Source organism: Phyllobacterium trifolii (assembly GCF_014192095.1).
Classification (GTDB): domain Bacteria; phylum Pseudomonadota; class Alphaproteobacteria; order Rhizobiales; family Rhizobiaceae; genus Phyllobacterium; species Phyllobacterium trifolii.
In genome coordinates this window covers 1-57,671 of record NZ_JACHXN010000006.1, presented here as the reverse complement: position 1 = coordinate 57,671, position 57,671 = coordinate 1, and the positions used below count along the sequence as shown (strand labels likewise).

49 protein-coding genes (1 of these 49 running past the window's edge) are annotated in these 57,671 nt (G+C 56.8%); 7 read left to right on the top strand and 42 right to left on the bottom strand.

What is annotated here, in order from left to right; translation table 11 throughout:
- The 23 genes from repC to pcaD all read right to left on the bottom strand — a co-directional run.
- Nucleotides 1–858: the 5' portion of a plasmid replication protein RepC gene (gene repC / locus FHS21_RS10825; RefSeq protein ID WP_112531160.1), read on the bottom strand. It extends 441 nt beyond the left edge of the window; 858 of the gene's 1,299 nt are visible here — the first part of the coding sequence; it begins with the start codon at nt 856–858; its stop codon lies off the left edge, out of view.
- 158 nt (nt 859–1,016) lie between these two features.
- Complete coding sequence (gene repB, locus FHS21_RS10820; RefSeq protein ID WP_112531161.1) at nt 1,017–1,979, bottom strand: plasmid partitioning protein RepB; 963 nt, start codon at nt 1,977–1,979, stop codon at nt 1,017–1,019.
- An 82-nt stretch (nt 1,980–2,061) separates the two neighbouring features.
- Complete coding sequence (gene repA, locus FHS21_RS10815) at nt 2,062–3,261, bottom strand: plasmid partitioning protein RepA (protein WP_112531162.1); 1,200 nt, start codon at nt 3,259–3,261, stop codon at nt 2,062–2,064.
- A gap of 250 nt (nt 3,262–3,511) precedes the next feature.
- The gene (gene cydX / locus FHS21_RS10810) at nt 3,512–3,637 is read right to left on the bottom strand and encodes a cytochrome bd-I oxidase subunit CydX (protein ID WP_183661901.1); all 126 of its coding nucleotides are present in this window, start codon (nt 3,635–3,637) and stop codon (nt 3,512–3,514) included.
- A gap of 15 nt (nt 3,638–3,652) precedes the next feature.
- Nucleotides 3,653–4,807 (bottom strand): cytochrome d ubiquinol oxidase subunit II, encoded by a 1,155-nt coding sequence (cydB, locus tag FHS21_RS10805; protein ID WP_112531164.1) that lies wholly within the window; start codon nt 4,805–4,807, stop codon nt 3,653–3,655.
- A 6-nt stretch (nt 4,808–4,813) separates the two neighbouring features.
- Nucleotides 4,814–6,391 carry a cytochrome ubiquinol oxidase subunit I gene (locus FHS21_RS10800; RefSeq protein ID WP_183661899.1) on the bottom strand — a complete coding sequence of 526 codons (1,578 nt, stop codon included), beginning with the start codon at nt 6,389–6,391 and terminating at the stop codon, nt 4,814–4,816.
- Nucleotides 6,392–6,476: 85 nt separating this feature from the next.
- A complete protein-coding gene (cydC, locus tag FHS21_RS10795; protein WP_112531166.1) occupies nt 6,477–8,165 on the bottom strand; it encodes a thiol reductant ABC exporter subunit CydC in 1,689 nt (562 codons plus the stop codon).
- Nucleotides 8,165–9,937, bottom strand: coding sequence for a thiol reductant ABC exporter subunit CydD (gene cydD / locus FHS21_RS10790; RefSeq protein WP_112531167.1), 1,773 nt, complete (start codon nt 9,935–9,937; stop codon nt 8,165–8,167). Before cydD ends, cydC begins: the two co-directional genes overlap by 1 nt.
- 4 nt (nt 9,938–9,941) lie before the next feature.
- Complete coding sequence (locus FHS21_RS10785) at nt 9,942–10,514, bottom strand: GbsR/MarR family transcriptional regulator (protein ID WP_112531168.1); 573 nt, start codon at nt 10,512–10,514, stop codon at nt 9,942–9,944.
- Between the two features lie 512 nt (nt 10,515–11,026).
- Nucleotides 11,027–11,854: an iron uptake system protein EfeO gene (efeO, locus tag FHS21_RS10780; protein WP_112531169.1), complete on the bottom strand. Its 828-nt coding sequence runs from the start codon at nt 11,852–11,854 to the stop codon at nt 11,027–11,029.
- Between the two features lie 11 nt (nt 11,855–11,865).
- A complete protein-coding gene (efeB, locus tag FHS21_RS10775) occupies nt 11,866–13,173 on the bottom strand; it encodes an iron uptake transporter deferrochelatase/peroxidase subunit (RefSeq protein ID WP_112531170.1) in 1,308 nt (435 codons plus the stop codon).
- 5 nt (nt 13,174–13,178) lie between these two features.
- Entirely contained in the window at nt 13,179–14,369 is a 1,191-nt protein-coding gene (gene efeO, locus FHS21_RS10770; protein WP_112531171.1) for an iron uptake system protein EfeO, read from the bottom strand.
- Between the two features lie 24 nt (nt 14,370–14,393).
- On the bottom strand, nt 14,394–15,227 hold the full coding sequence (efeU, locus tag FHS21_RS10765) for an iron uptake transporter permease EfeU (protein ID WP_112531172.1): 834 nt from the start codon (nt 15,225–15,227) through the stop codon (nt 14,394–14,396).
- A gap of 444 nt (nt 15,228–15,671) precedes the next feature.
- On the bottom strand, nt 15,672–16,394 hold the full coding sequence (locus FHS21_RS10760) for an ABC transporter ATP-binding protein (RefSeq protein ID WP_112531173.1): 723 nt from the start codon (nt 16,392–16,394) through the stop codon (nt 15,672–15,674).
- Nucleotides 16,372–17,133 (bottom strand): ABC transporter ATP-binding protein, encoded by a 762-nt coding sequence (locus tag FHS21_RS10755; RefSeq protein ID WP_183661897.1) that lies wholly within the window; start codon nt 17,131–17,133, stop codon nt 16,372–16,374. The genes FHS21_RS10760 and FHS21_RS10755 overlap by 23 nt, the downstream gene beginning before the upstream one ends.
- Nucleotides 17,130–18,128: a branched-chain amino acid ABC transporter permease gene (locus FHS21_RS10750; RefSeq protein ID WP_112531175.1), complete on the bottom strand. Its 999-nt coding sequence runs from the start codon at nt 18,126–18,128 to the stop codon at nt 17,130–17,132. The genes FHS21_RS10755 and FHS21_RS10750 overlap by 4 nt, the downstream gene beginning before the upstream one ends.
- A complete protein-coding gene (locus FHS21_RS10745; RefSeq protein ID WP_112531176.1) occupies nt 18,125–18,988 on the bottom strand; it encodes a branched-chain amino acid ABC transporter permease in 864 nt (287 codons plus the stop codon). Before FHS21_RS10745 ends, FHS21_RS10750 begins: the two co-directional genes overlap by 4 nt.
- A gap of 33 nt (nt 18,989–19,021) precedes the next feature.
- On the bottom strand, nt 19,022–20,194 hold the full coding sequence (locus tag FHS21_RS10740; RefSeq protein ID WP_183661896.1) for an ABC transporter substrate-binding protein: 1,173 nt from the start codon (nt 20,192–20,194) through the stop codon (nt 19,022–19,024).
- 183 nt (nt 20,195–20,377) lie between these two features.
- The gene (locus FHS21_RS10735; RefSeq protein ID WP_112531178.1) at nt 20,378–21,433 is read right to left on the bottom strand and encodes a 3-carboxy-cis,cis-muconate cycloisomerase; all 1,056 of its coding nucleotides are present in this window, start codon (nt 21,431–21,433) and stop codon (nt 20,378–20,380) included.
- A 3-nt stretch (nt 21,434–21,436) separates the two neighbouring features.
- Nucleotides 21,437–22,048 carry a protocatechuate 3,4-dioxygenase subunit alpha gene (pcaG, locus tag FHS21_RS10730; RefSeq protein ID WP_183661964.1) on the bottom strand — a complete coding sequence of 204 codons (612 nt, stop codon included), beginning with the start codon at nt 22,046–22,048 and terminating at the stop codon, nt 21,437–21,439.
- 2 nt (nt 22,049–22,050) lie between these two features.
- Nucleotides 22,051–22,791 (bottom strand): protocatechuate 3,4-dioxygenase subunit beta, encoded by a 741-nt coding sequence (gene pcaH, locus FHS21_RS10725; RefSeq protein ID WP_112531180.1) that lies wholly within the window; start codon nt 22,789–22,791, stop codon nt 22,051–22,053.
- Between the two features lie 13 nt (nt 22,792–22,804).
- Nucleotides 22,805–23,212 (bottom strand): 4-carboxymuconolactone decarboxylase, encoded by a 408-nt coding sequence (gene pcaC / locus FHS21_RS10720; protein ID WP_112551804.1) that lies wholly within the window; start codon nt 23,210–23,212, stop codon nt 22,805–22,807.
- On the bottom strand, nt 23,209–24,015 hold the full coding sequence (gene pcaD / locus FHS21_RS10715) for a 3-oxoadipate enol-lactonase (protein WP_112531182.1): 807 nt from the start codon (nt 24,013–24,015) through the stop codon (nt 23,209–23,211). The genes pcaC and pcaD overlap by 4 nt, the downstream gene beginning before the upstream one ends.
- Nucleotides 24,016–24,112: 97 nt before the next feature.
- Between pcaD and pcaQ the strand changes: the two genes are divergently transcribed.
- The gene (gene pcaQ, locus FHS21_RS10710; protein ID WP_112531183.1) at nt 24,113–25,036 is read left to right on the top strand and encodes a pca operon transcription factor PcaQ; all 924 of its coding nucleotides are present in this window, start codon (nt 24,113–24,115) and stop codon (nt 25,034–25,036) included.
- On the opposite strand, the gene FHS21_RS10705 is transcribed toward pcaQ, so the two are convergent.
- On the bottom strand, nt 25,033–25,788 hold the full coding sequence (locus FHS21_RS10705) for an IclR family transcriptional regulator (RefSeq protein WP_112531184.1): 756 nt from the start codon (nt 25,786–25,788) through the stop codon (nt 25,033–25,035). The genes pcaQ and FHS21_RS10705 overlap by 4 nt on opposite strands.
- Before the next feature lie 122 nt (nt 25,789–25,910).
- On the opposite strand from FHS21_RS10705, the gene FHS21_RS10700 reads away from it, so the two are divergent.
- Genes FHS21_RS10700 through pcaF form a run of 3 tightly spaced genes read left to right on the top strand, consistent with a single transcriptional unit; the run spans nt 25,911 to nt 28,761 of the window.
- Complete coding sequence (locus FHS21_RS10700) at nt 25,911–26,771, top strand: CoA transferase subunit A (RefSeq protein ID WP_112531185.1); 861 nt, start codon at nt 25,911–25,913, stop codon at nt 26,769–26,771.
- A gap of 11 nt (nt 26,772–26,782) precedes the next feature.
- The gene (locus FHS21_RS10695) at nt 26,783–27,556 is read left to right on the top strand and encodes a CoA-transferase subunit beta (RefSeq protein WP_112531186.1); all 774 of its coding nucleotides are present in this window, start codon (nt 26,783–26,785) and stop codon (nt 27,554–27,556) included.
- Nucleotides 27,556–28,761, top strand: a complete 1,206-nt coding sequence (pcaF, locus tag FHS21_RS10690) for a 3-oxoadipyl-CoA thiolase (protein ID WP_112531187.1) — start codon at nt 27,556–27,558, stop codon at nt 28,759–28,761. Before FHS21_RS10695 ends, pcaF begins: the two co-directional genes overlap by 1 nt.
- A 52-nt stretch (nt 28,762–28,813) precedes the next feature.
- On the opposite strand, the gene FHS21_RS10685 is transcribed toward pcaF, so the two are convergent.
- The 16 genes from FHS21_RS10685 to FHS21_RS10610 all read right to left on the bottom strand — a co-directional run bounded on the left by FHS21_RS10685 (nt 28,814) and on the right by FHS21_RS10610 (nt 52,734).
- Nucleotides 28,814–30,583, bottom strand: a complete 1,770-nt coding sequence (locus tag FHS21_RS10685; protein ID WP_112531188.1) for a CDC27 family protein — start codon at nt 30,581–30,583, stop codon at nt 28,814–28,816.
- Entirely contained in the window at nt 30,580–31,419 is an 840-nt protein-coding gene (locus tag FHS21_RS10680; RefSeq protein WP_183661894.1) for a glycoside hydrolase family 16 protein, read from the bottom strand. Before FHS21_RS10680 ends, FHS21_RS10685 begins: the two co-directional genes overlap by 4 nt.
- Nucleotides 31,416–32,756: a polysaccharide pyruvyl transferase family protein gene (locus FHS21_RS10675; RefSeq protein WP_112531190.1), complete on the bottom strand. Its 1,341-nt coding sequence runs from the start codon at nt 32,754–32,756 to the stop codon at nt 31,416–31,418. Before FHS21_RS10675 ends, FHS21_RS10680 begins: the two co-directional genes overlap by 4 nt.
- A gap of 2 nt (nt 32,757–32,758) precedes the next feature.
- The gene (locus FHS21_RS10670) at nt 32,759–35,626 is read right to left on the bottom strand and encodes a glycosyltransferase (protein ID WP_112531191.1); all 2,868 of its coding nucleotides are present in this window, start codon (nt 35,624–35,626) and stop codon (nt 32,759–32,761) included.
- Nucleotides 35,627–35,631: 5 nt separating this feature from the next.
- A complete protein-coding gene (locus FHS21_RS10665) occupies nt 35,632–37,161 on the bottom strand; it encodes a DUF6212 domain-containing protein (RefSeq protein ID WP_112531192.1) in 1,530 nt (509 codons plus the stop codon).
- 258 nt (nt 37,162–37,419) lie between these two features.
- Nucleotides 37,420–38,439: a UDP-glucose 4-epimerase GalE gene (gene galE, locus FHS21_RS10660; protein WP_183661892.1), complete on the bottom strand. Its 1,020-nt coding sequence runs from the start codon at nt 38,437–38,439 to the stop codon at nt 37,420–37,422.
- Nucleotides 38,440–38,561: 122 nt separating this feature from the next.
- Nucleotides 38,562–39,749, bottom strand: coding sequence for a polysaccharide pyruvyl transferase family protein (locus FHS21_RS10655; protein WP_112531194.1), 1,188 nt, complete (start codon nt 39,747–39,749; stop codon nt 38,562–38,564).
- A gap of 38 nt (nt 39,750–39,787) precedes the next feature.
- Nucleotides 39,788–41,116 carry a glycosyltransferase family 4 protein gene (locus FHS21_RS10650; protein WP_112531195.1) on the bottom strand — a complete coding sequence of 443 codons (1,329 nt, stop codon included), beginning with the start codon at nt 41,114–41,116 and terminating at the stop codon, nt 39,788–39,790.
- Nucleotides 41,113–43,353 (bottom strand): hypothetical protein, encoded by a 2,241-nt coding sequence (locus FHS21_RS10645; RefSeq protein ID WP_112531196.1) that lies wholly within the window; start codon nt 43,351–43,353, stop codon nt 41,113–41,115. The genes FHS21_RS10650 and FHS21_RS10645 overlap by 4 nt, the downstream gene beginning before the upstream one ends.
- Before the next feature lie 17 nt (nt 43,354–43,370).
- Nucleotides 43,371–44,144: a hypothetical protein gene (locus FHS21_RS10640; RefSeq protein ID WP_112531197.1), complete on the bottom strand. Its 774-nt coding sequence runs from the start codon at nt 44,142–44,144 to the stop codon at nt 43,371–43,373.
- A 10-nt stretch (nt 44,145–44,154) separates the two neighbouring features.
- A complete protein-coding gene (locus tag FHS21_RS10635) occupies nt 44,155–45,414 on the bottom strand; it encodes a glycosyltransferase family 4 protein (RefSeq protein ID WP_183661890.1) in 1,260 nt (419 codons plus the stop codon).
- Nucleotides 45,411–46,256, bottom strand: a complete 846-nt coding sequence (locus FHS21_RS10630) for a class I SAM-dependent methyltransferase (protein WP_183661888.1) — start codon at nt 46,254–46,256, stop codon at nt 45,411–45,413. The genes FHS21_RS10635 and FHS21_RS10630 overlap by 4 nt, the downstream gene beginning before the upstream one ends.
- Complete coding sequence (locus tag FHS21_RS10625; RefSeq protein WP_183661886.1) at nt 46,253–48,526, bottom strand: glycosyltransferase family 2 protein; 2,274 nt, start codon at nt 48,524–48,526, stop codon at nt 46,253–46,255. The genes FHS21_RS10630 and FHS21_RS10625 overlap by 4 nt, the downstream gene beginning before the upstream one ends.
- Nucleotides 48,527–48,596: 70 nt before the next feature.
- Nucleotides 48,597–49,256, bottom strand: a complete 660-nt coding sequence (locus tag FHS21_RS10620) for a calcium-binding protein (protein ID WP_112531200.1) — start codon at nt 49,254–49,256, stop codon at nt 48,597–48,599.
- A gap of 293 nt (nt 49,257–49,549) precedes the next feature.
- Nucleotides 49,550–50,968, bottom strand: coding sequence for an HlyD family type I secretion periplasmic adaptor subunit (locus FHS21_RS10615; RefSeq protein WP_112531201.1), 1,419 nt, complete (start codon nt 50,966–50,968; stop codon nt 49,550–49,552).
- Nucleotides 50,965–52,734 (bottom strand): type I secretion system permease/ATPase, encoded by a 1,770-nt coding sequence (locus FHS21_RS10610; protein WP_112531202.1) that lies wholly within the window; start codon nt 52,732–52,734, stop codon nt 50,965–50,967. Before FHS21_RS10610 ends, FHS21_RS10615 begins: the two co-directional genes overlap by 4 nt.
- A gap of 199 nt (nt 52,735–52,933) precedes the next feature.
- Between FHS21_RS10610 and FHS21_RS10605 the strand changes: the two genes are divergently transcribed.
- A complete protein-coding gene (locus tag FHS21_RS10605) occupies nt 52,934–53,503 on the top strand; it encodes a MarR family transcriptional regulator (RefSeq protein ID WP_112531210.1) in 570 nt (189 codons plus the stop codon).
- Between the two features lie 35 nt (nt 53,504–53,538).
- Nucleotides 53,539–54,759 carry a glycosyltransferase family 4 protein gene (locus FHS21_RS10600; protein ID WP_112531203.1) on the top strand — a complete coding sequence of 407 codons (1,221 nt, stop codon included), beginning with the start codon at nt 53,539–53,541 and terminating at the stop codon, nt 54,757–54,759.
- A gap of 4 nt (nt 54,760–54,763) precedes the next feature.
- On the opposite strand, the gene FHS21_RS10595 is transcribed toward FHS21_RS10600, so the two are convergent.
- On the bottom strand, nt 54,764–55,738 hold the full coding sequence (locus FHS21_RS10595; RefSeq protein WP_112551801.1) for a TrbL/VirB6 family protein: 975 nt from the start codon (nt 55,736–55,738) through the stop codon (nt 54,764–54,766).
- Nucleotides 55,714–55,911, bottom strand: coding sequence for a hypothetical protein (locus FHS21_RS10590; protein WP_158482171.1), 198 nt, complete (start codon nt 55,909–55,911; stop codon nt 55,714–55,716). Before FHS21_RS10590 ends, FHS21_RS10595 begins: the two co-directional genes overlap by 25 nt.
- A gap of 367 nt (nt 55,912–56,278) precedes the next feature.
- On the opposite strand from FHS21_RS10590, the gene FHS21_RS10585 reads away from it, so the two are divergent.
- Complete coding sequence (locus FHS21_RS10585; RefSeq protein ID WP_183661883.1) at nt 56,279–57,544, top strand: adenylate/guanylate cyclase domain-containing protein; 1,266 nt, start codon at nt 56,279–56,281, stop codon at nt 57,542–57,544.
- Nucleotides 57,545–57,671 lie beyond the last annotated feature (127 nt).

Below are 57,671 nucleotides of genomic sequence, written 5' to 3'. Positions count from 1 at the left end.
TGTTTCAGGTTCCAGCGCAGTTTTTGTCCCTTGGATTTTTCTAAAGCCGGGTTCAAGATCAGAGGTGGATTGGGTATTTGAATTATGTTTGTGGCGCTCGGAATGAGACTCTTTGGCGCTTGTTTTTTGAGAATTAAGTTTATCTTCCAATAGATTGGATATCTCCAGCTGGAGACATTCCAGTCCATCTACAGCTGGCTCCAGATCGCCGATCGTTGCCTGACGCGGAATATCGTCAATGACCGCACGAAACCGCTTATACTGGGCGCTCCAGTCGATATGCGGCAGTTCCTCAAAGCCAAGTTCGATTAGCTTAACGATATCGCGGCGCAGCAGCGTGACGCGCTCCTTCATCAGCTTCAGTTGCAGGCGCTCCGAACGCACCTGTTCGGCCAAAGCTTCAAATTCAGCCGCACGCGAGACCAATGGTGCCAATGAGAAGCCGAATGCCTCGCCGCCCTCCCCTGCCCTCGCCTTGCGGGCGTAGCGCTTGCCATTGGGGCTGTCCTTACGAAAAATCAGCCCGGTTTCCACCAGCGCGCTCAAATGCCGCCGTAGCGTCGCCGGTGCCATACCGTGCGCGCGCAGTGAAAGTTGCATATTTGATGGAAACACCACGAGGCCGTTGGCCTCACAAAGCTCCGTCTGTGGATAGAATGTCAAAAGAGCATTCAAAACAACAAGCGCCCGATCGGAGATTCCGATCAGTGCCCTCGCCTCACACAGGCTACGAAACAGCTTCCATTTATCAATTGATGCTTCCGGATCGATCTCCTGCGCCTGTGCCTGCGTTGCCAGCATGCCAAGCGATAGCGACCGCCGCCCGAAGGGCGTCGTGAATGCATTCCCCGTCTGCATTGTCTTTCACCTTTCTAAAGGCAAAAGAAATCCGCTCGCCAAACGACGTCAAAAAGTCTTGACACTGATTCGGGGAAATGCGATTCTCGATCCTGCTAGAGATATGAGAGAAGCCTTCCGAGACAGCGATGTTGAGGTGGGCTTTTTTCTTTTGCGGATTAATCTCCTGTTTTGGTTGAAGCTTGCGACCCCTGGAAAGCCCGATAGAGCTCGTCGAGGTTGTCTGCAATGTATGCGCCAAAGCGTGAGGCATTCTTCGCCTTCAAAGCCAGTGTAAATGCCTTGCCGCTATCCTTGATTTCCACCTTCACGGATTTGTCCTGTGCCGCCCAGGCTTTGGCGGCCGGTGCCACTGCTTTCGCCGAGCGCTTCGATTTTGCCAGGAAATCCGACAGCAAGGTGAACCGGGCATCGCCGGTTTCAGCAGCGAAATCATCCGACTTTGTAAAGTCTGCCGCCTTCTCGGCATTGCCCGGCACCTGCAGCAGCTTTGACAGCTGCCACCAACGGTCCCGCCCGGTAGCCTTGGCCGAGCCGATCGCAAGTATGATCGCCTCGGGAACATGAGCCGCGACCGACTGCATCTTCGAAAATGTCGTCGCGTCCAGGGCAAGTGCAGACTTGATGACTGACTGATCGTAGCTGAGGTCTGCGAGACGCTTGGCAAACAATGTGCGTTCGATGAACGACAGGTTCGATCGGGCAGCGTTCTCCTGGCCCTGAGCAATCACATGATCCTGGTCGGCCATCGGCTTGACGACGGCACGAACCTGTCGTCCGAGCTGCCTGGCCACCTTGACGCGGCGATGTCCGAAAACAACCTGATAGCGGCCGGAAACGGCGGGATGCGGACGCACCAGTATGGGCGAGTCCTGGCCCCTCTCCTTCACGGCAACAAGCAGTTCCTCAAAAGCCTCGTCGTCGTCATCGATCCGGTCCGATACGAAGGAGCCGTCGATGAGTTCCGGGTCGAGTTCGACAACACTGCCTTTGGCGAGTTCTTCGAAGGAACTCTTGATCGAACGCGAAGCGCCGCTGACGACATAGGACAATGCGTCATTGCGCTCAGGTCTTGCTGGCGCCGGGCTCATCACGCTGCTGAAAATGTCTTTACGGGCCATCTATCTGCTCCCGTTTCGGATTAACAAACTGATTTCACAAGAAAAAAGCATTGTTTTTACCGCCGTAAACGTGCCTGTCATCTCATCGCCCCCACGCTCTATGAACGAGAGCTGTAATTTCTGAGTTTACAGCGTCCAGCGATTCAATAGCGCGTTCATAGGTTGTGCGCGTGAAACTCGTTTTCTCGACTTCGTAGAGTGTCTGCTTGGTCAGGCCTGCATCCGATACCGCCGTCGATTTCAGCATCGGATTGGTGAGAATCTCCTCCGCCAGCATGGACTGCATGAACCCGACCATCTGCGCTTGCGGGATATCCATCGGCTCGTAGCGTGTGATCAGATAGCGGAACCAATCGAGTTCGACGCGTGCTCCGGCTTGTTTGACAGTCTTGAGGATGCCGCCAAGCATCAGCAGGAATTGCGACATCGACATGAGGTCGAGCATCTGCGGATGCACGGTGATCAATACGGATGTCGCAGCCGACATGGCCGTCAATGTCAGATAGCCCAGCTGCGGCGGGCAATCGATAACCACCACATCATAGCGGCCGTCCACTTCCTCAAGCGCGCTGGCGATACGGGTGAAGAACTGCCTGCCCTCGCGCGAAACTTTGTCCTGCATGGCAAGCGGCGTGTCATATTCATATTCCTGCAATTCGAGATTGGCTGGAATGATGTCGAGGCCAGGAAAATTGGTCGGGAGAATAACTTCCGATATGGGCCTGCGCTCGTCGTCATAACGGATGGCTTCGTAGAGCGACAGGTTCCGGTCGAGTTCCGGCTGGAAGCCATGCAGCGCCGACAGCGAGGCTTGTGGATCGAGGTCGATGGCGAGCACGCGGTGACCGGTCAGCGCCAGATATTGCGAGAGATGTGCCGCAGTCGTCGTCTTGCCCGACCCGCCCTTGAAATTGACAACCGCGATAACCTGCAGCTTGTCGCCCTGCTTGCGGTGCGGGACATATTTCTTCACTTCGGTGCGGCCATTGCGGTCGAGATAATGACGCAGCTCCAGCATCTGTTCGGCCGTATAGGAACGGCGGCCTGACGATACCTGGGCAGGGACCGGACCTTTTCCTTCGAGGTGCAGGCGCTTGAGATTATTCTGCGTCACGCCAAGATAGTGGGCTACCTCGGCCATGGAGAACTGCCGCAATGTCTTCTTCGCGTTCGGTGGAAATTTTTCCATCCGAAGCTGATTCAGCCGGCGAGAAATCTCCGCACCCTGATCGAGGATCTTGTCATCGAACTCGAACTTTGGCAGAGGCATTGCGATGTTCATCGGAATCGAAACCTCTAATAGCGCTTTTTCAAAGCAATCCTTTTAAGAACCGCTATTAAGCTCCGATTCGATTGATCCGGCAAGATTTTTTAGGTTAACAAAAGGTTAACGCGTGTGAAGCTAACAACTTTACTGCACGATCCTCCATTTCGAAGAGTAATCGCCGGAGTGACACAGATTTGTTTTTGCTCGATAAATCCGCTGATTTTACCGCAGTAAATATCAGCGGATCATATGGCGAGGAATACCCTTACGACTCCTTCTCTGCCGTTTTCTTTCTGGATTTGTCGTCTTCCACCAGTTCGTACCACATCGCATTCAGTACAGCGAAGGCGGCGGCGAAAGGCAGTCCGAGAAGCCAGGCGAAATACCACATGTTCTTGTCCTTTCGTTAGTAAGCGTGACCGCTCTCGTCGTTGATCGTGTCCTCGTCGACCTTGCCCCAAAGGACGTGGTAGACCCAGCTCGTATAGGCGACGATCAGCGGGATGAAGATCACCGTGACAACCAGCATGATGAACAGAGTCAAATGGCTCGACGATGCGTCCCACACCGTCAGGCTGGATCTCGGATCGAGCGAGGACGGTAGGATAAACGGAAACATCGAAACGCCCACTGTCGAGATGATGCCGAAGATCGACAGGGCGCTCAAAAGGATCGTCGCGATCTCCCATCTTGCTCTCAGCCCGATAAACGCGCCAGCCGCACCAATGAAGCCAAAGACCGGTGCCAGGAGTAGCACCGGATAGCTGCCGTAATTGACAAACCATGCGCCGCTTTCTTCAACGACGGTTTTCATAAGGGGGTTCGACGCGCCTGTAGGGTCGATAGGGCTGGTTATGCGGTAACCGCCGAACCCGGCCCATACCCACAGCCCGGCAAGGCCGAACAGGATGATGGTGATCAGCGCGGCAATGATGCCATATCTGCGTGCACGCTCCGCCACGGGTCCCGACGTCTTCAACGCCAACCATGCGCCGCCATGCATGACCAGCATGGCGACCGAGATGAGTCCGCACAGCAGCGCGAACGGATTCAACAGGCCGAAGAACGAGCCTTCGTAGAAGATGCGAAGGTCGTTGTTAAAACGGAAGGGAACGCCCTGCAAAACATTGCCCATAGCCACACCGAAGATCAGCGCCGGCACAAAGCCGCCAATGAACAAGGCGCAATCCCAGGCAGCGCGCCACGTGTCGCTATCCCGCTTCGACCGGTATTTAAAACCGACAGGGCGCAGGATAAGCGATGCCAGTATGATGAACATGGCGAGATAGAAGCCCGAGAAGGATACCGCATAGAGCGGCGGCCAAGCGGCAAAGATCGCTCCGCCAGCAACGATAAGCCAGACCTGGTTGCCTTCCCAGACGGGTCCTATCGTGTTGATGACAATGCGCCGTTCCATATCGGTTTTTGCAACAAACGGCAGCAGCGTACCGGTGCCGAGATCGAAGCCGTCGGTGATGGCGAAGCCGATCAGGAGGACGCCGATCAGCAGCCACCAGATCACGCGCAAGGTTTCATAATCGATAAATTGATGCAGGATCATGATCGTTTACTCCGCTGGCACGATGTTGGGGGAAATCAGCTTTGCTTCCGGCTCGAAGTCGGGTTCGGGGCCCTTCCTGATTGCCTTGAGCATCAGCCCCATCTCGACGATGAAAAGCGTCGTGTAGATCACGACGAACCCGGCGATGGTTAAAAGCAGCGAAGACGCTCCGAGATTGGAAACCGCTGCTGCCGTCGGCAATATGCCTTCGATCGTCCATGGCTGACGGCCTGATTCGGCAACGACCCATCCGAGTTCCGCTGCAATCCAGGGGAGGGGGATCGCAAACACCGCAATGCGTAGCAGGAAGGGATAGGCATCGATCTTGCGCCTTACCGAGAGGATGAAGAACGTTGCCGTCAACAGGATAAAGAACACACCCAGACCCACCATGATGCGGAACGACCAGAACAGCGTTGGCACGTTCGGCACCGTGTCCCAGGCGGCCTTCTCGATCTGTTCATCGGTCGCCTGGCGCGGGTCGTCTACATAGCGCTTCAACAGCAGCGCATAGCCAAGGTCGCCGCCGTTCGTCTCAAAGGCGTCGCGCACCTCCTGACCGACAGCGGTGGTACTGCCCGCTTCGCGAATACGCTGGAGCGCATCGTACGCGAGCAATCCGCTGCGGATATTGGCTCTGGCGCGATCCACCAATTCCTTGATGCCCGGAATTTCGGTGGTCAGCGACCGCGTACCGATCAGGCCCATGACCCAGGGCACGCGCACGGCATAGTGCGTCTCGCGCGCCTCGGTGTCGGGAATGCCAAAGACCGTGAAGGCCGCCGGCGCCGGTTCAGTCTCCCACATGGCTTCTATGGCCGCGAGCTTCATCTTCTGGTGCTCGCCGGAGAGGTAGCCGCTCTCGTCGCCAAGGACGACAACGGAAAGCGCGGAGGCGAGGCCGAACGACGCTGCGACAGTCATCGAACGCCTGGCGATATCGATATGCCTGCCCTTGAGAGCATACCAGGCCGAAACACCGAGGACGAAAATCGATGCCGTGACGTAACCCGCAGACACTGTGTGCACAAACTTCGCCTGTGCGACCGGATTGAACAAAACCTCATAGAAATCAACGACTTCCATGCGCATCGTCTGCGGATTGAAGGCAGAACCCACCGGGTTTTGCATCCATCCGTTGGCGATGAGGATCCACAGCGCCGAGAAATTCGATCCCGCTGCCACCGCCCAGGTCGCCGCCAGATGTCCGACCTTCGAAAGCTTGTCCCAACCGAAGAAAAACAGCCCGACGAACGTTGCTTCAAGGAAGAACGCCATCAGTCCTTCGATAGCCAGCGGTGCGCCGAAAATGTCGCCGACATAGTGGCTGTAATAGCTCCAGTTCATGCCGAACTGGAATTCCATGACAATGCCGGTGGCGACGCCGAGAGCAAAATTGATGCCGAACAGCGTACCCCAGAATTTGGTCATCTGTCGCCATATGACGCGGCCGGTCATCACATAGACCGTCTCCATGATCGCAAGGAGAACCGACAGTCCAAGCGTCAAGGGCACGAAGAGAAAGTGATAGAGAGCTGTGATCGCAAATTGCAGGCGCGACAGCGCGACGATATCGAGTTCCATTTGCCTTTGCCGGGTCGCCCCGGCCCCCTGTTAGCGGCATTCACTTGGAGTGAATGCCGAATGAAATGTCTGCCTCAGTCTTGTCCTAGTCCGGCCGCAGCGCGGCGAGGGCGGCATCGAATTTCTGTTCTCCCCGTCGCGGCGCGCCGACAATGCGCCCGCGTTCGAGAACCAGCAGCCGGTCGGCGATCATTGCCTCCCGCCTGATATGCGTGGCGATAACGACGGAACGGCCTTGCATCTGCGCTTGCAGACGCTGCAGCACATCGCGAGCTCTGTCTCCATCGAGACCCTCGGTGGGCTCATCCAGCAGCCAGAGTGGCGTGTCGCGCAAAAGCAACCGCGCCAGCGCCAAACGGCGGGCCTGACCGCCGGAAATCCCAAACCCGCCTTCGCCAAGCATGGTATCCAGACCTGCCGGCAGGACGGCGACGAACTCTCCAAGGCCTGCTGTGGCGAGAACGTCGAGAAGCCGCGCATCGTCGGCGCCTCGATCGGCAAGCCGGAGATTGTCGCGCAGACTGTCCTGAAAGAGCTCTGTTCTCTGTGTCAGAAGGGTAGCGGGAAGGCGTTCAATGCTGCCTCCTGCAGCTGCGATCTCGCCAGCGATCAGTGCCAGCAGTGTGGACTTGCCGGCACCGCTCGCCCCGACAAGCGCGACGCGTTCACCGCGAACAAGCGACAGCGATATATCCCGAAGCGTCGGAAGAGCGGAGCCATCGTAGCAGACCGAAACATCTTCGAGCTGAACCGCCAGTTCACTTTGCGGCGAAGCCGGTAGTTCGGGGGAGGGGAGGGGGGCGATGTTCGGCCCGATGCGCTTGGCGGCAAGGACAGTGCGCCCGAGTTCAACCGCACCGCGACGCAGCCCCGCGAAGGGTTCCAGCGCCGCCAGCGCGATCAGCAGGCCGAGGGCCGCAACAGGCCCGCCGATCACCCCGCCACTGACCAACAAAGCCACCGCATAAAGGGTGCCGCCGAGCAGGATTGCCGAGGCTATGCCGAAACCGGCTGTGACGAACATCTCGATGCGATTGAGTGCATCATCCGTTTGCGACAGGCGGCGATCCGAAGCCATTACCGCGTTCCGCTGGGCGTCCTGCCGTCCGGCCATGACCAGGTCGATCTGCCCGGCGACAAGATCGATCGTGCGTGAGCGCAGGGTCTCCAGGGCGTGAGCACGGCGGCGCGATGGTTTTGCGGCGAAGCGGGCGGCAATCAGCGGAATGCCGAACCCGGTCAGCAGCAGCCACGACCCTGCGGCAAGACCCAACAGCGGATGCATGAGCCCGAGAGCGACACTAACGGCCAGCGCGGTGCAAAGCGCGACGGCTGCGGGGACGAGAATGCGCAGATAAAGCGAATCGAGAGCATCGATATCGGCAGTCAGGCGAAACAGCAGCCTTGCCGGACGCTTCAACAGCCTCTGGGCCGCTTGCGGTTGAGCCCAATTGCGGAAAACCTCTACGCGCAATCCCGCCAGCACACCAAGTGTTGCGTCGTGTGTGGTCAAGCGTTCGCCGTAGCGAGCGGCAGTACGGGCAAGAGCCAGAAAACGGATCGCTGCGGCAGGCGCAAAAACATCGAAAGCGAATGCAGTGGCTGACGACAGCCCCGCTATTGCCGTGGCGGTAATGAACCAGCCGGAAAGGCCAAGCAGGGCGATACCGGCGAGCACTGTTGCCGCCGCCAGCAGAGCGCCCGCCAGAAGCGCGGCGCGCCGCTCAGTGAGGAATAGCGCCAATATGGGTCGGAATGCGCTCCACAGGGCCATTACACGCCCTCCTGTGGTGTTTTCGACGGCAGGAGCACTACCCTGTCCATGCGGCTCGCCAGGACAGGATCATGCGTCGCGACGATGAGCGTCTTGCCAGCAGAGATCCTCAGCAGGCTATCCATGATTTCATTGGCGGTGATCGTATCGAGATGTGCGGTCGGTTCATCCGCGAGGATCAGCCCTGCATCCGGATTGGCCGCCGCGCGCGCCAAAGCAAGCCTTAAGGTTTCCCCGCCGGAAAGCCCCGATCCCCCTTCACCGATCGGCGCGTTTGCGTGCGCATTGGCCACGTCCTGCAGGGCGGCCTTGCCGAGCGCAGCTCCGATCTCATGGGATCCGATTTCCGGGCGGCCCAGTGCGACATTCTCCGCAACCGTGCCAGCGAAAATATGCGACTTCTGTCCGACCCAGGCAATGCCTGTCCGAAGCTCTGTCGCGGTGGCCGGTGTGAGCGGGATGTTCCCAATTGCAATCCGCCCGCGTGCGTAGGGCGCGAGTCCGGCGATCAGAGCGAGAAGCGTCGATTTTCCCGAGCCGCTTGGACCCAGCAGCGCAATGTGCTCAGCCGGCAAAACATCGAAGCTGAATTGGTCAAAAACCGCCGAGCTATTACCCTTGTGGTGGAATGTGATCTCTTCAACCTGGACGCCCGGAACTGCCGCATGGATCGCAGTTGTATGACTAGCACCCTTGTCGACACCCGGCAGGACAACGCCATCATCGGACAGCCTGTCCAAGGCTTCGATAGCGGCCTCGCCCGCAGCCCGGTCGTGCCAGACCGAGGACAACTCACGCAGCGGCTCGAAGAAAGTCGGTGCAAGCAAAAGAATAAACAGGCCTTCTGTCAGGCTCAAACGTCCGCCCCAGGCGCCGAAATTCAACTGGCCGAGCAGATGGAAACCAACATAGACGGCGACCATGGCGACGCCCAGTGCCGCAAACAACTCGAGTACCGCGGATGACAGAAATGCTATTTTGAGCACCGCCATCGTACGTACCCGCAGCGATTGCGCATTGTCGCGCAGGCGATGCGCGGTCGAATCCACGGCATCCAGTGAACGGATGGTGCCCAAACCGCGCAGCCGGTCGAGCAGGAACGCATTCATGCCGCCCATTTCGACAAGCTGCTTCTCGCTCGCCGCCTTGGCACGCCAGCCAATCAGCGCCATGAAAACCGGAATCAGAGGAGCGGAAACTAACAGGACTATAGCCACCGCCCAGGACAACGGCAGAACACAAAGCATGATAGCAATGGGAACAATCGTGGCCTTCAGCCGTGCCGGGCGAAACCGCGAAAGATAGGGCACGATGGCCTCTGCCTGCTCGGCGAGCACACTCGCCGCGAAACCGGAAGCGGGTCGATTCATATCGAGCGGTGAGCGCCGGGTCAGCGCGGCCACAGCCTTGTCGCGTTTCGTGGACAACACAGCGCGGGCGGCGCGAAAAGCAAGCCGGCTTCCAACCGCATCGAGCAGTGCCCGGAACACGCCAATCACAATGACGCCAAGGACCAGCCAGTGGATATTCGCCATTCCTTCGCCGGCAACGATCCCGCCCATGCCCATGGCGAGAAGCCAGGCCTGCGATAGCCACAGAAGAGAGGCGAGAACCAGAACGATGGACGCCACCCTGTCAGCACGTTCAGCGCCGGGAGAACTCGCGGATTTTTCCGCCAGATTTGATGACGCGGTCCGCAGCGCTTCCCGGTCATCCACAACACCACCTTGCGTGCGGAGCGCTATCGAGGACGAATGTGCTGCCGGTGCCATCACTTCAACCCTTCTCGGGAGAACGCTTCGACCTGCCAAGGGATACGATCTTGTCCTTCGCCTCCAGCAGTCTTGTGACTTTCGCGCCCAGCGTCAATAGGGTCGCCAAACGGTCCGTCTCAAGCTTCTTGACGTCGTCGTACCAATTGGTCAGTTGCTCGATCAGGCTGTGCATCTCACCCATTCGTGCCTGCGCATGGCGTTCTGCGTCGCTGGCCGGTTGCTGCATCAGGATTTCGCGCAAAACAGACAATGTCGGATCGACTTCGCGTTTCTTTCGCTCCTCTGCAAGTGTGCGCAAAATCTGCCAGACATCGTCCGGCGTCGTGAAGAAATCGCGGCGGTCATCGGGAAGATGTTTGAGCAGGACAAGGTTCCACGCCTGCAATTCGCGCAAGCTCATCGACACGTTCGAGCGGGAAATTCCCAGCGCATCGACGATCTGTTCGGCATTGAGCGGATCGGGCGAGACATAAAGCAGTGCATAGATCTGGCCGACGGTGCGGTTGATTCCCCACCGGCTACCCATTTCGCCAAAGTGCAGAACGAAGGATTGAACGAGCGGCGGTAGGTTCATCGGTGTATCCCGTTGCGACTGTTATTTCAGTAATTACTGAAATTACGATATTTAACAAATCGTAAATTTGCAAGGGGATTTTGGGGTGCACAGGAAAGGCGAGGGGAGGTCATGCAGACCGCAGCTTCTTAACCCTCCCCCTTGTGGGGAGGGGGCGGACCGCAGGTCCGGGGAGGGGACCTTTCTGGTCGCCGTCAGGCTTAACATCCAAGCTTCGAAGAGACCCCTCCCTGCTGCTGCGCAGCCTCCCTCCCCACAAGGGGGGAGGGTAAGAGGCGGCATCCTTGGATGCCAACTCTTGAACCTATGACCGCCGCAACAAAAAACCCGGCCCGATCGGAAGGATCGAGCCGGATTACAAAGGTGGCGTAGTAGCGTTTTGAGAATTCAGCCTGATGAGTCAGCTGGTGTGGTTTTTCGAGAACCGGAGCGCAGCGGACTTATTGGTCCGTGAGCAGCGGAAGCGTAGAAAACCGCATCAGATGCCCATCAGGGAGAAGAAATCAAAAGGCTTAGTTCAGACCCAGCTTCCCACGCAGGGTCGACAGGTCTTCGGCAAGCGTGTTGACGGCAGCAGCCAGCACAGCGCGGTCATCTTCGGTGAGCTTGTCATAGAGCTCATAGCCGTCAGCCGTCTTGTACTTGGCCAATGTCGTATCAACCTTGTCGAAGTTGCCCGATACCTTGGTCACAAAAGCACTGTCTTCCTTTTCGACCAGCGGACGCACCAGGTCGAAAATCTTGCGCGAGCCATCGAAATTGGCCTTGAAGTCCCAAAGATCGGTATGGCTGTAGCGGTCTTCTTCACCGGAAATCTTGGTCGCCGCAACTTCTTCCATTAGCGCCGCCGCACCGCCGACAACCTTCTCGGGTGGCAGGGTCAAATCGGTAACGCGCTTGTTGAGCTCGGTCACGTCGGCCATCAGCTTGTCAGCAAATGGTCCGAGGTCCTTGGTGCTGTTTTCGGTGAAGAGGCCATATTCGATACGGTGGAAACCGGTGAATTCCGGATCCTTCTCCGCCTTTTCATGGTCGTCGGCGCGTGAATCGATCGAACCATCGAGATCGCTGAACAACTCTGCGATCGGCTCGATCGCTTCGTAGCTCATGCGCGTAGAACCGAAGAGCGACTTCGCCTTGTCCACATCGCCTGCCTTGACCGCATCCGTGAATGCCTTGGTGTCGGTCACGAGTGTTTCAAGGTTTTCCGATACGTAGATCTTGTAGTCGGCGATTGGTTGAACGAGATCGAGCGGTGCAACCTCGGCATTTGCCATCCGCGGCAAAGCTGCAGCTGCAAGTGTCAACAGGCTGACAGACAGTACAAGTTTGAGTTTCATCCTTAGTCCCCTTAAGATTTGCGGACCACGTCGTGGCCCGCTGCTTCCAATAATGTCCGGCCGACAAAATCGCTTTCGTCCTGCGCGCCGGGTGGCGTGAAGAAAAAGCCGCCGCCAATCGGCTTGATGTATTCCTCGAGCGGTTCGCCATCGAGCTGACGCTGTACCGTGATGAAGCCCTTCTCCAGATCCGCCTGGTAGCAGATGAACAGGAGCCCCTGTTCGAGCTGGCCGGATTTGCTCACCCCGTTCGAATAGTTGAACGGGCGGCGAAGAATGAGGTTTGCTTCGGAAGCCTTCGTGCGAAAATTGGCAAGCCTTATATGCGCGTCGAGCGGCGTTACCGTCCCTTCCGGATCCTTGGAATAGTCGGGCACATCATGCTCGGTGTTTCCGCCGCCATGCGGTGCGCCAGTCGCCTTCTTGCGGCCAATGATTCGTTCCTGTTCGCCGAGCGGCGTACGGTCCCAACGTTCGACGAAATTGCGGATGATGCGCACTGCCTGATAGGATCCGCCGCGCGTCCATTCTGGCTCGGTCCCGTTCTCCGGCACCCAGACGATCTTGTCCATCAGCGCATTATTGTTGGCATCGGGATTGGCCGAACCGTCACGGAAACCGAGGAAATTGCGCGCGCTTTCGTGGGCTCCGTCCGGTTTCGGCGGCAGGACAGGCACCGAGCCTTCCTGTTTCCAGCGAAGCACCATCAGATCCGGCAGGTTTTTCAGGACGTCGCGCAGGGCGTGAATGTTCGTATCGGGCGTGTTCGAACTGATCTGCAACGCCAGGTCACCATGGCACAGATCGGCATCCAGCGCGTCATTGCGGGAGGCCTTCATGCGCGAAAGACGCGCAGGTTTGTGCGGCGCCAGCCAATCGCGGTCGTCGAAGAACGAAGAACCGAGCGAAACCGTGATGGTCAGATTGTCAGGCGGAACCACCGGCCCCAGCAGTCCCGAATCCGGCGGTGGCAGCTTGTCGTCCAGCTCTGGCGGCGTACCGCCCTGCATGAGGAAGGCGATGCGGCTCGATAGCGTCCGGAACAGCCGCTCCACGTCTGCCGGCGTTTCCGCCAGCACGTGAAACGAGGCGATCATGCCCGCCGCCGGGCGCGGCGTGACAATACCCGCCTGGTGCAGACCATAAAATGACTGGCGCTCCTGCGTCTTGTCGCTGACCGGCGCATCGGTGACCTGTCCGCCTTGCTTTTCCGCCGCGCGTGCCGTGGTCATTCCGGTAGCCAAGGCGCTGCCTGCAGCACCCACGCCGAAAAGCACGTTGCGCCGTGTTGTCACCAGTTTGTTGTCGTTGGTTGTCATCGCCGTTACTCCAGTCCTACGGCCGCGTTGAGCTTGCCGATCGCCTCGGCCAGCCCTTGCATTTTCTGCGCCAGTGCCTTGCGGCTATCCGCGTTCACCTTGTCGTAGGCTGGATAGCCGTCCGGACCCTTGAGTGCAGTCAACGCGCTAGTGGTCTCTGTCAGGCGGCTGTCGATATCAGCCACCACCTGTGGCGCGGCCTGCACCGCAACCGGCTTCAGCAAGGCCATCATCCGCGAAACCCCGGCAATATTGGCTTCGAAATCGGCAAGGTCGGTCTGCGCGTAATGATCTTCACCGGCGGTGATCTTCGTATCGGCAATCTGCCCGACAAGCCGGCCCGCGCCCTTGGCGATCTGCTCGGGCGGAATGCGCAAGCCGCGTATCCGGTCCTTCAGCGCCGTCACGTCGGCCAGCAGCTTCGCTGAGACTGGCGCCAGTCCGTCAAGGCTGTTCTTGGCGTAGAGGCCGTATTCCACGCGATGGAAGCCGGTGAAACCCGCGTCCTCCTCGCGCTTTTCGAGGTAGTCCGCCACCGGATCGATGGCATTGTGCAGATCGGCAAAGAGGTCTGCCATCGGTTCGATCTGCTTATAGGGAGCACGCGCCTTCTGATAGGATTCCCGCGCCTTTTCGAGATCGCCGGCCTTGACCGCGTCATCGAGCGCCTTCGTCGCCTTCACCAGCGAATTCGCCTGCATCGCCATGAACACCTGGAATTCGGCCAGCGGACCGATAAACGATACCAGCGCCGGCCGCGCAGCCTCGGCTTCGGACTCGGCCGAGGGTGTGACGTGCAAGGTTCCGCGCGGATTGTTGAGCAGGCCGCAGGTAATCTCGTAGGTTCCGGCCTTCAGTTTTGCCTGCATCGTCTGGGTAAAGCCCGGCACGATATTCTCGCGCTCTTCCAGAACCATCACGCCGTCGAGGATTTCCCACTCAAGCGCACGGTTGGATTTGTTGACGATGGTGAATGTCGAACGCCCGGCCGGAACCGTAATCTCGTTGGGATCACATGCGCTGTCGTTGATCGTGACAGTGATAGCCCCGTTTGAACCCGCCGATTTCAAACCTTTCGATGCATAGTAGAAGGCCACGCCGCCTGCGACGACGAGAAGGGCGGCCCCAGCAACCGCCAGCTTCATCAGCTTTTGCGATGAAGGGCGGGGAGAGCTGGAGCCGGCGGTTTGCGTCATATAAAATTTCTTTCGGGGTGGCGATCAATGGGAAGGTTGGGCGGCAGCTGTACGACTGCCCATTGGACGCAGGAACATGAAGATGCTGATGGATAGGAAGGCGACATAGACGATGACTTCGCCCAGCGTCGGCATGTCCTGGTAGCCGAACATTCCGGAGAGCAGCGTACCCAATGGGCTGCTGACCGGCAGGATCCCGCTCAGGTCGATGACGACTGTCTGGAGGCTGTTCCAGACGCCCGCCTCGTGGAAATGCCGCAACGTGCCCGCCAATATCCCGGCAGCGACCACCAGTATGAAAAGACCCGTCCAGAAGAAGAACCGGCGCAGATTGAGGCGGATACCGCCCATATAGATGCCGTAGCCAAGCACGATCGACACCAGAATGCCGAGAAGCGCGCCAAGCGGCGCATCGCTGTTGGTGCTCTGCTGGAAAATGGCGAGCAGGAAGAATACCGATTCGAGCCCTTCGCGGGCCACGGCGAAGAACACCATGGCAATCAGCGCAGGGGCCTGTCCTGTCGAATGCGAAAACGCCGAGTCGATCGAATGGTGGAGGTCGGATTTGATCGAGCGCGCAGCCTTGCGCATCCAGAATACCATCGACGACAAAACGATGACGGCAATCAGCCCGACAATGGCCTCGAAGAATTCCTGCGCCTTCTGGGGGAACTCGGCGCTGACCATCTGCAGCCCGGCTCCGACGAAGAGCGACAGCGCTATGGCAAGCAGAATCCCGACCCAAACCGCCGGCATCCATTCGCCACGACCGGTCTGTTTCAGATAGCTCGCGACAATGCCCACGATCAGAGCCGCCTCGATGCCCTCACGCAGCATTATCAGGAATGGAACCAGCATAGATCAGACCCTCGGCCAACCATTGGCGTCTCTTTGAGACGAGCCTGGCGCCGCGGGAGTCATAGACCGTCGCGAAAAACGAAGCAATAACAATCTATTAGAAGAATTCTAAGGAATAACCGGAGGAAATTTGTCAATTATTCCAATATGTTGATTGTTTCAATCCACAATCGAATGCAACCCGGCGTGGAGATGTCCCCCTGCGCCGCCACATTCTTTCCACAATCTCACCGCGCTGGCCGATACCCTCCCCCTTGCGGGGGCCGATGGCGGGCGAGACCCGTGGCTCGCCCCGGAAGACGGAGCGTAGCGACGGGGAGGGGTCTTTCTCTTATTTCGATGTTTCAAAGCCCCTCCCTGCTGCTTCGCAGCCTCCTCCCCACAAGGGGGAGGGTGAGGGGAACTTCGCTATGTCAAGGATCATCTTGTCAAAGGATTGGGTCGCTAGTGCGGAACGCTCGCCACGCCAAGCAATTGATCGACCGTGTCGCGATCACCCGCCAGTTGTTCCGAGGAACCATCCCATACAATACGACCGCGTTCGAGAATGATCACCCGTTCGGCAAAATCGAGAGCGCTCTGGATACGCTGCTCGACGAGCAGGATGGTCATCTCGCCGCTCGAGGCGAGTTGCGAAAACGCCGCCATCAGTTCCTCGCATATGACCGGCGCCAGCCCTTCCAGCGGTTCATCGAGCAGCAGCACAGTCGGCTTGCCGAGAATGGTGCGGGCGGTCGAGAGCATCTGCTGTTCCCCACCGGAAAGTTTTGCCCCGGAATTTGCCCGCCGCTCGTAGAGACGCGGGAACATGTCGTAAGCCTCGTGCAACGCACTGCGCGGCCTTCCCTTCAACCCGACGAAGAGGTTCTCTTCGACAGTCAGCGATGGAAAGATGCTGCGTGATTGCGGTACGAAGCCAAGCCCGCTCCAGGCCCGGGCGGAGCTTTCCATGTGGGTAAGGTCCGCATCGCCCAGTTTGATCGTGCCGTCATAGCGCCGTGTCTGCCCCGCAAGTGTTGCAAACAATGTCGTCTTGCCGACGCCGTTTCGCCCAAGCACCGCGATGCGCGAAGCAGCCTCGGCGGTGAAGGAAATATTTTCAAGGACCCGGGTTGGGCCGTAACCGGCGCTCAGACCTTTGACTTCAAGCCGCGCTGCCATTGGCATACCCTCCGAGATAGGCTTCGCGTACCCGCAAATCATTCGTCGCATCGACAGGCAGGCCGTCGAAGATGATTTCACCCGCCGCCAGCACGATCACCCTCTTGGCAAAACGAAAAACCAGATCCATGTCATGCTCGATCATCAGCACCGCGAGATCGGCAGGCAGTTGCGCCAATGCGTTTTCGATCAGGAACGTATCGCTGTGCGGCACGCCCGCCGCGGGTTCGTCGAGCAACAGCACCTTCGGTCGAAGCGTCAGCGCCAGCGCAATTTCCAAAAGGCGCTGTTGCCCATAAGAGATCTCGCTGACCGGCACCCGTCCCAGTGCCGTCAGATTGAGCGTCTCGAGAATTTCATATGTTTCGCGCATCACGTCCGGCATGGCCTGAAAGGAACCAGCCATCCGGCCGGACTTGCCTTGCCGCTGCAGGATCGCCAGCGCGACATGTTCTTCCGGGGTCATCTCGGCGAAAAGCCGTGTTACCTGAAACGAGCGAACCAGCCCGGCTCGCACGCGTTTCATAGGATTGAAATTCGAAATGTCTTCGCCGCCCATCAGGACCTGTCCGGAGTCCGGACGCAAATGGCCGGTTACCAGATTGACGAAGGTGGTTTTTCCGGCGCCGTTCGGGCCGATCAGCGCCACGCGGTCACCCTTGCACAGCGCCAGCGAGACATCGCGCGTGACGTTCAGCCCGCCAAAGGCCTTCTGGAGGTGATCGACCTCGAAGAGTGCACTCATTTGCCACCTCGCCTGTATCGCTCGACGAGGGTCGCGGCCGTGCCATAAAGCCCCTTGGGCGCAAACAGCACCACGGCAATCAGCAGTGCGCCGACGATCGTCAGCCAATGGAACGGATTGGCGGCAGAGACAAGGTCTTCGATCCAGACAAAGGCAATCGTGCCGATCAGCGCTCCATAGAGCGAGCCTACTCCACCCAGAACCAGCATGACGAGTGCTTCGGCGGAATTGGTGAAGCTCAGGCTGTCGAGGCCGACGACCTGGGTCGATACCGCATTGAAGGCGCCGCCGACACCCGCGACCAACCCCGAGATCACATACATCTTGATCAGGGTGAGCTTGACCGAGGCACCCATTGCGCTGACCCGAACAGGATCCTGCCGGATACCCCGGCAAAGCATGCCGAAGGGTGACCGGACCAGAATGCGCAGGAGTATGAATACAAGGAGGAGCAGGACGATGCCAAAGACATAGGCGGTACGGCCCCAGAGATCGAACTCGAAGACGCCGAGGATGGGATCGGGCGAGATGCCGGAAAGCCCATCGCTGCCTCCGGTATATTCCGATGCCTTGTTGGCGGCCTCGTGAAAGAGGTGGATGATGGCGATGGACAGCACAAGCTGGGCGAGGCCATGTCCGCGCAGGATGACGACGCCCGAAATCAGCCCCGCCAAAGCACCGCCAACTGCGCCGATGGCGATCATGGTGAGCGGTTCGGTGATCCCGAAATGCGCCGCGGCGATCCCGGCCGCATAGGCGCCGCTGCCGAAGAGTGCGGCATGGCCGAGCGTCGCAACGCCGCAATATCCGGTCACCAGATCGAGCGACAGGACCAGCAGCATGATCGCGATCATGCGTGTCAGCAGCGCCAGATTGTTGGGAAACAGGAAGTATCCGGCTATGGCCGCAACCAATATGGCGGCGATGCCAATGAGGTCGCGCTGCCAGCCCCTGTTTTCGGCAGGCATCGCGGTGACAGATGCCCCGGCGCTCATTTGGCTCTTCCCATCAGACCACGCGGAAACACCCAGACGATGGCGATCACCGCGAGATAGAAGAAGAACTCGCCATATTCCGGCACGAGGTAGCGCCCGGTCGTATCGATGGCACCCAGCAGCAGGCAGGCGATCAGCGCGCCGGGGATGGAGCCCGCACCGCCAACCGAAACGACGACAAGAAACGTCACCATGTAGCGCAGGGCGTAATAGGGTTCGACCGGCAACAGTTCCGCACCGATCACCCCGCCAAAGGCTGCAAGCCCAACAGCAAGCGCGAAACTTGCTGCATAGACGATCTTGGTGCGAACGCCGAGCGCCGCCGCCATCGCCGTATTGTCCACCGAGGCGCGCAGTTTGACACCGAAGGACGTGCGCTCGATCAGATACCACAGCCCCAACGCAACAACCACACCGCAGCCGATGGCAAACAGCTTGTGCGCCGCGATGGTACGGAAACCGATATCGACGGGACCCTGCAGTCCAGTGGGGAGGGGGATTGTCTTCAGCGTCGGACCGAACACGTAATTGGCAAGGCCGATGACGCAAAAGGTGATGCCAATGGTCATCAGCACCTGCGTCAGCTCCGGTGCGCCGTAAATCCGCCGATAGAGAAAACGTTCCAGGGGAACGGCAATGATGATCGTGCCAAGCACGGCAATCACGATCGCCAGGCCATAGGCAAGCCCGAGATCGCGCGCCGCATAGGAAGCGATATAGCCCCCGATCATGGCGAATGCGCCGTGGGCGAGGTTGATCACCCGCATCAGGCCCATGGTCACCGAAAGGCCGATCGAGATGACGAACAGGATCATCCCGTAGGCCAGGGCATCGACGCCAATGCTGAAGAACGTCTGCATCACATCATCCCGGTTGGCGCTTCGGGCGCGGGGCTATTTTGCAGCCGCCAATCCCGGATCCGGCTGCTTCTCAAACGTCTTGATTTCCTTGTTGAAGTAGACGCCGTCGGCACCCTTCGATACTTCACGCAGATAGATGTTCTGGGTGATGTGGCGCGTTTCCGGATCGATCGAGACCGGACCGCGCGGGCTTTCCCAAGTGAGGCCCTTAACGGCATCGACTGCCTTCTGCGCATCCTGCTTGCCGCCGGTCGCTTCGATCATCTTGCTGATGACATACATGCCATCATAGGCGCCGACCGAAGGGAAGGAGAGTTCGGCCGGGTTGCCGATCGCCTTTTGGGCCGCGGCGACAAATGCCTTGTTCTCCGGTGAATTGTGCGCCAGTGAATAATGGAACGTCGTCAGGATGCCGAGGCCCGCATCGCCAATCACCGGCAGGTCGGATTCCTGCGTCAGGTCGCCCGGCGCGAGAAACTGGATGCCCGCCTGCTTCAGGCCGTTCTCGTTATAGGCCTTGACGAAACCGAGCGTGGTCGGGCCCGACGGCAGGAAGGCAAAAACCGCCTGTGCCCCGGAATTGCGCACCCGCTGCATCACCGGACTGAAATCATTGGTCGACAGCGGCATGCGGATGGATTCGACAACCTTGCCGCCTTCTTTCTCGAACGTCGTCTTGAACGCGTTCTCCGCATCGACACCCGGGCCGTAATCGCTGACGACTGTAATTGCCTTCTCCACACCGCGCTCGCGCGCTATCTTCGCCATCGGCGCAGAGGTCTGCCATGTGGTGAATGACGTGCGGACAACCAGCGGGCTCTTGGTGACGATGGCCGACGTCGCCGCGTTCATGATGACCATAGGCACATTCGCCTGCTTGAGCAGGGGAGTGACCGCCATGGCGTCCGGGGTGAAATAGAAGCCGGCGAGATATTGCACGCCTTCCTTGACCACCAATTCCTGCGCCAGTGCTTTCGACTGGGCCGGATCGGCCTGCGGCACATCCCGGTAGAGGATTTCAATCGTGTTCTCGCCGACCTTGTTACCATGGGTTGCTATATAGGCGTCGATGCCCGCCTTGAAGTTTTTACCCTGTATCGCGAATGGTCCCGAGAAGGGTCCGACAACGCCAATCTTGATGACTTCGGCATAGGCGCTCGCACTCATCAAAATTGATGCGGCGAGGGCCACAATGAGCTTTTTCATGGTTCCTCCCTCAATCGAAAATGGCTTTTTCAGAACATTGCACACGACCAGCGGTTTCCGAAGCGGGAATGAAACGAAAAAATGCGATTCTCACATAAGACCTGGCGATTCTGGTGCAAGAAATGCGGATTCTGGCGCAAGATTTTCCACTCGCAATTGCATTTTAGTTGCGTGTGGTTGAAATCACGCCTTGCCAAGGCTCTCAATCGAACCGAGCAACGTGCTGGCCGAGCGCAGCGCGGTCGTTGTCGTTGCAACCATGGATGGCAATATCATCCACTCCAAAGTCCATGCGGCACCCGAACGTTCCTGCTCGTGAACCAAGGCGTGGTGCATGCCGGAAACTTGCGTGGCATTGTAACGGGCGAGCGCAACCAGAAGTTCAGCAAGGACCGGATTTTGCTTGTGCGGCATCGCCGACGACTTGCCGCCACCGCTCAATTTGAGCTCCGTCGAGCCTTGTGCAAGAAGCGCAATATCCTGGCCGATTTTGCCAAGCGAACCTGAAATCAGCGATACAAAGTCAGCAAATTCAACGATGATGTCGCGCTGACTGTGCCATTGCGGTGTATCGTGAAGGCCGAGTAGGGCGGCCATTCGCTCGCGAACCGCTGGTCCTTTATCCCCCAGTTTCTCCAGCGTTCCTGCCGCTCCGCCGAATTGGATCACCGGGAAATCGAGCTTCAATAGATCGAGGCGCTTGCGATGACGCAGCAGCGGTGTGCGCCAGGATTCGATACGGTCCCTGACTGTTATCGGGATGGCCGCCTGCATGCGGGTATGCCCCATCAAGCCATTGTTCCCAAACGCCTTTTCAAGTTGATCCAGATCGGCGATGATACCGGACAATCCGGTTTCGAGGCGTGTCATTACCGCCTTCAGCCGGATCATCAGGCTCGTGTCGATGACGTCCTGGCTGGTCGCTCCGAGATGCACGGACGCGCGATGCTCTAACGGAATCGTCTCGCGCAATTGCCGGATAAGTTCCGGGATGACGACACCATCCAATGCAACCGCCGATTTGAGTGCGGCCATGTCGGGTGAAAAAGCCTGGCACGCCTTTTCAATGGCCTCAGAGGCCGCGTTTTCGATAATATTTTCAGTAGCTTGCGCCTTGGCCAAAGCGCTTTCGAACTGAAGTATTGCCGCAATATCGCTCTCCGCCGAGAACCATTGCGCTGCTTCTTCATCGCCGATCAAACCGGATAAAAACGGATGATCGAAAGGAGAAATACTCATCGCCTATACATCGAAAAAGATGGTTTCCTTGTCGCCTTGCAGATAGATATCAAAGACATAGCTCGACCCATCGCGTTTCGCGATCAACGTCGGGACGCGATTGCGATGCTCGATGCGTTGCAGGATCGGGTCCTTGTCATTCGCCTCTTTCTCGTCGTCGAAATAGACCCGCGTCTGCAACCCTATGTTGATCCCTCGCGCCACGATCCAGACCGTGACATGCGGCGCCATCATACGCCCGTCCTTGAAGGGAACCTGTCCCGGCTTCACCGTTTCGAAGCGATATTCGGCCGTCTCCATGTCCGTCGGACAGCGTCCCCACCCTGTAAAATTGGGATCGGCGGTGCCGCGCAACTCGGATGGACTGTTGTAGAGCCCCTTGCTGTCGGCCTGCCAGATCTCAAGCAAGGCGTCACGCAATGGCGTTCCGGTGCCGTCGAAAACCCGCCCGCGGAGAGTAATTCGCTCGCCCAACGTCTTGTCATTGACCATAGAGATGCCAAGATCGTTCTCGTAAACCCCTGTAATCTCACAGAAATTCGGCGTGCAGCCGATATGGACATATGGTCCCGCTGTCTGCGAGGGCGTTTCCTTCAGGTAGCCCAATTGTTGCACCATCAGTTGCCCTCCATGCGGTTTTCGAACAGGGTCGAGCGGCGGCCACGCAACACGATATCGAATTTATAGGCGCGTGCATCCATCGGAATGGTGTTGTTCATATCGAGCGCCGCGATGAGCTGTTCTATTGCTGCCTTGTCCGGAATGGATTTGACGATCGGGCAATTCCAGATCATCGGATCGCCCTCGAAATACATCTGGGTAATCAACCTCTGCGCGAAACCATGGCCGAACACCGAGAAGTGAATATGCGCCGGGCGCCAGTCATTCACACCGTTCGGCCAAGGATATGCCCCCGGCTTGACCGTGCGAAATCGGTAGTAGCCATCGTCGTCGGTGATGGTCCGGCCGCACCCGCCGAAATTGGGATCGAGCGCCGCAAGATATCCCTCGCGCTTGTGCCGATAGCGTCCACCTGCATTGGCCTGCCAGAATTCCAGGAGTGCACCCGCAACACCCTTGCCGCGTTCGTCTACAACTCTGCCGCGAACAATAATGCGCTGCCCGATCGCGCTCTCGCCGGGCTTCGCATAATTGTAGATAAGATCGGCGTCGAGTTCGCCCAGCATCGAATGGCCGAACACCGGACCGGTGATCTCCGAGAGTGTATTATCGAATGAAATCAACGCTCTCTGCGGCGAACGCACGACGCTCGTCTTGTACTCTGGCGTATAGGCTGGCGGATGCCACTGCCTGTCGCGCTGAAAGAATGCGCCGGTCTCCGGCTTCCTGTTGGACATTGTGGGCCTCCCGTCAGGCTGTCTTTTCGGCTGCAGCGAGGTCTTTATAGACCTGCTTCGCCAGTTTAATCGCATGGTTGGCCGCCGGAACGCCCGCATAGATTGCAACGTGCAGCAGCGCCTCGCAAATATCGTCCTGGGTCGCGCCAGTGTTCGCCGTCGCCTTGATATGCATGACCAGTTCCTCGTTTTGGCCCAATGCTGCCAACAGCGCGATGGTTACAATCGAGCGCTGCCGCTTCGTCCAGCCCGGCCGCGACCAGACATGACCCCAAGCTGCTTCAGTGATAAGCTGTTGAAATGGCTCGTCAAAGGCCGTCTTGTTTGCCTCGGCGCGATCGACATGTGCATCGCCGAGGACAATCCGGCGTGTTTTCATGCCTTCAGCATAGCGACGGGAAGGAACGTCTGCAGACGTCATGCTTTTTCTCCAAGTTGAAACTCGTCGATAAATGCCCGTATCACCGCCGTCAGCGCTTCCGGCTGCTCCACGCAGGGAATATGTCCTGCGTCCTTGATCACCTCGTAACGTGAACGAGGAATGAGCTTCGCCAGCGAAAGCACAACTTCCGGTGGCGTTGACCCATCCTGATCGCCAACGATGCAAATGGTCGGGACCGCGATGCGCGATGCTTCGATTGTAAAATCGGCATCGCGCAACGCAGCACACGTCCCGATATACCCTCCGATGGCCTGGCGGGTCAGCATATTGCGATATCCGGCAAGTTCGTCACGACGCTGCTTGTGGAAGGGAGGAGTGAACCATTTTTCGAGCACACCATCCGCGATGGCTTCAATGCCGCCTTGCTCAAGCGCCGCGATGCGGGCCACCCACATCTCCGCAGAGCCGATCTTATGGGCGGTATCGCAAAGGATCAGTGCACGCACCAGATCCGGCCGCGCCGCATAGAGTCCTTGCGCCACCAGTCCGCCAACCGATAGGCCACAGATAACCGCGTTCCTGACCTCAAGATAATCAAGGAGACCTGCAAGGTCAGCGGTGTGATCATCGATGGAATAGGGCGCCGTACCAATATCCGAAAGACCATGTCCGCGCATGTCATATGTCACGATGGCGAAATCGCCGACAAGGCGAAGGATTACATCGCGCCAGATACGCAAGTCGGTACCAAGGGAATTTGCAAAGACCAACACGGGCTTGCCTTCCGGTGCCCCGATCAATTGATAGTGCAGTGTTAAGCCATTGCTAGAAACGAATTGCACAGAAGCCTCCCATTCAATAAGCCATCATGGATTATCCGTTTGGTTAGGTAAAATAATATTCTATCGCATTCTCTTAACTGATGGGTTATGAAACTCCATGATCGACAGTCGCATCAAGTTTCGCCATCTGCAAACTTTTCTGGAAGTCGCACGTCAGAAGAGCGTGATGAAGGCAGCAGCAATCCTTCATATCAGTCAACCGGCTGTCACCAAAACAATCCGTGAAATGGAAAACGAGCTTGGGGTTGCCGTATTCGAACGCGACGGCCGCGGCATCAGGATCACGCGTTATGGCGAGGTGTTCCTTCGCCACGCCGGCGCCGCCATCACGGCATTGCGCCAAGGCATTGATTCGGTTTCCAATGAACGGTCGGGGGAGGGCGTCCCCATCCGCATTGGCGCTTTACCGACAGTGTCTACCCGCGTGATGCCGCATGCCATCAGTTTGTTTCTGCAAGAGGGAACGCAAAGTCGCATCAAGATTGTTACGGGCGAAAACGCAGTGCTGTTGGAGCAGCTTCGCCTCGGCGATCTCGATCTCGTTGTTGGCCGCCTTGCAGCTCCTGAGAAAATGACGGGATTCTCGTTCGAACATCTCTATTCGGAGCAGGTGGTTTTCGCCGTCAGCGCCAGTCATCCGCTCCTGAACTCACAACAGGATATCTTTTCGCTTCTTGCCGATTTTCCCATTCTCATGCCAACCAGGGCATCGATTATCCGGCCCTTCGTCGACCGTTTTCTCATCGTCAATGGGGTAGCAAACCTGCCTACGCAAATCGAGACGGTATCCGACGCGTTCGGCCGCGCCTTTGTTCGCTCCAGTAACGCGGTTTGGATTATTTCATCGGGCGTCGTTGCCAATGACGTCGACGATGGGAGTTTGGCGCTTTTGCCCATAGACACAAGCGAAACCAGGGGGCCGGTTGGCCTCACGATCCGCGCTGACATAACGCCTTCACTACCGTTGATGATCCTGATGCAGACTATCCGCGAAGCAGCAACTGAAGGGTCACCAAACTAAACCAGCAGGCCCGCAAGCGTATCGCGAGTTGATTGCATCACCGGTAGATAGGTTGTGACCATTTCATCAACAGTAACCCTCGGTGCCTGTGCACCGACGTTAAGTGCCGCAATAGTGGTACCTCGCATATTGCGCACCGGGATGGCAATCGAACAGAGACCAATCTCCAATTCCTGATCGATGACGGCATATCCCTGCTCGCTTATCAGTTGCAACTCAGCCATCAACTCAGCAATAGTCGTTTTTGTATTCGGCGTATTCGCTTTGCGGTTGCTACTCTCCAGAATACTCTTCGCATCGCCGTCATTCATTGCGGCGAGCAAGACTCGCCCCATGGACGAGCAATAGGCGGGCAGGCGGCTTCCGGGATTAAGATTGATCGACATGACCCGCTTATGAGATGCCCGGGCGATATAAACGATCTCATTGCCATCGAGGACGGAAGCCGATGCGCTTTCGCCGGTCTTTTCCGACAGTTGATCAAGAAAAGGCTGTAGCAGGCGGGGCAAGGGAGTCGCCGTAAGATAGGAATGGCCAAGACGCAGTATTCGCGGTGACAGCGAGAAGAATTTGCCATCGTAGTCGGCATAGCCGAGTTGTGCCAACGTCAAGAGACAGCGCCGGGCGGTTGCGCGTTCGAGGCCGGTAATTCTCGATATGTCCGTTATTGAAAGACGCGGATTCGCTGCATCGAATGCCTCGATTACCGAGAGGCCCTTGGCAAAACCACTGATGAAGTCTGTTTCTCGCATACCAAACTCTAGCACGCTTTGTGCGATATACGAACAAAAATCAGATAACGCACAAAAGATTTGACCTTTCGGCCAATGAAGCACTAATCAAAAGATGAGGAATTCTAGATAGGGAGAGAGATGTGGCGCGGATTTGCACGCTTTCCGAAGCGATTGAAGAGAATGTCAGGGACGGCGATTCCATTGCGATGGAAGGCTTCACCCACCTGATCCCCTATGCGGCTGGCCACGAAATCATCCGGCAGGATCGCAAGGAGCTTTTTCTCATCCGGATGACACCAGACCTGATTTATGACCAGTTGATCGGCGTCGGCGCAGCACGCGGTATGAAATTCTCCTGGGGCGGCAATCCGGGCGTTGGCTCGTTGCACCGTTTTCGCGATGCAGTCGAGAACCAATGGCCACGCCCGCTCGAAATCGAGGAGCATTCGCACGCCGCCATGGCAAACGCCTATGAGGCTGGGGCGGCCAACCTGCCATTCGCGATGCTCCGCGGCTATATCGGCGCGGATCTTGCAAAGGTTAACCCGAACATCAAATCGATTACCTGCCCGTTCACTGGCGAAGTCCTTGCTGCTGTCCCGTCGATTCGCCCCGACGTCTCTATTATCCACGCCCAGCGCGCAGACCGCAAAGGCAATGTGCTGATCGAAGGCATCTCCGGCGTCCAAAAAGAAGCTGTGCTTGCGGCCAAACGCTCGATCGCCACGGTGGAAGAAATCGTTGATGAACTCGACCCGCCATCACCCAATGCGGTGGTTCTGCCGACATGGGCCGTCAGCTCCGTTGTTCATGTACCTGGCGGTGCGTTTCCGTCGTATGCGCACGGCTACTATGCACGCTCCAACGCTTTTTACATTGCCTGGGACAAGATCGCACGTGACCGCGATAGTTTTACGGCCTGGATCAAGGAGCACGTGCGTGGCGGAAAGCCCGAAGATTTCGCACGCCATGTCGGCAAGCGTTCGGCAAAAGCAGCGTAAGGAGTATCGTCATGTCGATTGAATTTACACCAACAGAGATGATGACGATCGCTGCAGCCCGCGCTTTGACCAATGATGACGTGTGTTTCGTCGGCATCGGCGCGCCATCGGCAGCATGTAACGTTGCGCGGCTTACCCACGCGCCGGATATCACACTTATCTACGAAAGCGGCACGATCGGAACCAAACCTGACGTTCTGCCGCTTTCGATCGGCGATGGTGAACTGTGCGATACCGCCTTGTGCACGGTGTCCGTGCCGGAGATGTTCCGCTACTGGTTGCAGGGCGGACGCATTACCACTGGCTTTCTCGGCGGCGCGCAGATCGATCGGTTCGCCAATCTGAACACGACCGTTGTCGGTGACTATGACAAGCCGAAAGTTCGCCTGCCGGGTGGCGGCGGCGCACCCGAAATCGCCGGCAATTGCGGCCAGATCTATATAACCATGGCGCTCAACAAGCGTGGTTTTGTCGACCATCTCGACTTCATCACGTCGATGGGGCACGGAGAGGGCGGCGATCATCGGGCGGGGCTTGGGATGAAGACCAAGGGTCCGACACGCGTTATCACCGACCTTTGTATATTTGAGCCCGATGCTGCAACCAAGGAATTGACGGTTGTATCGATCCATTCGGGTGTGAGCCGCGCGACGATCGAAGAGAATTGCGGCTGGCCGGTTCGCTTTGCTGAGACAGTCGCGGAAACTCCGGTGCCGACGACAGCCGAAATCTCCGTGCTCCGCGACATCAATGCCCGCACCAAGAAAGCACATGAGGCTGCCTGATGACCGAAGTTTACATCTGCGATTATATACGCACGCCCATCGGTCGCTTTGGCGGAACCCTGGCCTCCGTTCGCGCCGATGATCTTGGCGCAATTCCGTTAAAGGCACTGATCGAACGCAATAAAAGTATCGATTGGGAAGCTATTGACGAAGTGATTTACGGTTGCGCCAACCAGGCTGGCGAAGATAATCGCAATGTGGCGCGCATGGCGCTGCTGCTCGCCGGGCTTCCAGTGAGCGTCCCCGGAACAACCATGAACCGCCTGTGCGGCTCGGGTATGGATGCCGTCATCACTGCCGCCCGTGCGATCAAGGCTGGCGAAATCGAACTTGCGATCGCCGGCGGTGTCGAATCCATGTCTCGCGCCCCTTTCGTAATGCCGAAAGCGGAAAGTGCATTTTCGCGCCATGCCGAGGTTCACGACACAACGATCGGTTGGCGTTTCATCAATCCACTGATGCAGCAAGAATATGGCGTCGATTCAATGCCTGAGACTGGCGAGAACGTTGCCGAGGACTTCAATGTATCGCGTGCAGATCAGGATGCTTTTGCCGTGCGATCCCAGCAAAAGGCCGGGACGGCAATAGCGAACGGACGCCTTGCCCGCGAAATCACGCCGGTCACGATTCCGCAGCGCAAGGGTGATGCAATCATTCTTGACCAGGACGAACATCCGCGTCCCCAAACCACAATCGAGCAACTGGCGAAACTCCCCACGCCGTTCCGTAAAGGCGGGTCGGTTACAGCGGGCAATGCATCGGGCGTCAACGACGGCGCGGCAGCACTGATCGTCGCTTCCGAAGCCGCCGCGAAGAAGTATGGCCTGACCCCGATTGCCCGTATCGCCGGTGGCGCAACTGCTGGTGTACCGCCCCGTATCATGGGTATCGGGCCGATCGCAGCCTCCGTGAAGCTCTGTGCCCGGCTTGGCATTTCGCCGAAAGATTTCGATATCATCGAACTCAACGAGGCGTTTGCCTCGCAGGGACTCGCGACACTTCGGGCGCTTGGCATTGCCGATGATGCCGAGTTCGTCAATCCGAATGGCGGCGCTATAGCGCTGGGTCATCCACTTGGCATGAGCGGTGCCCGGATCACAGGCACCGCTGCGCTGGAACTCAATCTGCGTGGCGCGAAACGCGCACTTGCCACCATGTGCATTGGCGTTGGGCAAGGGATTGCCGTCGCACTCGAGAGAGTTTGAACGGACGATTTGGCGCGCTCGCGAAATCCAGACAAAAATTCCCGCTGGTTTGCTATCTCGATTTGGCTGTACCGGCCTGGCGCGTTTCTTGTGCGCGTAGCCGCGCCAGCGTCCTCTCGGCCCATTGCCAATCCGGCGCAAGTTCGGTGCTTCGAACTGCAGCGTCGATAGCCTTGTCGCGTTGCCCGTTCACCTCGTAGAGTTGCGACCTCAGCATGTAGACTTCCGCGCGTTCGCGTGCATGGAAGAGTGTTTCGAGCAAGCGATCTGTGGCGATCAGACCTTGCTCCGGATTCGTCTTGCTGCGAACGCGAAGGTTGGAAAGCTTCAGCAGCGGCCAGGTCCATTCGGGCTTCGCATCGGATGCGCGCACAAACGCTTCGGCAGCATCTTCGATATTGTTCAAAGCTTCATGGCAGCGCCCGAGCAACTGCCAAGCATCGGACGAATCCGGCCGGCGAGCAATGTATTCGCGCAAAGCGTCAGTGCAGGGCTCGTATTTCTGTTGCCGGAACAGGACCTGCGCGAGCTGATAATTCCACCAATCGACGCTGCGATCGAGTTCGATCGCTTTGCGCAGTTGCGCTTCGGCCTCTTCAGGTTGTTCAAGGCGCATCAGGGTCAAGGCCAGTTGATGCCGCGAGCGCGCATTCCAGGGCTCAGCGCCGACTGCGCGCTCGGCGTAAATACGCGCCTCATCGAGCTTCTCACCAAGGCGAGACAATTCGACCGAGACTATGTGCTGTGCTTCTGGATTATCCGGGTGATGGTTTTTCAGCTCCGCAACAAGATCAGGGGGGACGGCTTTGCCGCTATGTGCGGACAACAGGGCCTGGTAGACAGCGCGAACCGGGAAGATGGCAGGTTCGATGCTGGCCGCTTGTTGTGTTGCGAATGCCAAGTCTTCCTTCGACAGAAGCTTCAGCTTGGTACGAACCACCGAAGCGTAGGTGAAGCGCGGCGTATCGACGGGTGGCTCGATCAAGAAGCGTTCGACGAATTGCGACAGGACAACATCCGGCTGGTAGGCTTCGACCAACTCGCGATCAAATGATTTGCCGTAGACATAGACGAGCGTGCTGAAACTCTCCTTTAGGAACGGCAACAGGTTGCCGCCAAAGGAATCGCCGAACATCACGCAGCGCGGCAGCGTTGTGTCCTTGTTGATAAAAACCCTGATCCGCCCGCGGTTCGGAATGCGGTTGTCGAAGGCGAGGCGGCCAGTTGCACCTTCAATGCGGGCGGACAAAGTGGGCGCCGAGACAGGTGGTTCGAACTTGATACCCAGATCACCGATATAGGGAACCTCTTCAAACGCCACCCGCGACCCTTCCACCCGCAGCGGTTCGATGCCACTATTCGAAAGGCCTGCGCAAAAGGCTTGATAGCCGATATAGGCCCCAAATCCGCTCCAGTGCGTATCACTTTTCGGATAGGTCAAGCCTTGCATTTTTCCCGCGCGGATTGCCTCAAGAGGATAAATGATTTTCCGGGAACGTTGCGTACCAAGGGCCGCCATTATCTGGTGGATAGGACGTTGTTCGGCAATTTCCACCCAGTCCGGAAGTTGTTCTGAATAGACGAGCTCCTTGTTCGGAGCGACGAACACCAGGTGTTGAGCACCGACCGAAGCTATATATTGATCGCGTTCGAGGATCAGTTTTCGCCAAGCGTCAACACCCTGCTGATCCAGCAAATGACGGCCAGTGATCTGGTCGATAACGCGATTTGAATCATGATCGAGAAAAATCCAGCCATTTTTGCCCAGGAGATATTTCTTGCTCTTGTCTGCGCGCGACGTGGAAACGAAATCATCACTCATGAACACCTCCAGAGCGGCACGTCCTGCCACTCGCTGTTTTGGAATACGCGAATGCTTTTCACCGAGGTTGCCGCGCCATCCACATCGCCGTCATCTTTACCGGCGAAGGACGCGACCGCGTTGCTGAAGAGAAGCTGCGCAGGCGTGTGTGCGAAGGTGTTCCCGGCCTCGTAGATTTTCCGGTCATCAAAGAAGAACTGAAACCGGTCCTTGCTCCACAGCATGCCATAGCGATGGAAAGCATCGGCCAGTTTCAAGCGCGGGCGGTAGGTCTTGGATAAAACCTGCCTGTCAGGTAGCCAGCGGCGCGCTGTCACTTGAACCAGATTGGGATACTTGGCTTCTGCCACGTCGAGCTCAAAGCGGGTATCGCCTTCACTCTCCCGCACGGAGGTAAGCCAGAACGCGTTGTTGACGCCGGGCTCATTGGCGATCTTCATTTCGCACTCGAAATAACCGTAGCATTGGCGAAAATCGCGCGTTCGCACATACCCGCCACTGAACGGTCGCTTGTCACTCAACTTGCCCGTGTTGCGGCCAAGTTTCAATGAAAGCCCGGCGCCCGAAATTGCAACATTCCCAGGTATCCGGATGCTCCTTGTCTCTCCGCCGCTGTCATTAACCTTGATCCAGCGTTGATCGAAGCCGGCATTGTCGGTGAAATCGTCATTGAACGAGAGTTGCCAATTGCCGCCCGCGCGCTGAAGTGGCGCGGGAATATCTGAGCAAAGCGCGTGAGCAAGTGCAGGCCGCGCCAACAATCCAGCCGAAGCAATCCCCAAGCCCGCAAGGCTCAGGAAGGAACGTCGGCTGAATTGCGCGCGGCCGTGCCTCATACTGCAGCCTTGGCTGGAGCTTCCTTAAGGCTGCGCAGGCTGGTTTCGAGATTCCAGGCACGATTACGCAAGGTTTCCACCTCTCCGGTCATGAAGTCGATCTCGCTTCGGAACCATGCCACGGCTTCGTGGATATTGTGCGGAACCTGCACAAGATTGGGTACCGACAGCGGCTTGTCTGCAGGTGCAGCCACAGGCTTTGGCAGCACGTGGTTCAGCTTGTTCTCGGTCAGGAACCGATGATATTCGGCATAGTTCAGACGATAAACGTGCTGAACCTTGGAGAAGTCCGCCTTTTCGAGCATTTTTTCGAGATTGATCGGCAGATAGTCCTCGATCTCGATCGATGGAATCGCAAACAGCGAGGACAATTCCCGTATACGCGAATCATAGGTGAAGAATACCGCCGGAATTCCCTGATGCAGGGCTATAACATTGCCGTGCAGCCGGAAACCAACCATCACATCCACATTTGCAGCTGCGTCGGCCGCCCATTCCTCGATATCGAAAAAGGCGCTCATGCGATTGTTGAGCATCTCTTCCGCCTCGGCGTGGCCAAGCAGGTTGAACTTGGTGAGGATGGCCTTGATGTTGTCCTGCTTCTCCTTGCCGGAGGAGAAAATAGCAAGTGTCTCTTCGCGTTCGCCCTGTGAGTACAGTTTGCTCGAAGGACGCTTGGCGACTGCATCGATCAACGCGCGCTGCATCCGGTTGGTCTTGGTTGCATTGCTGGCATAGTCAGCAGAAAGATATTTATTTAGTGTCAGGCCGACGCGGGCAGTTGCCGGATCGATGGATTTGATCGTGATCGAGGGGCGCAAGGAACGGTAAAAGCTCGGGCAGCCGATCACCCGCACATTCTTGATGCCGAGATCGTTGAATATCTCCGCGCTGTAGAAGCCACGAACACCAATCGTCTCGCATTTGTCGGCGATGATCTTCCACGCCTCGACGGTGCCTTTTGGCACGTTGAGCTTCTTGTACTTGCCGGCCTGTGCACCGACACCGATGGCGACGACCGGGCCTTTGAGCTTCTTGAGCAGCGGCACGACATGGGCGAGATCGACGGTTTCCGTCAGATAGTTCGAACCGCGTACGACCGTAGCATCATAAGTTCCGTCTTGCGGCCAGAGCTTTTCGTTACCGGCGTGGGAGAACTGCACGTTCTTGATGTCGTCGTAGGCGAGGGCCTTGAGTGTGGCATCGTAGACGAGAACGTCGCCTGTGTTGATGCCACCCTTGTTGAAGGCCGCGAGCGGGTCCTCAAACTTCAAATAGGCGGATTTGTTGCCAGGCTTGACCGCGGCGCCACCATTCAGAACAAAAAGTTTCTTCATCGTTAGTTCCTCAAATTATGCATGTGGGCTGATCCGGCAGCAGCGATCTGCAGCGGCCTGATTTCGGAAATTTCGTCACGCTGTTTTGGCGCTGCCTCGCGCGGAAACCGTTCGAAAGATGGTATCCGCTCGGGCGTGGTTGGCACTGTCTGTTCGACAAGCTTCAGGGTTGTCTCCACCGGGAGGGTGGGAAGCCGGTCAGGGAACCATGACTTCAACTGGTTCACCAACGGTTCGACACTGTGTTCCCACATGAGGGAACCGCCGCGCTCTGCAGCAGCTTCAGAGAGGCGGCGCAATGCAGCGGGATCCTCTGACAATGCCATGATGATTTCAGTCAGTTCCCGGCTGATAACGTTGTCGTCCGTCGACTCGATCAACAGACCATCGATACCATGGTCGATGAGTTCGCCGACCGCGCCGACTGAAGTGGCGATCGGCACGCAACCCAGACGCTGAGCCTCGATAATGGTCAAGGGTGCACCTTCCCAGCGCGACGGCAATACCACCACGTCAGCCCAGGCGAAGGCTTTGTTCAGGTGCCGGCTCGAAAAGACTGGCGGTTCGACGTGAACGCCTATTTCAGCGAAACGTTCTTTCCACGAACCTCCGGCACCAGCGTCCATGACATCGCTGCCAATGATTTTCCAATCGATCGGGGCTGAGTGCTGGCGCAAGTCGCGAACGGAAGCGAACAATCGCTCGATACCCTTTTGAGCGTCGAGCCGTCCCAAGAAAAGAACATTGAGCCTGTCGCGCTGCGGCCTGTTGCGGCGCGCTGCGAGGATAGCTTCCTGGTCCTTGGAGGAAAGTGCGTAACTTGCGGCATTTTGAATGTGCATGAGTTTGGCATCCGGGACGCCCATACCATGCAACCACTCCGCCATATCCCTGGAGCAGGTCAGGATCGTGTCATAGACGTGTTCGAAGGCGAGCGTGAGGTACGGATGGCCTGCATCGCGTCCCATTTTCGATTTATCGAGCACGTGAACATAGTTCAGCACCTTCATGCCGCGGCGGCGAAGTTCACCGAGCATGGAATTGACCGGAGCTGCCTGATTGTTGATCACCACATCCAGCCCGGCCAGAAAGCCCATGATCAGCTCGGCTTTCGCGGCCTCATCATGGCCCATCAACAAATCATGCCCGGCAAACTGATTGGGACCGCCCCAGAGCGGGTAATCATCTGCGAGGAAGTTAACCGTCTTGAACACGCCATCGTTTTCGGGAATGCGATTATAAACCGGCTTGCCAAGCAGGAAGAGGTGGACTTCGCAGCCTGCATTCTTCAACGCCTGCGCCACAGCATAGGCGACTTTTTCGACGCCGCCGAAGCTGCCGATAGGCAAAAGGAACCCGACACGCAGTGGATTGGACGCATGGGCGAGCCTTGGCATTACCGGCCTTGCGCCCACAGCATGCCGCAACAATTCGAAATAGCGGCTGCGATTGGGGAAATAGACGGAACGCCAGAGCCAGCGGTTTCTGGACTGCAATCGATAACCGGAATCGCGCAGTGCCCCCAATGTAGCCAGAAGGGCATTGGTTGGGGACAAGGCAGTACTTTGCATTTCTCTCGACGTGAATGGCCCGCTGATGACGATTTCGATCACATTGGGACTTGGAACCGGCTTGTGCAGTGAGCGCGCCCAATCGTCGGATGCATCATCTGCACAGGTCGAGAAAATATCGAATGTACACATCCAGCCGAAAGGCTTGTCGGCAAGTGGTTCCGCGTCGCTGATCTTGCATATGTCAATGCCAACCTTGGCGTTGTTCCGCTCGAAGCGAATGGCGACGAAATGGTGTTTCTGAGCAATCCGCTCGCCCAGCCACAGCAGGTTGTGGATCAAGCCGAGTCGGGTCAGCGCCTCTCTGTGTGCCGCCGTCATCCATAATAGAAACGGTGGAACACCGAAGGTTTCCGGTTCAGCCTTCGCGGCCCAGAAACGCGTGACAAAATCTTCCAGGCTGCATTTGGCATGCTCGACTGTCGGATCGGTGAACAGATCCACCGCATAAGTGCCCATGCCGATCGCAGCATAGCGCGGCGTTTCCTCGTGTTCCCAGGCAAGCAGGGTTTCGGCGGCAAAGAGCTTCTTATGCTTCTGCCGGATGTAGGTCAAAATGCCTTCTCGCGTGCGATTTGAATCGCGCAGCATGCTCTCGGCGCGCTGACGGTATTCGAAGCCGAAGAAGGGATAGTTCGCGCCAAGGAAGCCGCGCCCGATAGCCTGCAGCCAGAAGTCCCAGTCCTCAAAACCAGCTTTCATGCTCTCATCGAAACGCACGCCGGCATCGAGCATACGCCGCGAAACCAGACTGCCGGCTTCGCAAATATTGTCAAAGGTCAGGTGCAGCAGGCGCGAGTACTGCGTTGTGTAGTTTCCATTCCACTCGATGCCGAACTTGTCGATATTCGGATAAATCCAGTCGACCTTGTCGTCCGACTTCATGAAATTGAGAATGTCGCGGATCGCAGTGGGCGTAATGCGGTTGTCGGCGTCGAGAAAATAGACGGCTTCGAGATCCGGGAAATTGCGGAGCGCAAACTCGATGCCATAATTGCGGGCTGAACTCAGCCCTCCATTGGCCTTGCGGAGATAAAAGACGTTTGAATGAGCCAGCGCATATGTGCGTCCGATTTCGCCGGTTTCCGGATAGGGACAGCCGTCATCTATGATCACTGCTGCGATATCGAAAGGCGCTTCTTGTGCCAAAACGGATTCCACAGCTTCCGCAAGAAGCACAGAGTGCTTGTAGGCCGGAATGAGCACTGCGACCCTGGTGGGCGGTGGACCATCCGGGTCGATATCGGACGGCAATTGCGTGCTGATTTGTTCTCGGAGACGTTTGATCTGGTCCAGCATAAGAATTATCCGTTGACCATGAGGCTGATGTTACGGAATTTCGCCCAAGCGAAAGCGTTGTCTCCGGGATTGTCCTTCATTCGGGTTGCAATGTAGATGTTCTGCCACACGCCAACCTGTTCAGTAATGAAGGCATTGAGCCGCGGCTCTTCACCCGGTGCAACACTAATCCAACCTGAAAATCCTTCTCCGGCGCCGGGTGTCCGTTGCTCATCGAATAGCTGACGGGCAGTTCGAATGTCGCTCGCAATTACCAGGGCAAAATCGACATCCTTCGATTCTTCATTATCGATGACTGCACTGGACGAGATGCGCAGGATATTGGGCGGGCAGGCTGCCGGTATATGGCCGATCGTTATACCGCTTGATGGCGGATGGCAGCCGATGGCTCTCTCCTCGGGCAGAGGGAGTATGGCTGCAAAGTCGAACGAAATCTCGTCCGTATTGGATAGGTCCGCCAGCTCGAGAATGCCGGTTGCCATCGGCATTTCCCGAAAGCCGCCGTCTCTTGTGTCCTGGGATTGAGCCGGCAAATAGTTTGCCCAACTCGGAAGCAGAACGCCGGGCATTCCGCACCAGATTTGCATCGCAAGGCTGTTCTTCAGCAGCGGTGTGTCGTTTGCCGCGTCTCGAACCTGAAACATGTCGAGCGGTTGAAGTCCGCCAAGCGACAACAGCGGCATTTCATCATCCATGCCCTCGATACGAAGGCGCAGGCTCAGCGTCCGCCGCAAGCCGGCAAGCGTTCGCGAGAGGCCCAGATAGTTCCAGCCCTGACCAAGTTTTGAAAGCGGCACCACCCAGCTCTCTACAACACACATGTCTTCCAACGTCACCAACTGGGCATGCAGAGTGGTATCGTCACGTTGCATCAGACGTTCGAAATGGATGGCAATGGCACTCACGCCTGCGCTGGCGACTGGAAGGATTTGCGATACCCCTTCGAATGAAGCATCGGCCAGAACGTTGGAGCGCGAGGAACTGCTGACCGGTTCGTTTGAGAAGGCGAGATCGAAGGGTTGCAATCCCTGCCTGTCGACAAAACTCTCGACAGCAGCAAACCGATTCTGAAGATTGTCATTCAAAGTGCGCAAGGCAAGCAATTCGCGATTTGACTGCGTGATTTTCCTCGCTTCGAACACCACTAGGCTCGCGAGCTTCTGGATGATCAAACCTGCCGTCTCAATCTCCCGCCCGGCATGCCATTCAAAAACAGTTGGTTCGTCGACTACGCCACGGCTTTTCAACCAGTCTAGTAATCGCTTTTCCCGGCCCCGATGAACGGGATTGATGAGAACAGCCAGAGTGCACAAGGGCGCCTCATGCATCTCGAATTTCCTGCCGGATGAATCCGACAACATAGCGGCGTCATCCTTGACACCTTCGAAACCCAGAATTTTTATTGCTTTCGACAGGCCTTCGGGCAGCTCGTCATGGTCAATGCCCATGCGAAGCAGGATCGGCTCCTTCAGCAAATCTATTTCTCTCAAAGATTTCGCAACCGGCGAAAGCTTATACGAAGTCTGAACCGTCATGTCCCTAATCCTTGACCAACCACAGGCGCCGAACCGTGTCTCTATACAAATAGAATGGCAGATTGATGAAGCTTGTCACATAAATATATTGCAGCGCAACACTAAAATATTTGATTACGTGCGTTTTTATTCTTCGTGTAACTTACAATCATTGTGAAAGTAATTTATTTCAAAATTCAAAGTATTTGCTGGTTTATTGCATGTTACTATAGCGGCGCCGGCGTTCGAACACCGGCGCTGCCATACTCATAAAAATGGCTAGACGGCAATGCGCTTTTCCGGCTCGTCATCCGCTCTCATCGATTGCAGTTTTCGTTCCCAAGCAAGAGCATCCCCAACGATCAGGTCAAGATCGGCGCGCTTGGGTGAGAAACCAAATTCATTGCAGACCCGATCATTGCCAGCCACCAGAATAGCGGGATCACCGGCACGTCGAGGCGCCATGCGTACCGCAAAATCAATGCCCGATACGCGCTTGACCGCGTCGATGATCTCAAGCACCGAGTAGCCATAACCATATCCGCAATTGGCGGAAGTGCTTTTGCCGTCAGCTTCCAGGTAGTTCAGCGCGCAGAGATGCGCCTGAGCCAGATCGCTGACATGGATATAATCGCGGATACAGGTTCCGTCGGCTGTCGGGTAGTCCGTACCATAAACCTCAATATGAGAGCGTTCGCCCGTCGCAGCCCGGCTGGCGATCTTGATCAGATGGGTTGCGCGCGGGAACGACTGTCCGGAACGCAGTTGCGGATCGGCGCCGGCCACGTTGAAATAGCGCAGCGCAACATAGTTGAAATCCGGATGAGCAGCTGCCGCATCGCGCAACATCCACTCCGTCATCAGTTTTGACGTGCCATAAGGTGAAATCGGTTGATGCGGCATTTCTTCGGTAATTGGCGTCTTCTCGGGCTCGCCATAGACGGCGGCCGTGGACGAAAAAATGAAATGCTCGATACCTTCGGCGATAGCCGCCTCGATCAACGCGCGCGACTGCACCGTGTTGTTGCGGTAATAGAAAAGCGGATCGCGCACGGAATCCGGCACAACGATAGAGCCGGCAAAATGCAGGATCGCGGTCACTCCGTGCGTGCGGATCACATCGCGCACGAGCGCCTGATCGCCGACATCGCCCTCGATGAACGGGACGTCTTCGGGCACCAACCAGGAAAAACCGCAGCTCAGATCATCGAGCACGACAACGGATCGTCCCGCGTCTTTCAACGCGAGCACCATGTGGCTGCCTATATAGCCAGCACCACCTGTAACAAGAACGGTCATTGGGGAAACTCCTGGAATTCTGTTTGAGGGATTGTTTGTAAGCACCTGGCTTTTGCCAATTAGCGAATTTTGGTTAGACCTCCCCAACCTGCTGCGTTCCCTCCCCGAAAGTCGCACTGGAATCATGCGACACGGCGAACCGAATCCGGCACCTGCTTATCGGTCTCCACCATTTTGTGATCCACCCCGTTTTCCGTCAGAAAGCGGTACATTTCGCCATAGGTCCGGTACCAAGCCCGATTGTATTTATCTAAGAGCGCCTGGTCCCAATAATCCTCCAGCCTGAACTTCCCGCCGCTGAACACATCGAAACTCGGGATTTGATAGGTCTCGGCAAACTCCACGGTGCGGCTGTCATAGGTGAAGTAGATAGAAGGCACGCCATTGGCCAAGGCCATGAGATTGCCGTGCAGCCGATAACCGAGAACGAGTTCTTTTGTCCGGACGAGGCTCTCATAATCGGCGACGACATCGGAGTAGAACATGCGTTCGCGGTAGAGCTTTTCAACCGTCTCATCCAGATACCAGTCGGAAGCCCATTTGTTAGCTTTCAGAGCCGCAATCGCTTCTTCCTTCTGGTCATCTGTCCCGAAAACCAGCTTTTTTTCTTCGACTTCGCCCTGGGCCATCAGGGTCGCATCGAAGCGACCTGCCATTTCCTTGACGAGATCGCGATGAAACGTCAGGTAACGTTCGATATCCTGGGCGTAGGTCGGCGAGACCTCACGCCGGATGGTGATCCCGATATTTTGCACCTCATCAAGCCGCGGCAGTTCTATTCTCATCTCAGGATCGTTGCGGCGGAATGCGGTCGGACAGCCAATAATGCGAACGTTTTTAATGCCAATATCGCTCATGACCTGTGCAGAATAAGCTCCACGCACACCGACCGAAGCCGTCGAGTCCGCTATCACCTTCAGAACTGTCTTCGTTTGCTCGGAGAGTTCCAATTGGCCTTCGACTGGAGCTTGAGCCCCTATTCCAAAGGCAATCACCGGCAGACCGAGCCGCTTCAGAACCGGGATGGCATCAGTCCAGTCCATGTGCTGGTGAACATAGTTCGAGCCGCGAAGAATGACGTAGTCATATTCCTCCCGCAGGCGATCGATGTGATCCATGTTCGGATTCATGATCGGCAATTCAGCCTGCTTTTCGTAGTTCATCAATTTCAACGACGAATCGAAGACAAAAGCGTCGCCGATATTATGGTAGTGATTGATACTACGCTGCACATTGCTGTGCTGGTACCAGCGAACACTGTCGTGATCGTAGACCTCGCCCGATGGGATCATTACCAGTACACGTGCCATGGGGTTTCCTTCTCGTGGCGTTGAAAGCTGGCGAAAATTCAGCTTGCTTGCGAAAGAACGACATCGGTCCTTGCGGCTATGTTGATTGGCTCTTGCCGGCCGGATTTGAGCAGGTCGCCATAGAGGGCAACATGTTCTTCGGCACAGTCGATGTAATTCGTCGGCCGACGGACACTGTGATGAAGACGATCCCAAATCAATGGATCGCACAATACCTCCGTGAAACGGTCGGCAAGATCTTCGGCGCTGCGAACGCGGAAATGCAGGCCATCCTCACCATCGCGTACTTTTTCGGCCATTCCGCCAATATTGGAGCAGATGATCGGCCGGCGATGATGCAATGCTTCCTGAATAACGATCGGCGAATTCTCCCACCAGATTGAAGGCATCACGACCCAGTCGACCGATTGCATCAGGCGTGGCATTTCAGCGTTCTGATAGGCACCGTAGAAGCGCACGCGCGAGCCGGCCTCTCCGATCAGCTTTTCCATACGGTCCTGAAATTCCTGTGGCTGTTTTTCGAGATTGCCGCCAAAAATCATCAGGCGCGAATCGGCACCCCACGTCTCTTCCGGTACACGGGACACGGCGTCAACGAGGACATCTATGCCCTTATAGGGTGTCATCTGCCCGAAATAGGCAAAACGGTTGCGACGCGGTTTTGGGCCCGTCAGCTCCCTTGGTGGCGTCACGCTTTCAATGGAGATGCCGTTCTCGATCACATGCAACTTGTCCGCATCGAGACCCCATTCCGCATACTTCCGGGCAAGAAAGACACTAGGCGCAACGAAGGCGTCGGCAAGTTCGAGCATTCCGCGGACAAATCGTTCACGCTTCAGAAAACGCGCAGGAGGAACGTCGGGGAAACAGGCGTGGCAGTCGATCGGTGAGGCCTCGTTGCAGAGTTTCGACGAGCCGGCTTTTACCATCTGACCGTCATTGTTGCAGATCGACAGATATTCATGGAACGTTACGAGGATCGCCGTATCGGGCAGGGCCTCGCGGATGGCGTAAAGCGTTTCCAGGCCTAGTCCCATGACGTGATGAAAATGCACGACGTGCGGGTTGAGATCGCCGACAAAGCGCAAAAGATCGCGGCGGATTTCGTCAGTGTTGTTATTCGACAGGTAAAAATGGTCGTATTCGTCCGCGTGAAAAAGGATCTCATCGCTGCTGCGCCGTAGACTCATTAGGGCCGTCGTGCCATGGCGCGGTATTGGATGACTTGCTCGCGCCAGATAGACGGATTGCACGCCTGGCAACGTATTGAGCCCCTTGTGCAGATTGTAGGATGCGATCTCGCCGCCGCCGAGCGAGATGCTCGGATGCGCATGCGAAATCACCAGAACGCGGAGTTGTTCGGTCATACCGCTGCCTCCACAGTTGTTGCACGATCTTTCGTAAGGATGTTTGCCCAGCGCGCATCGAAGACCTGACGATCGATGCGTTCGATAAGTGCGATCGTCGACGCCTTGTCCGCAACGGAGATGTCGTCGGAGCCCAGCATCTGGGCGGATGGCAGCCAGTAGGATTTCAGGCCGGATTGCTTGAGCTTCAGACCGAGGTCGAGGCCTTTTTCATGCGTGCCAAGATATCCGCGCGTAAACCCATCGACCGAAAACAACGCCTCTCGCGGCATCACACAACATTCGAATGTCGCGGTCGCTACCTCCGTAGTTGCCATTCCTGTTACGGCGTCAATGGGATATCCGGCATAACGGCTGATCAGGGCACGGTCGGACTGCGCGCCCGCGACCCATGTGCCAGCCCAGCGGATCGAATCATCTTCGTAGGCAAGAGTGGGGGAGAGGACGCATTCCTTGCGCGCTTCATAGGCTGCCAGCAATTTGCTGAACCATCCAGGATTGCGCGGAAGCAGTGAGGCGGCGAGAAAAACAACCGTCTCGGTGGAAACGGCCCGGGCGCCCACCTCAAGGGCATCGTAAAGATCTTCCGAGCCGCTGGCCGAAACGAGGCGCAGATGTAGACCGTAGAAATCCGCGAGCCGCCGCACCTGGACCCCAATGCGATCGACAATCTCAGTCGCTGCCGCAATAACGATTGGTGCCCGACGCGTTTCCGGGTCAAGGGCGAGCAAGGCAATGAGCGGCGCAATCTCTTCTACGCGCTCATCAACGCCAATAATCAGCGCCGGTCCAAGAACGTCCTCGAACGAGCCGAGATCGACCACACCAAAGATTTCAGGAGCAGGGCGGTTCACTCCACGCAGCAGCGGCACGAGTTGTTGATCGACAATATGCCGTAGCGCCCAAGCGTTCGGGTCAATCGCGCGGATCTGCCGGACAACCGCATCGCGCGACGTGATCCGCGTCGGTGTCAGAGGCATGAACGCGCGCCGCCCATCGCTTAGGCCAAGCTCCACATAGAAAGGTGCTGTGCTGTCCCCGTCGAGTTCGGGTGCGAAGGCAACAAACCCATGCGCGTGCCGATTGGGATCAAGCCCGGCGTTGAATGGCGGTTTGTTGTCGAATTCCCGGGTAACATCGGGCCTGTCGATACGTGTCCAGTTTGCATCAAGCTGCGTTTCGCCGCGATGCCGGCGCAATTTGACGTCCCCCACATGATTGTCCGGATCCAGCAACCAACCGGAGACAAGCAGGCCGCTCCCCTCCACACGAAACACGTGGTCGATGCCCATGCGTACCGGGAAGGGCAGGCTGGAGATCGTCTCGGTTCCATCGAAGCGATTGGCGGCCGAGCGCATACGAAGGAGAATCTCGGTCGAGCTGCGAACGCGAGGCAAGATCGCTCGCACATGGCTGGGCGTCTCGCGCGCACCCGCAATCAGACGGCGGTCGTAAACCTCGGTGAAGCGCCAGCCGCGACGCCCCCGAAACAACAGTCGCTCGATATCATTCGGCTCGACGATTTCATTGGCGAGCAACAGTCCAGCAAAACCTGATGATTGCTCGTTCAGATCGGGGCGCGCGAAAACACTGATTGCACATTCGGCAAGTGATGGCGACCGGCCACTGATCAGGAGCCGTGTGACGGAAGGCGTCAGGTCCTGCGCCCAGCCTTGCACGAAAATCTCACCCTCATCGCTGCCGCCGATCAGTTCGATGCAACCGTCCGAACGTGCACCTGCCTGCAAAAGGACGGTAATCGCGGAAAGCTTCTTGCGGCCGATCGGTCCAGAGATCAGGCCCTCCACGAGTCCGTCGATCACGGAAGGCAAGCTGGAACCGGCAAGGTCGCTAATCATGGCGATCAGCTCGCCAGTCGAGGCGGCGCGGCTAGCAAAAGCATAACGCGTCACGTTTGCCTTGTGCTGGAACATAATCGTCTTCAACGCGCCGCGGCGCAGAATATTGGTCGGAACAATCGCCACAAACCCGTGGGTACCTGCAGGGGACGCATCTTTCAGCGGCCAGTTTACAAGGGTCACCTTCACGCTCATGGCGGGATCGCCATTAAGAAAAACCGTAGCCTGTTCAGAGGTCAGGCTGCCGATGCCGAGTACAAGAACAAGCGTGTCGTCAATGGGGCACCCGACAACGGTCTCGCCTTGCATCACCACAGGGAGACGTTCCGGGGCTTTACCGGTCTTTATCGGCAAAACGTTTTTGTCGTCTCGAAGCATTCAAATCTGCTCCATGATCAAGGCATGACTGACATTGACAGAATAGCCCCGGCAGCAAAGCCTACGAGAACGAACAAAAGCAGAATCAACGGTTTAACGTCGCCACCGGAGCGTTTTTGCAGTGACTCCATGCGCTTTTCCATACCTGCAACGACACCGTCCATTCGCATCAGATGAACATCGAGTTCCGTCAGGCGCTGGTTGACGTCGCCGCGGAGATTTTCAATCGAATTGCTCACATCGGCGGCGTCGACTGCAGTGCTACCGCCCGATCCATCAATGACCGGCGCAATACGCTGCAATGAGCGCTGGTTGACCTGCAACTGCCGCTGTGCCGCCATCAACATATCGAGCTTGTCGAGAATACGCGTCATCGGCGCGGCGATCAGAGCTTCGGCGGCTTGTTCATCAGGTTTTGGAACGCGCAATGCTTGTTCGACCCCTGCGCCACTTATGGCAACGACCACCAGTTCACCAGCGCGCATCGCAGCGAATTGGGGCAGCATCACATCGAATGCATGCGCGCCATCGCCAATCCCTGAACGCTTCAAATCCGGGCGGTCCTTGTCGGCCACAGCTTCTGCAATGGGCTTGCCATCCAGAAGCACGCGAATGGTCAGCCTCTTTGTCGGCGCTGCTGGATCGAAGGCCCAACCGAACAAACGGCCGTCATCGATAGCGTCGACCCGTCCCTTTGTCGGTTCATTTTTTTTGGCCTGCGTATTGTCCTGTTGGGGAACGGCACTCGGCTGAATTGGCGCCTGTGCCGACACATTTGTGATTATCGACATAATGGTCCTCTCAGGCTGCTTCGACATGTGCCGGACGCAACGTCTCGATCAAATCGAGATAGCGCGCAGCCGTCATGTCGATTGTGTCGGGGTGGCGAGCCCCAAGGACAAGTCTCTGGCGCAAGTCAGGATATTCAGCGATTCGTCGCATGGCGGCCGCCAGCGCCATAGGGTCATTAGGCGGGACGGTCAGCCCGTTGACGCCGTTTTCAATCATTTCGGCCATTCCACCGATATTGCTTGTGATAACCGGGCAATCCTGGCCCTGTGCTTCCTGGATCACCAGCGGTGCATTTTCCCACCAGATCGAAGGCATGATCGCGCAATCGACTGTGGCGATCAGACCAGCAATATCTTCGCGACGGTAAGCGCCACGGCGCTGCACGGTGGGTGACGTTTCAGCGAAAAGGCGATCTATATCAGCAACGAAACTTTCGCTCTGGAACGGCGCCGCGCCGTGGACACGCAGCTCGAATTCGAAATCCTCGGAAATCAGCTGCTTTGCTGCTTCGAGCAGGACAGTTGCACCCTTCCATGGATTGAGGTTACCGAAATAGCCGAAAACCGGCTTGGTACGCTGCGTGACATCTCGCTTTTTTACCTCAGCCCGTTCGGGCTGGCCATTGGGGATCACGCTGATCAAATGGTCGGAAATGCCCCAGTCGACATAGCGCTGCTTCAGAAATTCGCTCGGCGATACGAAACTATCGACAGCACTCAAAAGAGACTTCAGATGACGCTCACGCAGAACGAACTTGTCGAGGGCAATTTCCTTAAAACAGCTGTGGCACCGGTCCGGACTAGCACCGTGGCATAGTTCCTTGCTCGTTGTGCGCACCATCAAACCATCGTGGTGACAGATCGGATAATAATCATGCAGCGTCATGACGATCCGGCATTCAGGCAAGGTGCGCCGCACGATATGCGGAAACTCCGCGCCCAAAAGCAGGAGATGATGCAGATGTACGACGTCTGGCCGGAAATCGCGCAGGAGTTCGACGATGTCCGGAACGATGCCATAGAGATCGACCTGACTCATGAAGAACCGGTCGAAGTGCCCGGACCACAGCAGAATTTCGTCGCCGTTGGTGCCGATGCTCTGGAAGCTCGTTCCTGGTCGTGCCTCGCGATGGATGTGATTGGTCGCGCCGAGAAAGAGCGCCTCACATCCGGCCCGCTGATAGGCACGGAAAAGGTCGTGGGCGAATATTTCCGTGCCGCCTGGGTGCAAAGCTGGATGATTGTGTGCAGCGACGAGTACACGGGTCATCGATCGCCCCTATCGAGCTCGGCCACAAACAGATCCTGATAATGATCCGAAGGAACGCCGCGCCAGTGACCGAATGACTTTGTTGTGACCGACAAACCGGCACGCGTTAGCGCACCATCCAGAAATCCATCGTCGAAACCCACAGCAGCCAGTGGCGGCAGTTCTGGAACGAACCAGCACGGACCTTCGTCGTAACGCTGAAATCCGAGCCGCGCGTCACGCTTTTTCAAGGGATTCTCAGCTGCAACCTTATCGACGACGAAGCATGTCATGAACAGGCGACCACCCGGCGCAAGGACCCGTTCCACCTCGCGCAAATAGGCGCTTACCTCTTCGTCGGGCAGATGGGTGACGACAGACGTCATGATGATGAAATCGAACTGCCGGTCTTCATAGGGCAGAACGAGTTCGAGCCCATCGATGGCACCCTTCGGATTATACAGCGAGTGTGCGATATCCAGATGGCGGAATTCGAAGTTGGAGTAGACCGGACTGATCATCTGCCGGCACCAGTTGATCCCGCCGGCAACCGGATCGATGCCGCAATAGCTGCCTTTTGCAAAGTCAAGGTACTGGGTTAGCGGGACAGCCATGCGCCCGATACCACAACCGATATCGAGGACCCGGCTATCAGGCCGCACACCACCCTTGCGGATGAAATGACCGAGGAACTCTGCACCAACGGCCTGGAAATTGCCGTCTCCGACGAAAATGCTATCCGGGTCAGGACAGGGTAGAAACCGGTTGCGCAGGACGCCTTCCATCAGCCATTCAACGTGATCGTAATTGAATGCGGGGGCAGGTTCGGTAAAAGCTGTCTTGAGTGCAATAACCTCAGTCAAGCGGCGCTCCTTTCAGACTTTTCCTTGACGAAAGAAGTGACGGTGTCCCCGTTCAGTTGATCGGGTACCGCTTCATCGAGATAGGTCGTCATTAATTCAGTGATGTCGTCGTCCCAGCGCTGCGTATGAAGCCAGGAATTATATTGGCTCGCGAGACCGCGCATGTAGTCGCTGCTACGACGGATAGATCGGCGTTCGAAGTGGTAGAGCGCAACATTCGGCTCGTATGCCACTTGAAAACCGATCTGCCGGATTTTCAGGCATAGGTCACTATCCTCGTAGTCCCCGATGATGTAGTCCTCGGTGAACCCGCCGACCAGATCATAAATATCCTTGCGGGTAACGAGGCACGCACCGGTCACGCCCGGCACTGTCCGCGCAATCTGAGCCGGCGAATAATAGCCCGGCATGCCCTTGTAGAAATGATGGTTGAGCCAGACGCCGCGCTGGTCGCGGGCAAAGTACAACCCGGCATGCTGCAGGGAGCCATCTTCGAAGAGCAGTTTCGGTCCGATCGCACCCAGCTTCTTCTGCTCGAGCAAGGGCCGTGTGAGTGTGTCCAACCAGCCCGGACCGCAGGGGACAACGTCGGAATTCAACATTACCAGCATGGTGCCTGTCGCAAGACTCGCACCGGCGTTACAGGCACGGGCATAGCCGCTGTTGCGATTCATGGTGGCGAGCTTCATCGGCAAGTCATGCAGGATATGCAGTCCGCCAAGCAAGTGCTCTGTATCGTCCTGGATTTCCGGAGAATCGAGCACAAAAATGACCTCTGCATTCGCCACAAGCCAAGGATCGGTTGCCATGGCCGAAAGCTGGAAGCGCAAAAAGTCGAGATTGCGATAGAGGGGAATTACGATCGAGATCAGAGGGGTTGCCGGTCCCACGCCGTATTCCTTGATATCTGCAATCCTCACCGTCTGGCCAAGTTTTTGTTCGACCTCTTTCAGGGCTGGCGCAAGAATGCTTTCGAACACCTGGCTACGCGCATGCTGCGGCGGTACCGCCCGCAAGATGCGGTTACGCTGGGCCGATGGTTCAGATGGCTGTATTGGCGGCACCAGCATCGCGGTTGCACCCGAGACGAGCCGCATCTGAAAGCGCGGCTGCAGCAATGGACCAAGATTTTTGGCTTGTGGCAGCCAGGCGACAAAACCGGTCACGTCTGCGCCAAGTCCATCCGCGCGTTCGCCAGTCTTGCCAGGAAACTTGTAGAAATTGGGCTGGAGCGGCAGAGCACTTCCATCTTCCGAAAGATATTCGATACGGGCTAGCATCGCTGCGGGATCGTGGGTCCAGCCGCCGACGAGCAAGCCGCCATCAAGTGCGATCGCGAGATCGATTTCGGCCGCAGGATGCGTCCCTGACTTTGCGATCTGGCGAACTGGCAACGGAGCGCGCATCTGCATATCGATAGCAATGGCAGCGCCAGCACCGGGGACTTCTGCCAGTTGACGCACGAGGAACTCACGCAGTTCCATATCGTTCTGCCGCTTTGGCCACCACTTGGAAAAATCAAGCTGGCCATCGCTGTCGGATAGCTTGCGGACAGCAATACCGTTTTTCCCCGTAAACACAAAGTGCAATGATTGCGGCAATGCCTGGGCGGACTCCACAAGGAGATGGCACGATTGCCAGCCTTTTTTGGATTGGCGCCCCAGACCCAGCTTCGTCGGCAGCGCAATTATGGAATTGGCGCTGATAGCATAGATGGCAGTAACATCGCCAAGGTCCGGATCCAGTGCGGTTTCCAGCAGGTGATGACCGTCGATCGGCTGACCACAACCGCGCACTTGCCGCGGTTCCGGCGTCAACGCCAAGGTAATTTCGCGAACAACGCTGGCAAAAATCTGATTCTGCGACAGGCGAAAGGCACTTCGCCATGTGCTCAGCATATTGTTGAGCAGCTTGATATGTCCGGCAACCGCGAGATTGTCGACTGCACGGTCCACATCGAAAGAACCAAGCTCGACTGCCGGATAAAGAACAGCTTGTTCGGTCGGCCCGAGTGTACCAGCGGACATGGTAAGACGGACCGGCTCATCTTTGGTGCGCACGGCCCAGAGAACACGCTGACCGCCCGTTTCGAGGGGAATATTCAAGCTGATGAGCGGAACGAATGGTTCCGGCGTCTCCAGCGTACATTTCGTTGATGCCCGTATGGAAGCCGGAAGGTCCCAGATCACGACGGCCACATTTGCACAGAGACGCGAGATTGAAATGCTCTCGGTATCGCCCGCAATATCCGTCGAATGGTCGAGGTTCAACACGTTGCCCTTTCATTCACGTCAGAAAAAAACGTGCCCGGCCGGAGGGCAGGGCACGCTGTAATCACTATCAATGAACGACGAAGTAGTCGCCCGGATGTTCCGTGACATCGTCGGCATTGACACCAACGAGCGTGACGGAATCGCCATGACCGAGATCGACGACAACATTGCCACCAACCTGCGTAACACGATCGGCAAGATCGTCAGCCGAATGAATATCCTGCCCGTTGATACCGCTGGAGATCTGGAGGACGTCTTCACCAGGGGTAAAATCGAGCACAACGTCGTTACCGCCGCCGCCAGTGAACAGGAATACATCACTGCCTGCGCCGCCAATGAGTGTATCATTGCCTGCGCCGCCGAAGAGAGTGTCATCGCCGGCACCGCCGGAAAGAACATCGTTTCCAGCATCGCCGAACAAGAGATCAGAACCGGCACCGCCGGTAAGAACGTCATCTCCATGGCCGCCGAAGAGAACGTCATTTCCCTCGTTACCGCTCAGTATGTCGTTACCATTGTCGCCGAAGAGGATATCAGTTCCCTCGCCGCCGAAAATCGAGTCATTGCCGTTGCCGCCAAACAACAAATCGTCGCCGGCGTCACCGAATATCGAGTCATTTCCGTTCGAGCCAAAAACGACATCGTCACCGCCATTGGCGTGGATGAAGTCGTCAAAACGCGAGCCAAACAAAACGTCGTCGTAGGCGCCGCCTTCTAAAGTGGCCATCTGCTTCTCCTTCTGTCCTGCTTTGAGTCTACAACTTGCCGGAAGATTCCGACGATCGATGCCTAAACGATTGTGCGCTGCACCAAATCGAATTGCAATCTAGACTAAGAATATAAATGTGGCAATCCATAGTAACAAATTATTACGTCCATGTATTATGACACTTTTATATTAGAAATCTATAATTCCTGTTTAAAGCAAAACTACTTATTATATTGCGATGTATTAAGTGTAATTTAATTTGAAATTTGAAATACCTCTAAATATGGTGCGCTGCAGTGAGAATCTTCTAACTAATCCTCTCTGAAGGCACGGTTAAAGCTGTCTGAAATTGGGGAAATGATGTACTCGATCGCTTTGCGCGGCTTGTGCACGATCAGCACCTCGGCCGGCATCCCCGGGTAAAGTTTGATCGTGGGGTTGGACGCCAGCGATTGAGCAGCGATTTCCGCACGTGCCACGAAGTACGCCGTATCGGTCTTTTCATCGATAACCTGATCCGCGGCCACATAAGTGACCTTGCCATCGAGCGGCGACAGCGAACGCTGGTTATAGGCCGTAAGGCGAACCTGCACCGGCGAACTAACAATCACGCTGTCGATGTCGCGTGGGCTGATCTTCATTTCGACAACCAGCGGTTCATTTTCCGGTACGATATCGAGTATGGCTTCGCCAGCGGCCACCACGCCGCCAGGTGTCCGCAAGCGAATATTGGCGACGATGCCCGCCTGCGGCGAACGTATTTCGACACGGCGCATGACGTCTTTGGCCGCCACGATACGCTCTTCCGTGTCGGCGAGATCAACCTGGCTCGTTGTGATTTCTCCGGCAATCTCCGACTGTAGATCGCTTTCAATACCTATGAGGGAAAATTCCGCACCTGCCTTGGCTTGCTCGGCCTTTGCTTTGTCACCCGCAAACTCACCCCGGGTTCCCGCGAGCTCGCTCAGTCTGGTATCGATTTCGGTCAACTTCGACTTCTGGGCAAAGCCTTTTTTCACAAGCCCAGCGATCGCCTCCCGCTGTTCAGTGATCAACTCGATCTGCCGATCAGTCGCTGCTATCTGTGCATCCGATGCTTTCGCCTGCTCGGTATATTGTTCAATAGTCTTCTTCTGAATGTCCACGCGGCTCATTTTCTGCGCGTAGCGTTTCTCAAAGTATATCCTCTCAGCTCTCATAGCGCTCTCAGCGGAAATGTCGCCCATTTCGCCAAAGTTCTTCGGAAATGCGATTTCGGTTTCTCCTGCCTGCTCGGCACGCAGCCGCGCCAACTTTGCGATAAGCCCCACCCGGCGGCTCTGCAGCGATTGCAGCTCGGACCGTGCCTTTGTGTCGTCAAGCCGGACGAGTGGCTGACCTACTTTCACCTCATCACCCTCCTGTACAAGCAGACGGTCGAGGATACCGCCCTCGAGGTGACTGACTGTCTTTCGCTTCGAATCGACGATCACAGTACCGAGCGAAACGGCAGCGCTGCCAAGTTCTGCAGAATAGGCCCATCCGAAAAATCCGCCAAACGCGATCAAAATCGTCGACGTGCCGGCGATGATCAACTTGCGCAGAGGGGACTTTCTATCTTCCTGCTCAAGATCGGTGACCCATTCCGGACGGACGGACCCAAACTTGGTGGGGACGGTTTCGCTGCCGGACACGGTGCTTGGTGCCAATAGTTGAGGGGCGCGTTTCTGCAGGTTTGTGTTGCCCGTCATGATGCGGTGGCTCCCATTTTAGGACCGGTCGGGGTGATGGACGACACGACGTCCGTGCGGGGGCCGAACTGTGTGATGCGCCCGTTCTCCAATACCAGCAGCTTGTCAGCCACCTGCATAATTGTTGGGCGGTGGGCAATCATCACCACGATTGCTCCATCGTCGCGGGCCTGTTCGATCGCACGCATGAGCGCTCTTTCGCCGACGGCATCGAGATTGGCGTTCGGCTCATCAAGCACGATCAGGCGAGGGCGATTGTAGAGGCACCGGGCAAGGCCGATACGCTGCCGCTGACCGCCGGAAAGCGTCAACTTCCCGTCGCCCACCGGCGTATCGTACCCAAGTGGCAGCCGTCCGATCATTTCATGAACATCAGCGAGCCGCGCCGCCTCGAGCACCCGATGCGGATCGCCGTCGCCCATCCGCGCGATATTATCCTGGATGGTGCCTTCAAGCAGCGCCACCGATTGCGGCAGATAGCCGGCAATCTCTCCGAAGGATCCACGCTCCCAGAGATAGACATTGTTTCCGTCGAGAAACACGCCGCCCGATGTCGGCTTGACGATCCCGATCATGAGCCGCGCGAGCGTCGATTTGCCGGCAGCGGAAGGGCCGACAATGCCAAGCACTTCACCCGGCGATAGGCTGAAGGAAATACCCTTGATGATCGGCATCTCGACACCCGGAGCCGCATAAACCAGCTTGTCGATGATCAGGTCGCCATGCGGCCGGGGCGTTGGCATCGTCTGACGCACGGCAAGATTCTGTGCAAGCAGGGCCTGGATGCGCTTCCAGTTGCCAACCGCATTCACCCACTGACGCCAGGTTTCGACGACATGGTCGAACGGCATCAGCAGACGGCCCACGATAATGCTGGTCGCGATCATTGCCCCTGGCGAGATCGCCTGTTCCATCGCCAGCATGGTCCCTGCACCCAGTGTCGCGACCTGGATGATGAAGCGCAATGTGCGCGCAATGGACGCCATCGCACGACTGCGGGTGCCTCCAAGATCGAGCAGATCCAACGCGTTCATCTGCAAACCCCGCCAGCGTCTTGCCAGAGCGGGCAACATTCCCATTGCCTCGATCGCCTCGGCGTGCCGCAGCGTTGCACCTATTTTTGAAATGGCTTCAATGTTGGCCTGATTCGCATCCTTGAGCAGGCTGCGGGTTAAGAGATCAGTAACTACGCCGCAACAAACAAGGATGATCACGCCCACGACACCGATGATCCCGAAAACCGGGTGCAGCAGAAAGAGCACGGCGAGAAAGATAGGCGACCAGGCAGCATCCAGTGGCGCGCTTACCGCCGAGGAAGTCAAAAAAGTACGCAGTTCGGTGAGATCGCGCAAGGATTGCGTGGCCTTGGGAAGGCCCTGATCCACCGATGCCTGCACGGCAGCTGTCAGAATCGGCAGATTTAGCCGGCGCACAAGCGCGCTGCCCATGGCCTGGAAAGACAAAGCGCGGATAAATTCGAGAATGCCGTAAACCAGCAAAGCGCCCACTGCCAGGACCGTCAGCATAAGCAGAGTGTCGGTGCTGCGACTGTTCAGCACCCTGTCATGCACCTGCAACATGTAAAGGGGTACCGTAAGTTGCAAAAGGCTGATACAGAAACTAAGCAATACGGCGTAGAGGAGACCTGCCAGAAAAACCCGGCGGGCCTTGAAAATCAGCGTTTGGGGCGTCGGAACTCCCGGCGTCGTCGCTTTTTTTCCCACGTGGCTCTTGCCATTTGCATCGATTTGACGAGTATCATTCATGTGTAATCTGCCTTGGAAATGACACAGCTGCCAGTTAGCCCCAACGACCTTGGTCTAAGACCAGAGACTAGTAAAGTAATACCGTGCAGAATGTGACAGAAAAAAGATCATATGACGGGGGAAAAAGCGAAGGAGAATCGAAAATACACTCGCAACTTACTTCAAAATTTGAAGTAAAATGACCATGGAGACAAAGATGATACAAAAACTTCTGCACGAAGGAGTGGAAGTCGAAACATCTATTGATGGATATTACGCCGCCGATTTCCCCGAAATTACAGCGGAAAAACAGGGACATAGACACCCGGTTCACACGGTCGTAGTTACACACTTCGAGCTAGCTCGAATGATTGAAAGGGTAAATCGCCGTTTCGCCAGTCTGCTCAGAACAGAAATGACGAAGCTGGGGATTGAAGACGTCGGTCCGGCACAGGCAATGGTCCTGATGGCTATCGGCGATGTCGAACTTTCCGTTGGGGAATTGTTGGACCGGGGGCACTATGTCGGCTCGAACATTTCCTACTACCTGAAGCAACTTGCCGATGGGGGTTACATCGACAGGGTCGCGTCCCAACGGGACAAGCGGTCTGCAAGGATTCGATTGACGGAAAAGGGAGAGCAGCTTTGCGCCAATCTGCGTGATGCTGGCGGGGCATATAATCGTGTTCTTGCCAGGGATGCCGATGATCTCCGCAATCTCGAAATCGCGTTCCAGACGCTGCACAGGCTCGAACTGGTTTGGGGCAATGCCGCGCGTTATGGCATCTAACTCAACTTCGATGAGTCCCGGAGGGGGCTGATCTCATGCATGTGGCCCTTGTTCACAGGCGTGGTTTTGGCCAATTCGCAGCTTTGGCTGAACATCTTGCAACGAGCGGGCATGATGTCAGCCTTGTTTGCGAGACAGTGGACCGACGCCTCCCGTCGGTTCGCGTGATCTTGCACCGCGCAGAACCTGGCCCCCGGGCAGATTCCCGGATGGCCAGGCATCTGGGCATTCCGGACCACCATGTCCGCATTGGTCACCGTGTTGCGGAGACATTCGATGCGATGGTGCGCCATGGCGAAAAGCCGGATATCGTTATCGGTCATATAGGCTGGGGCAGCATGATGTTCGTCAAGGACATCCTGCCAAAAGTGCCAGCTATCGGCTATTGCGAATTTTTCTATAAGGCGGAAGGTGCCGATGTCGGTTTTGCTCCCGACGACAATCCGGATGCCGAAACCCGCAAACGATTGAGACTGCGCAATGTCGCGCAACTTCTCTCACTGGAAGCGATCGACGGCGGGATCAGTCCCACCTATTGGCAAAAAAGCCTCTATCCGGTATCCGCCCGGAGTCGGATCGCTGTCTGTCATGAGGGCGTCGATACGGAAATTTTCCGCCCTGACCGCAACGCGTCGCTGCGGCTGCCTGATGGGCGCTTGTTGAAAGCGGGCGATCCGCCGATCATCACTTTTGTCGCCCGGGACCTCGAACCCTATCGCGGTTTTCCGCAAGCACTCGCGGCGGCGGCAAAGGTCATACGCCAAAATCCAGAAGCGCTCTTCGTATTTGTCGGCGGCAATGGCGTTAGCTATGGAACACCGCCACTTGGTGGAGGGTCCTGGAAGGATGCGTTACTCGCCAGCCATGATATTCCGCCGGACAGAATTGTGTTTCCGGGAGCCATTTCGCACGATCTCTTGCGTCAGCTCTACCAGATATCAACTGCCCATATCTACCTGACATATCCTTTCGTGCTGTCGTGGTCAGTGATCGAGGCAATGTCTTGTGGCGCCTTGATAATCGGCTCCGATACGCCGCCGGTTCAGGAAATTGTCCGATCCGGGACGAATGGCCTCCTCGTGCCATTCTTTGATACCGATGCTTTGGCCGATACGATCCTTCGAGTCCTGCAAAAGCCTGAAGATTTTCTGCCGCTACGCATCGCCGCCCGTAAGACAATCGAGAATCGCTTTCGACTGGTGGATTGTCTTTCGCGGCAGAAATCTCTGATCAATTCGGTCGTCAAAGCTGCCTGACTCGCTATCGGTTTCTGCTTTGCCGATTGACCGCCGCACTTCTGTCTTGCACCTCGCGCAGATTCGTTTCGCCCGTATGTTCGTGCGAAAGTTGTGCGGGCGCAGAAGCGATTGAAGTGTTTCCAGAGGAATTTCGGACGCCGCGTCCTGCAGCCATGGAACTGACGATGTTTCTGCTGGCATTGCCCGCGTGAGACGCAAGATTGGTGAACCATTCCTGGCTGCTTGTCGCAATTCGGCCGCTGAGCGGCACGATCTGGGTAAGCAAGAAGAATCCCGTCAGACAAACGAGCACAAAAGGACCGGCATCCTTCATGGCAGGTATGCTGCCCTTTGCAAGGCTTAACACCAGCGCCTTCACGACATCCTGTACACCGATATTGTAAAAACTGAGGAAGGTTGTCAGAAAGATCGGTATCAGGATTATCTGGATCGTGCCCGTGAGCCAGCCGGCAAAGTACCGTGACGGGATTTGGAACATCAGCAACACGATGAAAAATGGAGCGAGCGCAAGCATGATCCACAACGCAACTTTTGCAAACAAGAGGAGTGCAACCGCGTAGCCAACGAACAACGCTGCGGCGATCCATATGATTGCTGCCTGCACCGATGAACTCAATGGAACTGTCAGCGGATTTTCCGCAGGATTTTTTGTTTGCGCAATCGGGTTTGATTTTGCCGGGTTTGGCGGGCTGCCTTCTTCGGGAACCGGTTGAGGCAATGGGGCGGCAGCCGCGACTGCTGACTGCTCGATTTTGGCCGACGCAGTTAGCGCGAAGCCGTAAACAGCGTTGAGGTCGTTGGCGAGAGTGCTAAATCCCATGGCTTTGCCACTGCGAGGATTGACAATATGATTGAGCATGACGGAACTCACCATGTAGGGCGCGTTGGTGAAAAGTCCGTAGAGCGCGACCTGAAAAGGTCCCCATGCGGTCACGAGCGAGAAGATGATGGCTATGCGGACGAGCTTGAACACCATGCCGACGATGCTGCCGCCCTGTCCTTGCCAGAACCGGATCCCCAAAGAGTAAATAGCGCGGCCATGACGGGTGTGAGGTAATAGGCGAAGATGCCGTAGGTCGCCGCCGTAAAATTTGTACCCAGGCTGTCGATGTTACTCGATAGTGTGGCGATAGAATTAGCTCCCTCCACTGGACACTCCCGATTGCGACGGCGGCTGGATAACAATGTCGAACGCCCCGTTGACCGGTCGCAGCGGGCGGCAATCCAGAACACCATAGGACAAGGCCGAGGCGGGCAGGGCGCAAGGCGTCTTCAGTTTATGGCCGCCCCCGCACCCCACGCACAATGCAGCGGCGAAAAGCACGACGCTAACCGATATGTTCTATGCTACCAAATCTGGAAATTTTAGACGATTTACAGTGAGTTAGGTTGTATTTTTACCAAGATACCTATCGTTGAAATATTGAAAAACTCCGGCACGATACGGCGCTACAATCTTTTTCAAACAACCGCAACGTGTTAAGCCGTGGCCATCAGCAGTGCGAGCGCCAAAACCATGAACAAAGCCGATATCGTCGAAATCGAAACCTGGCTTGATCTGCAAGGATTGTCGGGCATGTCAGAGATGGACCTGTTCAACGGCTTCTGCGCGCGATGCCTCGCTGCAGGCATTCAGCTCGAACGTGCGAGCGCCTTTGTCGATACGCTTCATCCGATATATGAGGGCAGGGCATTCCCGTGGCGCCGGGACGGGGAAGTCGAGAAAGCCATCATCGAATATGGCTCCTCACAGCAAGGCGAAAGCGCTGACAACTGGCAGAATTCGACTTTCTACCATCTCCTGCAAATCGGCGAGGACGAGATGCGCCATCGGCTTGCCGAGGTTGATAATATCGGCTTCCGTCATCTGACGACTCTCAAGAGCGAGGGTTGTACCGATTACCTCGCTTTCATGAATCGGTTTTCGAACGAAGGCAGCATCGGTGAAATGGATTGCTTCTACTCGTCCTGGTCGACCGCGGATTCAGAAGGTTTCTCTGAGAACGATATAGATGTGCTCAGGCGGCTGGTGAGGGGTCTTGCTCTTGCCATCAAATGCGCTTCGCTCACGCGCATCGTTAGAACACTGGCCGATGTCTATCTCGGCCGTGATGCGGCAAAACGTGTGCTTGCGGGGCGGATCAATCGTGGTTCAGCCGAACGGATCGAAGCGGTGCTATGGTATTCCGACTTGCGGGATTACACCCGTATCTCCGATGCGGCTGCACCTGATGCGATCATCCCCATGTTGAACGACTACGCTGAAGCCGTTATTTCATCGGTGCAGGAGGCCGGTGGTGATGTCTTGAAGCTGATCGGGGATGGCATACTTGCGATTTTCACCGAAGAGGATTCGGCAAGCGCGGCTACCGCCGCATTGAAAGCGCAGATGCACCTGCGCAAGCGCGTGGTAGTACTCAACAAGACGCGCAAAGCCAGCGGTGCGCCCGCAACGGATGTTTATCTTGGCGTTCATATCGGCGAGGTCTTTTATGGCAATATCGGCAGCGATACGCGGCTGGACTTCACTGTTGTCGGACCTGCAGTCAACGAAGTCAGCCGCATCGCCTCCATGTGCCGGTCGGTCGATCAGGACGTTCTCCTTTCCGACCGTTTCGCCGCAGCTCTGCCTGAAGAACTGCGCGCAAAACTGGTATCCGTTGGCCGCTTCGCGTTGCGCGGCGTCGGTCGAGCGCAGGAATTGTTTACGCTGGATCCGATAATTCTCGAAAAATACAGGGCGGCTGGTCGAGCCCAACACGCCGCCACCCAGTCTCAATAGGCATTTGCATGACATGGCGCACTCGGCCAGTCTGTGAGTTCATGGCGAACCGCGACCTGCGACAATGAGAGGCTAGCCCGCCCGCCGCCTCTGTGCGAGCAGTTTTTGCCGGAAGACTTCTGCTGGC

What these genes read in the sequence shown, in the direction of transcription:
- repB (WP_112531161.1), bottom strand. Translation starts at nt 1,979, where the DNA reads ATGGCCCGTAAAGACATTTTCAGCAGCGTGATGAGCCCGGCGCCAGCA.
- repA (WP_112531162.1), bottom strand. Translation starts at nt 3,261, where the DNA reads ATGAACATCGCAATGCCTCTGCCAAAGTTCGAGTTCGATGACAAGATC.
- cydX (WP_183661901.1), bottom strand. Translation starts at nt 3,637, where the DNA reads ATGTGGTATTTCGCCTGGCTTCTCGGACTGCCTTTCGCCGCCGCCTTC.
- cydB (WP_112531164.1), bottom strand. Translation starts at nt 4,807, where the DNA reads ATGATCCTGCATCAATTTATCGATTATGAAACCTTGCGCGTGATCTGG.
- FHS21_RS10800 (WP_183661899.1), bottom strand. Translation starts at nt 6,391, where the DNA reads ATGGAACTCGATATCGTCGCGCTGTCGCGCCTGCAATTTGCGATCACA.
- cydC (WP_112531166.1), bottom strand. Translation starts at nt 8,165, where the DNA reads ATGGCCCTGTGGAGCGCATTCCGACCCATATTGGCGCTATTCCTCACT.
- cydD (WP_112531167.1), bottom strand. Translation starts at nt 9,937, where the DNA reads ATGGCACCGGCAGCACATTCGTCCTCGATAGCGCTCCGCACGCAAGGT.
- FHS21_RS10785 (WP_112531168.1), bottom strand. Translation starts at nt 10,514, where the DNA reads ATGAACCTACCGCCGCTCGTTCAATCCTTCGTTCTGCACTTTGGCGAA.
- efeO (WP_112531169.1), bottom strand. Translation starts at nt 11,854, where the DNA reads ATGAAACTCAAACTTGTACTGTCTGTCAGCCTGTTGACACTTGCAGCT.
- efeB (WP_112531170.1), bottom strand. Translation starts at nt 13,173, where the DNA reads ATGACAACCAACGACAACAAACTGGTGACAACACGGCGCAACGTGCTT.
- efeO (WP_112531171.1), bottom strand. Translation starts at nt 14,369, where the DNA reads ATGACGCAAACCGCCGGCTCCAGCTCTCCCCGCCCTTCATCGCAAAAG.
- efeU (WP_112531172.1), bottom strand. Translation starts at nt 15,227, where the DNA reads ATGCTGGTTCCATTCCTGATAATGCTGCGTGAGGGCATCGAGGCGGCT.
- FHS21_RS10760 (WP_112531173.1), bottom strand. Translation starts at nt 16,394, where the DNA reads ATGCCAATGGCAGCGCGGCTTGAAGTCAAAGGTCTGAGCGCCGGTTAC.
- FHS21_RS10755 (WP_183661897.1), bottom strand. Translation starts at nt 17,133, where the DNA reads ATGAGTGCACTCTTCGAGGTCGATCACCTCCAGAAGGCCTTTGGCGGG.
- FHS21_RS10750 (WP_112531175.1), bottom strand. Translation starts at nt 18,128, where the DNA reads ATGAGCGCCGGGGCATCTGTCACCGCGATGCCTGCCGAAAACAGGGGC.
- FHS21_RS10745 (WP_112531176.1), bottom strand. Translation starts at nt 18,988, where the DNA reads ATGCAGACGTTCTTCAGCATTGGCGTCGATGCCCTGGCCTACGGGATG.
- FHS21_RS10740 (WP_183661896.1), bottom strand. Translation starts at nt 20,194, where the DNA reads ATGAAAAAGCTCATTGTGGCCCTCGCCGCATCAATTTTGATGAGTGCG.
- FHS21_RS10735 (WP_112531178.1), bottom strand. Translation starts at nt 21,433, where the DNA reads ATGAGTATTTCTCCTTTCGATCATCCGTTTTTATCCGGTTTGATCGGC.
- pcaH (WP_112531180.1), bottom strand. Translation starts at nt 22,791, where the DNA reads ATGTCCAACAGGAAGCCGGAGACCGGCGCATTCTTTCAGCGCGACAGG.
- pcaC (WP_112551804.1), bottom strand. Translation starts at nt 23,212, where the DNA reads ATGACGTCTGCAGACGTTCCTTCCCGTCGCTATGCTGAAGGCATGAAA.
- pcaQ (WP_112531183.1), top strand. Translation starts at nt 24,113, where the DNA reads ATGATCGACAGTCGCATCAAGTTTCGCCATCTGCAAACTTTTCTGGAA.
- FHS21_RS10705 (WP_112531184.1), bottom strand. Translation starts at nt 25,788, where the DNA reads ATGCGAGAAACAGACTTCATCAGTGGTTTTGCCAAGGGCCTCTCGGTA.
- FHS21_RS10695 (WP_112531186.1), top strand. Translation starts at nt 26,783, where the DNA reads ATGTCGATTGAATTTACACCAACAGAGATGATGACGATCGCTGCAGCC.
- pcaF (WP_112531187.1), top strand. Translation starts at nt 27,556, where the DNA reads ATGACCGAAGTTTACATCTGCGATTATATACGCACGCCCATCGGTCGC.
- FHS21_RS10685 (WP_112531188.1), bottom strand. Translation starts at nt 30,583, where the DNA reads ATGAGTGATGATTTCGTTTCCACGTCGCGCGCAGACAAGAGCAAGAAA.
- FHS21_RS10680 (WP_183661894.1), bottom strand. Translation starts at nt 31,419, where the DNA reads ATGAGGCACGGCCGCGCGCAATTCAGCCGACGTTCCTTCCTGAGCCTT.
- FHS21_RS10675 (WP_112531190.1), bottom strand. Translation starts at nt 32,756, where the DNA reads ATGAAGAAACTTTTTGTTCTGAATGGTGGCGCCGCGGTCAAGCCTGGC.
- FHS21_RS10670 (WP_112531191.1), bottom strand. Translation starts at nt 35,626, where the DNA reads ATGCTGGACCAGATCAAACGTCTCCGAGAACAAATCAGCACGCAATTG.
- FHS21_RS10665 (WP_112531192.1), bottom strand. Translation starts at nt 37,161, where the DNA reads ATGACGGTTCAGACTTCGTATAAGCTTTCGCCGGTTGCGAAATCTTTG.
- galE (WP_183661892.1), bottom strand. Translation starts at nt 38,439, where the DNA reads ATGACCGTTCTTGTTACAGGTGGTGCTGGCTATATAGGCAGCCACATG.
- FHS21_RS10655 (WP_112531194.1), bottom strand. Translation starts at nt 39,749, where the DNA reads ATGGCACGTGTACTGGTAATGATCCCATCGGGCGAGGTCTACGATCAC.
- FHS21_RS10650 (WP_112531195.1), bottom strand. Translation starts at nt 41,116, where the DNA reads ATGACCGAACAACTCCGCGTTCTGGTGATTTCGCATGCGCATCCGAGC.
- FHS21_RS10645 (WP_112531196.1), bottom strand. Translation starts at nt 43,353, where the DNA reads ATGCTTCGAGACGACAAAAACGTTTTGCCGATAAAGACCGGTAAAGCC.
- FHS21_RS10640 (WP_112531197.1), bottom strand. Translation starts at nt 44,144, where the DNA reads ATGTCGATAATCACAAATGTGTCGGCACAGGCGCCAATTCAGCCGAGT.
- FHS21_RS10635 (WP_183661890.1), bottom strand. Translation starts at nt 45,414, where the DNA reads ATGACCCGTGTACTCGTCGCTGCACACAATCATCCAGCTTTGCACCCA.
- FHS21_RS10620 (WP_112531200.1), bottom strand. Translation starts at nt 49,256, where the DNA reads ATGGCCACTTTAGAAGGCGGCGCCTACGACGACGTTTTGTTTGGCTCG.
- FHS21_RS10615 (WP_112531201.1), bottom strand. Translation starts at nt 50,968, where the DNA reads ATGACGGGCAACACAAACCTGCAGAAACGCGCCCCTCAACTATTGGCA.
- FHS21_RS10610 (WP_112531202.1), bottom strand. Translation starts at nt 52,734, where the DNA reads ATGAATGATACTCGTCAAATCGATGCAAATGGCAAGAGCCACGTGGGA.
- FHS21_RS10600 (WP_112531203.1), top strand. Translation starts at nt 53,539, where the DNA reads ATGCATGTGGCCCTTGTTCACAGGCGTGGTTTTGGCCAATTCGCAGCT.
- FHS21_RS10595 (WP_112551801.1), bottom strand. Translation starts at nt 55,738, where the DNA reads ATGGTGTTCAAGCTCGTCCGCATAGCCATCATCTTCTCGCTCGTGACC.
- FHS21_RS10585 (WP_183661883.1), top strand. Translation starts at nt 56,279, where the DNA reads ATGAACAAAGCCGATATCGTCGAAATCGAAACCTGGCTTGATCTGCAA.